General features: G+C 35.0%; 58 protein-coding genes and 1 other RNA gene (1 of these 59 running past the window's edge). 14 read left to right on the top strand and 45 right to left on the bottom strand.

The genetic code is table 11. The features are described 5' to 3' along the window. Positions 1-230 (bottom strand): protein O-mannosyl-transferase family (locus tag G9C87_RS03870; RefSeq protein WP_172278352.1); only part of this gene is annotated, 230 nt, incomplete at its 3' end. A 224-nt stretch (positions 231-454) separates the two neighbouring features. Here G9C87_RS03870 and G9C87_RS03875 point away from each other — a divergent pair. From G9C87_RS03875 to G9C87_RS03890, 4 genes are all read left to right on the top strand, one after another. Further along, positions 455-1,492, top strand: coding sequence for a PLP-dependent cysteine synthase family protein (locus G9C87_RS03875; protein WP_172278354.1), 1,038 nt, complete (start codon positions 455-457; stop codon positions 1,490-1,492). Between the two features lie 80 nt (positions 1,493-1,572). Further along, the gene (locus G9C87_RS03880) at positions 1,573-2,844 is read left to right on the top strand and encodes an aminotransferase class I/II-fold pyridoxal phosphate-dependent enzyme (RefSeq protein WP_172279656.1); all 1,272 of its coding nucleotides are present in this window, start codon (positions 1,573-1,575) and stop codon (positions 2,842-2,844) included. A 136-nt stretch (positions 2,845-2,980) separates the two neighbouring features. Next, positions 2,981-3,442: a glucosaminidase domain-containing protein gene (locus tag G9C87_RS03885; RefSeq protein ID WP_172278356.1), complete on the top strand. Its 462-nt coding sequence runs from the start codon at positions 2,981-2,983 to the stop codon at positions 3,440-3,442. A 74-nt stretch (positions 3,443-3,516) separates the two neighbouring features. Beyond that, a complete protein-coding gene (locus G9C87_RS03890) occupies positions 3,517-5,706 on the top strand; it encodes a B12-binding domain-containing radical SAM protein (protein ID WP_172278358.1) in 2,190 nt (729 codons plus the stop codon). A 125-nt stretch (positions 5,707-5,831) separates the two neighbouring features. Here G9C87_RS03890 and G9C87_RS03895 read toward each other — a convergent pair whose 3' ends face one another. The 3 genes from G9C87_RS03895 to atpD form a co-directional block, all read right to left on the bottom strand. Next, entirely contained in the window at positions 5,832-6,650 is an 819-nt protein-coding gene (locus G9C87_RS03895; protein ID WP_172278360.1) for a hypothetical protein, read from the bottom strand. Positions 6,651-6,729: 79 nt separating this feature from the next. Continuing rightward, positions 6,730-7,011 (bottom strand): FoF1 ATP synthase subunit delta/epsilon, encoded by a 282-nt coding sequence (locus G9C87_RS03900; protein ID WP_172278362.1) that lies wholly within the window; start codon positions 7,009-7,011, stop codon positions 6,730-6,732. Between the two features lie 89 nt (positions 7,012-7,100). Continuing rightward, entirely contained in the window at positions 7,101-8,609 is a 1,509-nt protein-coding gene (gene atpD, locus G9C87_RS03905; RefSeq protein ID WP_172278364.1) for a F0F1 ATP synthase subunit beta, read from the bottom strand. A 321-nt stretch (positions 8,610-8,930) separates the two neighbouring features. Between atpD and G9C87_RS03910 the strand changes: the two genes are divergently transcribed. Continuing rightward, positions 8,931-9,851: a bifunctional riboflavin kinase/FAD synthetase gene (locus tag G9C87_RS03910; RefSeq protein WP_172278366.1), complete on the top strand. Its 921-nt coding sequence runs from the start codon at positions 8,931-8,933 to the stop codon at positions 9,849-9,851. On the opposite strand, the gene G9C87_RS03915 is transcribed toward G9C87_RS03910, so the two are convergent. Next, entirely contained in the window at positions 9,848-10,201 is a 354-nt protein-coding gene (locus G9C87_RS03915; protein ID WP_172278368.1) for an MmcQ/YjbR family DNA-binding protein, read from the bottom strand. The two genes, G9C87_RS03910 and G9C87_RS03915, sit on opposite strands and share 4 nt — an antisense overlap. A 342-nt stretch (positions 10,202-10,543) precedes the next feature. Here G9C87_RS03915 and G9C87_RS03920 point away from each other — a divergent pair, with 342 nt between their 5' ends. After that, on the top strand, positions 10,544-11,200 hold the full coding sequence (locus tag G9C87_RS03920) for an NAD(P)H-binding protein (RefSeq protein WP_172278370.1): 657 nt from the start codon (positions 10,544-10,546) through the stop codon (positions 11,198-11,200). Between the two features lie 112 nt (positions 11,201-11,312). Here G9C87_RS03920 and G9C87_RS03925 read toward each other — a convergent pair whose 3' ends face one another. The 12 genes from G9C87_RS03925 to G9C87_RS03980 form a co-directional block, all read right to left on the bottom strand. Next, complete coding sequence (locus tag G9C87_RS03925; protein ID WP_172278372.1) at positions 11,313-11,828, bottom strand: VOC family protein; 516 nt, start codon at positions 11,826-11,828, stop codon at positions 11,313-11,315. Positions 11,829-11,907: 79 nt separating this feature from the next. After that, the gene (locus tag G9C87_RS03930) at positions 11,908-12,483 is read right to left on the bottom strand and encodes a glutathione peroxidase (RefSeq protein WP_172278374.1); all 576 of its coding nucleotides are present in this window, start codon (positions 12,481-12,483) and stop codon (positions 11,908-11,910) included. Positions 12,484-12,531: 48 nt separating this feature from the next. Next, positions 12,532-13,194: a histidine kinase gene (locus tag G9C87_RS03935; protein ID WP_172278376.1), complete on the bottom strand. Its 663-nt coding sequence runs from the start codon at positions 13,192-13,194 to the stop codon at positions 12,532-12,534. 138 nt (positions 13,195-13,332) lie between these two features. After that, on the bottom strand, positions 13,333-14,058 hold the full coding sequence (kdsB, locus tag G9C87_RS03940; RefSeq protein ID WP_172278378.1) for a 3-deoxy-manno-octulosonate cytidylyltransferase: 726 nt from the start codon (positions 14,056-14,058) through the stop codon (positions 13,333-13,335). Between the two features lie 57 nt (positions 14,059-14,115). Next, positions 14,116-15,081, bottom strand: a complete 966-nt coding sequence (locus G9C87_RS03945) for a phosphatase PAP2 family protein (RefSeq protein WP_317168527.1) — start codon at positions 15,079-15,081, stop codon at positions 14,116-14,118. Positions 15,082-15,177: 96 nt separating this feature from the next. Next, positions 15,178-16,431, bottom strand: a complete 1,254-nt coding sequence (locus G9C87_RS03950; RefSeq protein WP_172278380.1) for a pyridoxal phosphate-dependent aminotransferase — start codon at positions 16,429-16,431, stop codon at positions 15,178-15,180. Positions 16,432-16,566: 135 nt separating this feature from the next. After that, the gene (locus G9C87_RS03955) at positions 16,567-18,282 is read right to left on the bottom strand and encodes a phospho-sugar mutase (protein ID WP_172278382.1); all 1,716 of its coding nucleotides are present in this window, start codon (positions 18,280-18,282) and stop codon (positions 16,567-16,569) included. 188 nt (positions 18,283-18,470) lie between these two features. After that, positions 18,471-19,169, bottom strand: a complete 699-nt coding sequence (locus G9C87_RS03960; protein ID WP_172278384.1) for a GIN domain-containing protein — start codon at positions 19,167-19,169, stop codon at positions 18,471-18,473. 6 nt (positions 19,170-19,175) lie between these two features. Further along, positions 19,176-19,904 (bottom strand): DUF3667 domain-containing protein, encoded by a 729-nt coding sequence (locus tag G9C87_RS03965; RefSeq protein ID WP_172278386.1) that lies wholly within the window; start codon positions 19,902-19,904, stop codon positions 19,176-19,178. A 19-nt stretch (positions 19,905-19,923) separates the two neighbouring features. Next, positions 19,924-20,316 (bottom strand): hypothetical protein, encoded by a 393-nt coding sequence (locus G9C87_RS03970; RefSeq protein ID WP_172278388.1) that lies wholly within the window; start codon positions 20,314-20,316, stop codon positions 19,924-19,926. A gap of 1 nt (position 20,317) precedes the next feature. Then, positions 20,318-21,268, bottom strand: coding sequence for a glycosyltransferase family 2 protein (locus G9C87_RS03975; protein ID WP_172278390.1), 951 nt, complete (start codon positions 21,266-21,268; stop codon positions 20,318-20,320). A 17-nt stretch (positions 21,269-21,285) separates the two neighbouring features. After that, positions 21,286-21,864: a DUF4199 domain-containing protein gene (locus G9C87_RS03980; protein ID WP_172278392.1), complete on the bottom strand. Its 579-nt coding sequence runs from the start codon at positions 21,862-21,864 to the stop codon at positions 21,286-21,288. A gap of 132 nt (positions 21,865-21,996) precedes the next feature. On the opposite strand from G9C87_RS03980, the gene ffs reads away from it, so the two are divergent. Beyond that, an RNA gene (gene ffs, locus G9C87_RS03985) (signal recognition particle sRNA small type) lies at positions 21,997-22,094 on the top strand. A 15-nt stretch (positions 22,095-22,109) separates the two neighbouring features. Here ffs and G9C87_RS03990 read toward each other — a convergent pair. From G9C87_RS03990 to gyrA, 6 genes are all read right to left on the bottom strand, one after another. Continuing rightward, positions 22,110-22,796 (bottom strand): metal-dependent hydrolase, encoded by a 687-nt coding sequence (locus G9C87_RS03990; protein ID WP_172278394.1) that lies wholly within the window; start codon positions 22,794-22,796, stop codon positions 22,110-22,112. Positions 22,797-22,893: 97 nt separating this feature from the next. Next, positions 22,894-23,343: an SRPBCC family protein gene (locus tag G9C87_RS03995; RefSeq protein WP_172278396.1), complete on the bottom strand. Its 450-nt coding sequence runs from the start codon at positions 23,341-23,343 to the stop codon at positions 22,894-22,896. Positions 23,344-23,357: 14 nt separating this feature from the next. Continuing rightward, the gene (gene menA / locus G9C87_RS04000) at positions 23,358-24,287 is read right to left on the bottom strand and encodes a 1,4-dihydroxy-2-naphthoate octaprenyltransferase (RefSeq protein ID WP_172278398.1); all 930 of its coding nucleotides are present in this window, start codon (positions 24,285-24,287) and stop codon (positions 23,358-23,360) included. 67 nt (positions 24,288-24,354) lie between these two features. Next, on the bottom strand, positions 24,355-25,191 hold the full coding sequence (locus G9C87_RS04005; protein WP_172278400.1) for a 1,4-dihydroxy-2-naphthoyl-CoA synthase: 837 nt from the start codon (positions 25,189-25,191) through the stop codon (positions 24,355-24,357). Positions 25,192-25,361: 170 nt separating this feature from the next. Beyond that, complete coding sequence (locus G9C87_RS04010) at positions 25,362-26,387, bottom strand: tetratricopeptide repeat protein (protein WP_172278402.1); 1,026 nt, start codon at positions 26,385-26,387, stop codon at positions 25,362-25,364. A 24-nt stretch (positions 26,388-26,411) separates the two neighbouring features. Then, complete coding sequence (gene gyrA, locus G9C87_RS04015; protein ID WP_172278404.1) at positions 26,412-29,012, bottom strand: DNA gyrase subunit A; 2,601 nt, start codon at positions 29,010-29,012, stop codon at positions 26,412-26,414. Positions 29,013-29,160: 148 nt separating this feature from the next. Here gyrA and G9C87_RS04020 point away from each other — a divergent pair, with 148 nt between their 5' ends. Continuing rightward, positions 29,161-29,475 carry a DUF4286 family protein gene (locus G9C87_RS04020; RefSeq protein WP_172278406.1) on the top strand — a complete coding sequence of 105 codons (315 nt, stop codon included), beginning with the start codon at positions 29,161-29,163 and terminating at the stop codon, positions 29,473-29,475. A gap of 317 nt (positions 29,476-29,792) precedes the next feature. Here G9C87_RS04020 and G9C87_RS04025 read toward each other — a convergent pair whose 3' ends face one another. The 3 genes from G9C87_RS04025 to G9C87_RS04035 form a co-directional block, all read right to left on the bottom strand. Then, complete coding sequence (locus G9C87_RS04025; protein WP_172278408.1) at positions 29,793-30,032, bottom strand: hypothetical protein; 240 nt, start codon at positions 30,030-30,032, stop codon at positions 29,793-29,795. A 194-nt stretch (positions 30,033-30,226) separates the two neighbouring features. Continuing rightward, positions 30,227-30,727, bottom strand: coding sequence for a GNAT family N-acetyltransferase (locus G9C87_RS04030; RefSeq protein WP_172278410.1), 501 nt, complete (start codon positions 30,725-30,727; stop codon positions 30,227-30,229). A gap of 4 nt (positions 30,728-30,731) precedes the next feature. Continuing rightward, positions 30,732-31,244 carry a DUF421 domain-containing protein gene (locus G9C87_RS04035; protein WP_172278412.1) on the bottom strand — a complete coding sequence of 171 codons (513 nt, stop codon included), beginning with the start codon at positions 31,242-31,244 and terminating at the stop codon, positions 30,732-30,734. A gap of 143 nt (positions 31,245-31,387) precedes the next feature. Here G9C87_RS04035 and G9C87_RS04040 point away from each other — a divergent pair, with 143 nt between their 5' ends. Continuing rightward, a complete protein-coding gene (locus G9C87_RS04040) occupies positions 31,388-31,927 on the top strand; it encodes a hypothetical protein (RefSeq protein ID WP_172278414.1) in 540 nt (179 codons plus the stop codon). A 34-nt stretch (positions 31,928-31,961) separates the two neighbouring features. Here G9C87_RS04040 and G9C87_RS04045 read toward each other — a convergent pair whose 3' ends face one another. The 3 genes from G9C87_RS04045 to uvrA all read right to left on the bottom strand — a co-directional run bounded on the left by G9C87_RS04045 (position 31,962) and on the right by uvrA (position 35,796). Next, on the bottom strand, positions 31,962-32,096 hold the full coding sequence (locus G9C87_RS04045; RefSeq protein WP_172278416.1) for a bacteriocin-like protein: 135 nt from the start codon (positions 32,094-32,096) through the stop codon (positions 31,962-31,964). Between the two features lie 125 nt (positions 32,097-32,221). After that, complete coding sequence (locus G9C87_RS04050; RefSeq protein WP_172278418.1) at positions 32,222-32,617, bottom strand: hypothetical protein; 396 nt, start codon at positions 32,615-32,617, stop codon at positions 32,222-32,224. Positions 32,618-32,967: 350 nt separating this feature from the next. Further along, the gene (gene uvrA, locus G9C87_RS04055; RefSeq protein ID WP_172278420.1) at positions 32,968-35,796 is read right to left on the bottom strand and encodes an excinuclease ABC subunit UvrA; all 2,829 of its coding nucleotides are present in this window, start codon (positions 35,794-35,796) and stop codon (positions 32,968-32,970) included. 154 nt (positions 35,797-35,950) lie between these two features. Between uvrA and G9C87_RS04060 the strand changes: the two genes are divergently transcribed. From G9C87_RS04060 to G9C87_RS04070, 3 genes are all read left to right on the top strand, one after another. After that, positions 35,951-36,526, top strand: a complete 576-nt coding sequence (locus G9C87_RS04060; protein ID WP_172278422.1) for a Crp/Fnr family transcriptional regulator — start codon at positions 35,951-35,953, stop codon at positions 36,524-36,526. A gap of 122 nt (positions 36,527-36,648) precedes the next feature. After that, complete coding sequence (locus G9C87_RS04065; RefSeq protein WP_172278424.1) at positions 36,649-37,323, top strand: type 1 glutamine amidotransferase domain-containing protein; 675 nt, start codon at positions 36,649-36,651, stop codon at positions 37,321-37,323. Between the two features lie 19 nt (positions 37,324-37,342). Beyond that, positions 37,343-37,642 carry a putative quinol monooxygenase gene (locus tag G9C87_RS04070; RefSeq protein ID WP_172278426.1) on the top strand — a complete coding sequence of 100 codons (300 nt, stop codon included), beginning with the start codon at positions 37,343-37,345 and terminating at the stop codon, positions 37,640-37,642. Between the two features lie 53 nt (positions 37,643-37,695). On the opposite strand, the gene G9C87_RS04075 is transcribed toward G9C87_RS04070, so the two are convergent. The 3 genes from G9C87_RS04075 to G9C87_RS04085 form a co-directional block, all read right to left on the bottom strand. Further along, on the bottom strand, positions 37,696-39,579 hold the full coding sequence (locus G9C87_RS04075) for a type VI secretion system baseplate subunit TssF (RefSeq protein WP_172278428.1): 1,884 nt from the start codon (positions 39,577-39,579) through the stop codon (positions 37,696-37,698). 21 nt (positions 39,580-39,600) lie between these two features. Continuing rightward, the gene (locus G9C87_RS04080; protein WP_172278430.1) at positions 39,601-40,041 is read right to left on the bottom strand and encodes a GPW/gp25 family protein; all 441 of its coding nucleotides are present in this window, start codon (positions 40,039-40,041) and stop codon (positions 39,601-39,603) included. Between the two features lie 189 nt (positions 40,042-40,230). After that, positions 40,231-41,646, bottom strand: a complete 1,416-nt coding sequence (locus G9C87_RS04085) for an APC family permease (RefSeq protein ID WP_172278432.1) — start codon at positions 41,644-41,646, stop codon at positions 40,231-40,233. A gap of 144 nt (positions 41,647-41,790) precedes the next feature. Between G9C87_RS04085 and G9C87_RS04090 the strand changes: the two genes are divergently transcribed. Next, positions 41,791-42,306: a DUF4920 domain-containing protein gene (locus G9C87_RS04090; RefSeq protein ID WP_172278434.1), complete on the top strand. Its 516-nt coding sequence runs from the start codon at positions 41,791-41,793 to the stop codon at positions 42,304-42,306. Between the two features lie 64 nt (positions 42,307-42,370). Here G9C87_RS04090 and G9C87_RS04095 read toward each other — a convergent pair whose 3' ends face one another. Further along, complete coding sequence (locus G9C87_RS04095; protein WP_172278436.1) at positions 42,371-43,480, bottom strand: M14 family zinc carboxypeptidase; 1,110 nt, start codon at positions 43,478-43,480, stop codon at positions 42,371-42,373. Positions 43,481-44,311: 831 nt separating this feature from the next. Between G9C87_RS04095 and G9C87_RS04100 the strand changes: the two genes are divergently transcribed. After that, on the top strand, positions 44,312-44,851 hold the full coding sequence (locus G9C87_RS04100) for a helix-turn-helix transcriptional regulator (protein ID WP_172278438.1): 540 nt from the start codon (positions 44,312-44,314) through the stop codon (positions 44,849-44,851). Positions 44,852-44,953: 102 nt separating this feature from the next. Here the strand turns inward: G9C87_RS04100 and G9C87_RS04105 are convergent, their stop codons facing one another. The 12 genes from G9C87_RS04105 to G9C87_RS04160 all read right to left on the bottom strand — a co-directional run. Next, positions 44,954-46,126, bottom strand: coding sequence for a proline dehydrogenase family protein (locus G9C87_RS04105; RefSeq protein ID WP_172278440.1), 1,173 nt, complete (start codon positions 46,124-46,126; stop codon positions 44,954-44,956). Between the two features lie 64 nt (positions 46,127-46,190). Beyond that, positions 46,191-47,120: a UbiA family prenyltransferase gene (locus tag G9C87_RS04110; RefSeq protein WP_172278442.1), complete on the bottom strand. Its 930-nt coding sequence runs from the start codon at positions 47,118-47,120 to the stop codon at positions 46,191-46,193. 11 nt (positions 47,121-47,131) lie between these two features. Further along, a complete protein-coding gene (locus G9C87_RS04115) occupies positions 47,132-48,058 on the bottom strand; it encodes a mevalonate kinase (protein WP_172278444.1) in 927 nt (308 codons plus the stop codon). A gap of 177 nt (positions 48,059-48,235) precedes the next feature. Continuing rightward, on the bottom strand, positions 48,236-50,401 hold the full coding sequence (locus tag G9C87_RS04120; RefSeq protein ID WP_172278446.1) for a M12 family metallo-peptidase: 2,166 nt from the start codon (positions 50,399-50,401) through the stop codon (positions 48,236-48,238). Between the two features lie 181 nt (positions 50,402-50,582). Beyond that, positions 50,583-52,073 carry an MFS transporter gene (locus G9C87_RS04125; protein ID WP_172278448.1) on the bottom strand — a complete coding sequence of 497 codons (1,491 nt, stop codon included), beginning with the start codon at positions 52,071-52,073 and terminating at the stop codon, positions 50,583-50,585. Positions 52,074-52,272: 199 nt separating this feature from the next. Continuing rightward, on the bottom strand, positions 52,273-53,451 hold the full coding sequence (locus G9C87_RS04130; protein WP_172278450.1) for an acetyl-CoA C-acyltransferase: 1,179 nt from the start codon (positions 53,449-53,451) through the stop codon (positions 52,273-52,275). 63 nt (positions 53,452-53,514) lie between these two features. Beyond that, positions 53,515-53,934, bottom strand: a complete 420-nt coding sequence (locus G9C87_RS04135; RefSeq protein WP_172278452.1) for a hypothetical protein — start codon at positions 53,932-53,934, stop codon at positions 53,515-53,517. Beyond that, positions 53,931-54,317, bottom strand: coding sequence for a hypothetical protein (locus G9C87_RS04140; protein ID WP_172278454.1), 387 nt, complete (start codon positions 54,315-54,317; stop codon positions 53,931-53,933). The genes G9C87_RS04135 and G9C87_RS04140 overlap by 4 nt, the downstream gene beginning before the upstream one ends. Positions 54,318-54,393: 76 nt before the next feature. Beyond that, positions 54,394-55,461, bottom strand: coding sequence for a hypothetical protein (locus tag G9C87_RS04145; RefSeq protein ID WP_172278456.1), 1,068 nt, complete (start codon positions 55,459-55,461; stop codon positions 54,394-54,396). Positions 55,462-55,543: 82 nt separating this feature from the next. Continuing rightward, positions 55,544-56,296, bottom strand: a complete 753-nt coding sequence (locus G9C87_RS04150) for a hypothetical protein (protein WP_172278458.1) — start codon at positions 56,294-56,296, stop codon at positions 55,544-55,546. Beyond that, positions 56,274-56,816: an RNA polymerase sigma factor gene (locus tag G9C87_RS04155; RefSeq protein ID WP_172278460.1), complete on the bottom strand. Its 543-nt coding sequence runs from the start codon at positions 56,814-56,816 to the stop codon at positions 56,274-56,276. Before G9C87_RS04155 ends, G9C87_RS04150 begins: the two co-directional genes overlap by 23 nt. A gap of 117 nt (positions 56,817-56,933) precedes the next feature. Continuing rightward, positions 56,934-57,671, bottom strand: the 3' portion of a protein-coding gene (locus tag G9C87_RS04160; RefSeq protein WP_172278462.1) for a nucleoside permease. Its footprint extends 645 nt past the window's final position; only the last 738 of its 1,383 coding nucleotides appear in the window; its start codon lies beyond the right edge, outside the window; it ends in the stop codon at positions 56,934-56,936.

Here is a 57,671-nt window from a genome sequence, read left to right on the forward strand (position 1 = left end):
TAATTTTCGCCTTTTCCTAATGCAAAAATGGCCGCTACAGCGCCCACAATCTGGAATAAAGCAGCCCCGGGAGCGTGCGTTACTTCTAATTTTACTGCAGAAGATATGTACTCACCACAATCCCAGAAACTCAGCTTGGGTTCTATCGTTGATAAGTACGTGAAAAATGCAATGACGAAAATCACCCATCCTAAAACGGTGTTCCATTGCCTAAAAGTCCAGTTTTTCATAGTATAAAATCAATTACGCGAAAATAGGGCTTTTATATGATTTTATATCGATTTTAACAAATTTTTAAAATACTGGTGTGGTATTTGCGTTAATAAGTCTGTAACCATTGAGGAAGGAAAAATATCGATTTAAGTAATGACAGCTTAGAAATCAAACAAAAGTTTAGAAATTATTTATTTTTTTGTATTTTTGCCCTCAGATTTTTATTGAAAAATAGCAAATAATGAGTAATGTTTACGATAATATCCTTGGCCTAATAGGAAACACTCCTATGGTGAAGCTAAATACTGTAACGAAAGATATTCCTGCAACTGTTTATGCCAAGTTAGAATCATATAATCCTGGACATTCCACTAAAGATAGAATCGCACTTCACATTATAGAAAACGCTGAGAAAAAAGGTTTATTAAAAGAAGATTCTGTAATTGTAGAGACCACCTCAGGGAATACAGGATTCTCTCTTGCAATGGTTTGCATTATCAAAGGGTATAAATGCATTCTTGCTGTAAGTGACAAAACAAAACCTGAAAAGATTGCCTATCTTAAAGCTCTTGGAGCGGTAGTGTATGTTTGCCCTGCTAACGTACCTGCGAATGATCCCCGATCCTATTATGAGGTTGCCAAAAGAGTGGCTTCTGAAACACCTAATTCTGTTTATATCAATCAATACTTTAATGAGTTGAATATTGATGCCCATTACCAGACTACCGGACCGGAAATCTGGGAGCAGACAGAAGGAAAAATCACACATCTTTTTGCATGTACAGGAACCGGGGGAACTTTATCCGGGTCAGCAAAATTTTTAAAGGAAAAGAATCCGAATATCAAAATAATAGGAGTAGATGCAGACGGATCTATTCTGAAAAGTTATCATGAAACCGGAGAAATCCATAAAGAAGATGTTCACCCCTATCAGATTGAAGGAATGGGAAAAAATCTTATTCCTGCCGCCTTACTTTTTGATAAAGTAGACCAGTTTGTAAGAGTGAATGATGAAATGTCTGCCTACAGAACCCGTGAAATAGCTCTAAAAGAGGCTATCATGGGAGGTTATACGACCGGAGCAGTTACCCAGGCGCTTATACAATATGCCCAATCTAGCGAATTTTCAAAAGATGACCTGGTTGTATTAATTTATCCTGATCACGGATCAAGATACATTACCAAGGTATACAGCGACAAATGGATGGCGGAACAAGGTTTTGTAAACAATTGTGTTCACAACTACGATGAAGTTTTCAAGACAGAATTCATCAAATAGAAATAATTACCATACAAATCAAGCCTTTTTTGTAGATCACAAAAGGCTTTTTTTAATTAAATAAAATCACTTATAAAATGTTGGATATTTTTGAAAGAATAAAAGAAAATCCAGGACCTCTTGGACAATTTGCAGATTATGGAGAAGGCTATTTTATTTTCCCGAGACTTGAAGGGCCAATCGGACCTAGAATGCAGTTTCAGGGAAGAGAAGTCATTTTCTGGAGTGCTAACGATTATTTAGGATTATGTAATCATCCTGAAGTTTTGGAAGCCGATGCAAAAGCCGCTGCTGAATACGGGATGTTTTATCCAATGGGAGCAAGAGCAATGTCAGGGGAAACAGAACAGCATTTACAACTGGAAAGGGAGCTTGCTGATTTTGTTCAGAAAGAATCTGCTTATTTATTAAATTTCGGTTACCAGGGAATGGTTTCTACCATTGACGCTTTGGTTAGCAGAAATGATGTAATCGTATATGATGTAGATTCACATGCATGTATCGTAGACGGGGTAAGACTTCACTCCGGAAAAAGATTTACCTATAGACACAATGATATCGAAAGTCTTGAAAAAAATCTTCAGAGAGCAACAAAAGTAGCTGAAGAAACCGGTGGTGGTATTCTGGTAATTACAGAAGGGGTTTTCGGAATGAGAGGTCAGCAGGGGAAGCTTAAGGAAATCTGTGACCTGAAATCAAAATATAACTTCAGACTTCTTGTAGATGACGCTCATGGATTCGGAACTCTTGGAAAAACAGGAGCCGGAGCTGGTGAAGAACAAGGATGTCAGGATAAAATCGATGTATATTTCTCTACTTTCGCTAAGTCAATGGCAGGTTTCGGAGCTTTCATTGCCGGAGATAAAGAAATCATCAGATACTTAAAATTCAACTTAAGATCACAAATCTTTGCAAAATCCCTAACGATGCCAATGGTTATCGGAGGGCTTAAAAGATTAGAGCTTTTAAGAACAAGACCTGAAATTAAAGCTAAACTTTGGGAAAACACCTATAAACTGCAAAACGGTCTTAAAGAAAGAGGTTTCAACATTGGAGACAGTAATACTTGCGTAACGCCAGTAATGATGCAGGGAACACCGGTAGAAGCAACTCTTTTGGTTAAAGATTTAAGAGAAATTTACGGAATTTTCACATCTGTAGTTGTTTACCCGGTAATTCCTAAAGGAATGATATTACTAAGATTGATTCCAACAGCGTCTCATACAGATGCTGAGATCAATGAAACATTAGCTGCCTTTGAAGCTATTCACGATAAACTGGTGGGTGGTCATTATAAGGAGCAAGCTGATAATTATCTGAAGGAGAACAACGTTCAGTTTAAAGAAATTTAAAACAATACAAAAGGCCATTTGAAATACAATGGCCTTTTTATCTATAATCCACTTCTGAATGGGTGGTAAGTATCTGTCTTTTAATTTTTTAAAAGTCATTATTTTATCTAATAGATTGATATCAAAATAGATGTATATGAGAAATTCCAGAAATATTAAAACAGCAATTATCGGCCTGTTTTTTACGCTTTTCTTTACAACAGCTAATGCCCAGCATTCTTATATAGATAACCATAAAGATATTGCAGCAGATCTCTCAAAACAATACGGGATTCCAAGCTCGATCATACTCGCCATAGCTATTGTGGAGTCCGGAGCCGGAACCAGCAAGGCTAGCAAAACCCTTAATAATCACTTTGGTATTTTGGGAAGGAACGATGTTAATAATTCTAAATTTAAAAGCTTTAGTACCGTTCGCGAAAGCTATGAAGCTTTTTGCCGTATACTTTCCAAAAAGAAAATTTATACCCGGTTAAAAGATAATAACAACAGTAACGATTGGGTTAAAGCTATTGCTTCCACAGGTTATTCTACCAAACCTAATGAATGGATAAAGAAAATAAATTCTACCATTGCTAAATTCGGCTTACAAAAATAAGTTCAATTCATCTTTTACAGGCCATTAATTTTTTTGTATGATATAGATGTGATAATTTTGCAAAAAAATTCCTATTGAAAGATCTTCTTCTGATTACTCCGCCTTTTACCCAGCTTAATACTCCTTATCCTGCCACGGCTTATATTAAAGGTTTTTTAAATACCAAAAATATTACCAGCTATCAGATCGATTTGGGGATTGAAGTTATTTTGGAACTTTTTTCAAAAGAGGGTCTTCAGAACATTTTTTCCAGGAAAATTGATCTTGAAAAGTTGTCAGAAAATACCCAAAGGATTTTCGCTCTAAGGGATGAATATATAAAAACCATTGATCAGGTCATTCATTTCCTGCAAGGTAAAAATGCCACTTTGGCCCGCCAGATCTGTAGCATGAATTTTTTACCGGAAGCTTCCCGGTTCAATCAGCTGGATGATATGGAATTTGCTTTCGGAAACATGGGGCTTCAGGATAAAGCAAAACACTTGGCCACATTGTATTTGGAGGATCTATCTGATTATATTGTTGAAAATATAGATTCCGATTTTGGTTTCAGCCGGTATGCAGAACGCCTGGGGAAAAGTGCCAATTCTTTTGACGAGCTATATTCCAAATTATCAGACCGGCAAACATTTATCGATGATATTACATTAGAAATTTTAGCGGAAAAGCTACAGACCGTACAACCCAAGCTTGTCTGTTTCTCTATCCCCTTTCCGGGGAATTTGTACTCCGCTTTTCGATGTGCCCAATACATCAAGAAAAATTTCCCAAACATTAAAACAGCGATGGGTGGTGGCTTTCCAAACACGGAATTAAGGGAAATAAAAGACCCCAGGGTTTTCGAATTCTTCGATTTTATTACTTTAGATGATGGCGAACTCCCAATTGAGCTTCTTTATAACCATCTAAATAACCCAACTGAAGAAGCCGAATTTAAAAGAACTTTCCTCATTGAGAACCATACGGTAACTTATAAGAATAACTCTAAACGACACGACTATAAACAGGCACAGGTCGGAACACCTGAATATACAGATCTTTTACTCGATCAATATATTTCAGTCATTGAAATTGCCAACCCAATGCACAGTCTGTGGAGCGACGGAAGATGGAACAAGCTTACAATGGCTCATGGATGCTATTGGGGAAAATGTACTTTTTGTGATATTTCGCTGGATTACATAAGAATCTACGAGCCTGTTTCTGCAAAAATCCTCGTCGACAGGATGGAAGAGCTGATTAAAGAAACTGGAGAAACCGGTTTTCATTTTGTGGATGAAGCTGCCCCACCCGCTTTAATGAGAGAAGTTGCGCTGGAAATTTTGCGCAGGAATCTCGTCGTGACCTGGTGGACCAATATCCGTTTTGAAAAGAGTTTTACCCGAGATCTTTGTTTTTTACTGAAGCTTTCAGGTTGTGTTGCTGTTTCAGGAGGATTGGAAGTAGCCAGTGACCGTCTTTTAAAATTGATTGATAAAGGGATTTCCGTTGATCAGGTGGCTCAGGTTACAAGAAATTTCACTGAAGCCGGTATAATGATCCATGCCTACCTTATGTACGGCTACCCTACCCAAACTGTACAGGAAACAATTGATTCACTGGAAATGGTACGGCAGCTCTTTGAAATGGGAATTCTGCAAAGTGGATTCTGGCATCAGTTTGCCATGACGGCTCATTCTCCGGTGGGTTTACATCCTGAAGAATTTGGCGTTACTCCTATTAAACAGGAAATTTTATTTGCCAATAACGATATTGATTTTACAGATAAAACAGGAATTGACCATAGTAAATTCAGTTTCGGATTAAAAAAATCGCTTTTCAATTATATGCACGGAATCAATTTTGATATCCCATTACAGGATTGGTTTGATTTTAAAATTCCCAAAACAACCATTCACCCCGATTATATCCACGATTGCCTTTTAGAAGAAGATCATTTTGTTTTTAAAGGAAACTCAAAGGTTATTTTTATGGACAGAAATGTTGTTGCCGAGAATTACATAAAAACAAAGAAACAAAATTCGTGGGCATATACGCAACTGACATTCCATTTAAAAACAAATATCGTAAAAATAGATCTGGAGCAGCCAAAAGCAGAATGGCTCATGAAAGTGCTTGCGGAAAACGCCATTGAAAATGCAAAAAAGACAACCCTGCAACAGCTTAAAATTCAGTTTGAAGAGAACTTCGAGGATTTTGAACTGTTCTGGTTTTCAAAACCTATACAGCAACTTAAAGATAATGGTGTCATTTTAAGTTTGTAGTTTCTAATTGAAAAGTTTACCGGGACCTTTAGCTCATCCGAATTTATATCCAAATTCTGATTGATTTTTATAAATGAATCAAACCTGGCATTCCATAGACAATTAAATTATTAAACACTAAACTTTTATTTCTCTACCCCATCTTTTACGACCTGCCCTACAACAACCTTTTCCTGAATTTTAATAAAATTCGGATCTAAAATTGCCATCCGTTCTGCAATAGCTTTATAGGTCGGAAATTTTAAAATTGAAGCCCTTCCGGACATTTCCCTGTACAATGTAAAACTTTTTCCACCGGCTGTTTTGATCTGCTTGGTAGTGGTAATGTATTTGCCAATATATTTGCTCTTGGCATCATAGATTTCAATATCTACAAATGTTTTCTCAGCAATCTTATCATCAGATCCGAAGCTTACCGGCAAATTCGTAAAATATCCGACCGGGACACCATTGCTGAGAATTTCCCCTACATTGTTGACTTCAATTTTCATCTTGTCAATTTTACTCCGTATGGAATAAGCATCCTTGGTTTTAGTATCAAGCTTTCTTTTGGGTGTATTTTGAAAAAGATCATCTAAATTCTTAACATTAATGCCTTTGTTATCAATGATCTTGAGGTCTTTTATACAAGTATATACTGCAGATCTTTCTTCACCGGAAAAGGCTGAAGGAGAGCTGTAATCCAACTCAATGGTCTTATCCCTGTTGTATACCCTGTTCAATTTTATGTAACTGTCTCTTACAGAATCCACGACGCTTTTATCAACAAATTCTATTGTATAAATAGGCGTCTCCTTCAAATCCATAAAAGTGTACTCACTTGATTTATTTGAAATTTTAGCAACATGTACTCCATCAAGACTTATAATACCCCTTTTGGTTTTAAAATTCTGGGCGTTTAATACAATTCCCATCATCATAAACAACATGATCATACTCCTCATAAAATCAGATTTACATTACATAAAAAAAAGTGTAACCAAAGTTACACTTTCTTGAAAATATATTTAGCTTTTCATTTAATTACTCACAAAGGATAATTCCTTTATTATGATTAAATTCTACAACACCGCTTTTGATAGAATAAGAAAAAACAGAATCTTTTTCATTCTCTCTGGTAAGGTTCTTGGCATAAGCTTCATCGACAGAATTCACAAACAGCTTTACTTTACCATTAATTAATGAAGAAACGATTCCTGCGTGGTTTTTCATGATGTGAAATTCACCATTTTTTCCCGGAAGTAAAACAGAGTTTACCTCGCCTTCAAAAACTACGTATTCTGGTGTTAAAATTTTTATATTCATTTTAATTTAGATTAAAAGATTTCAGATCTCAGATTTCAGACAACCTTTAAAGTCTCATGTCTAGTATCTGATATCTCATGTCTAACTTATTAAGCGTTATCAGCTAACATTTTTTGTCCTGCTGCAATAGCTTCTTCGATAGTCCCCTTCAAGTTGAAAGCGGCTTCTGGTAAATGATCAAGTTCTCCATCCATAATCATGTTGAATCCTTTGATGGTGTCTTTAATATCTACCAATGAACCAGGGATACCTGTAAACTGTTCAGCAACGTGGAAAGGCTGAGACAAGAATCTCTGAACTTTTCTTGCACGGTAAACAACAGATTTATCTTCTTCAGAAAGTTCTTCCATACCAAGGATCGCAATGATATCCTGAAGAGCTTTGTATCTCTGAAGAATTTCTTTTACTCTCTGAGCACAGTTATAATGTTCTTCTCCGATAACTTCCGGTGCAAGGATTCTTGAAGTAGAAGCCAATGGATCTACCGCAGGATAGATACCTAAAGAAGCAATTTTTCTATCTAGTACTGTAGTTGCATCCAAGTGAGCAAATGTAGTTGCAGGAGCCGGGTCAGTTAAGTCATCCGCAGGTACATATACTGCCTGTACTGAAGTAATGGATCCGTTTTTAGTAGATGTAATTCTTTCCTGCATAGCTCCCATCTCAGAAGCAAGCGTCGGCTGGTAACCTACCGCAGATGGCATACGTCCAAGAAGTGCAGATACCTCTGAACCAGCTTGCGTAAAACGGAAGATATTATCTACGAAGAATAGAACGTCTCTACCTTGTCCGCTTTCTCCTCCATCTCTATAGTACTCAGCTAATGTAAGACCAGAAAGGGCTACTCTCGCTCTTGCACCTGGTGGCTCGTTCATCTGTCCGAAAACGAATGCAGCTTTTGAATCTTTCATCGCTTCTAAATCTACTTTAGAAAGATCCCAACCACCATTTTCCATAGAGTGCATGAAATCGTCACCATATTTGATAATTCCTGATTCCAACATCTCTCTCAAAAGGTCATTTCCTTCTCTCGTTCTTTCACCTACTCCGGCAAAAACTGAAAGACCTCCGTGTCCTTTTGCAATATTATTAATCAACTCCTGGATCAATACTGTTTTACCAACACCGGCACCACCGAACAATCCAATTTTACCTCCTTTTGCATAAGGCTCAACTAAGTCGATTACTTTAATACCTGTAAATAAAACTTCTGCAGAAGTTGACAACTGATCAAATTTCGGAGCTTCTCTGTGGATAGGTAATCCATTTTCTTTAGAGATATTCTGAAGCCCGTCGATAGCATCACCAACAACGTTGAATAGTCTTCCGTTTACAGCCTCACCAATCGGCATTGTAATAGGATTTCCATATCCGATTACTTCCTGACCTCTTGTAAGACCATCTGTAGCATCCATTGCGATACATCTTACCGTATCTTCACCAATATGTTGTTCTACTTCTAAGACTACTTTTTCACCGTTTCCTTTAGTAATTTCTAACGCGTCATAAATACTTGGAACTGCTTCCACATTATTAAAAACTACGTCGATTACCGGACCAATAATTTGAGAAATTTTTCCTTTAATTTGGTTTGCCATTGCTAAATTTTTTCTTGGTGCAAATATAATGATTCTTCATAAACCCACAATTGGTAAAAAAAAGATTTTTATCATGCTTTTCTGATCAGATGAACAGAATCGGAAATCAAAATTCAGGTACAAAATTCACTGTTAAAAATCTCAAACAGGCTGATTAAAATTTAACAATTGATAATTTATACTGTTATTCATTCACAAAAATTAAAATTGACAACAATTCACAGACAGCAAATTATCGAAATTGTTCATTGAAAATAACTCTTACTATATAATAATAGATAATTTTAAAGGTTTTATATTTGCAGTCAAATTTTTTCCGTTTTGAAAGTTTTCAAGAATTTTAATGACTATTCCGCGCAAAAGCCTTTAGCACTGTCTTTAGGAATGTTCGACGGGGTACATTTGGGACATAAATGCATTATCGATGAACTAAAAAAAATAGGGGCAGAAAACCACTTGGAAACTGCGATCCTTACTTTTTGGCCACATCCGAGATTTGTTTTTAATCCCAATGAAGATTTAAAACTTTTAAATACCCTGGATGAAAAAAAATTGTTGATCGATAAATATGGGATCAATAATTTGTTTTTAAAAGAATTTGATGAAGAATTCAGAAATCTTACAGGAGAAGAGTTTGTTCGCCAGATCCTTATAGATAAGCTGAATGTAAAATACCTTATTATAGGATATGACCATTCTTTTGGAAAAAATAAAAGCGGAAATTTTGAACTTCTCCAAAAACTGTCTAAAGAATTGGATTTTGAAGTGGAACAAATGGAAGCCATCAATATCCACGAAAATAATATCAGTTCTACAAAAATCAGAAATGCTCTCTTAGCGGGAAATATTGTAGAAGCTAATGAAATGCTTGGCTACTCCTACTCTGTTTCAGGAAAAGTAGTTCATGGCAAGAAAATAGGAAGAACTATTGGCTATCCTACCGCTAATATCAGTACCGAATCCATTAAGTTATTGCCTAAAAAAGGAGCATATATTGTTGAAGTTTATATTAAAGGGCAGCCATTTAAAGGAATGCTCAGTATAGGAACCAATCCAACTGTAAACGGCGATGCACTAACGGTTGAAGTGTATATCCTAAATTTCAACGAGGACATCTACGATCAGGAGATCACTGTAAAATTCAGGGATTTTCTTCATGAAGAAATCAAATTCGAAGGTCTTGAAAAATTGATCGAAAGATTGGATGAAGATAAAAGACTTACTGAAAATTTTGCTTTCTAATCAGCGAGAATTTCTTCTCTGGCTTTTTTCGTTAATGAAGAGAAAACAAGATCATAGGAGTGATCAATCATTTTAAAAATAAGATCTCTTTTTAACCCATCCAAAGAAACTGAATTCCAATGGGTCTTATTCATGTGATAAGCACCGGTGATCTGCGGATATTGCTCCCGAAGTTCGGCACTCCATTCAGGATCGGTCTTTACGTTGATTGCTAAAGGCTGTCTTTCCAGTCCCATTAATAAAAACATTTTCGTTCCTACTTTCATCACAAGCGTTTCATTGTCAAAAGGAAAAGTTTCGGTGACTCCTTTTTTTGCAAGACAGTAATCCAATATTTCGTTGGCATCCATTTTTAATAGCTGATTGTTTTAATGGGTTATTAGTTAAAAGATGAAAATGAGAGTTTAATAGTTGATAGTTGATAGTTGATAGTTGATAGTGCAAAATTAGTGTTTATCAAGTTCTTTTAATCTTTTAATCTTTTAATCTTTTAATCTTTTAATCTTTTAATCTTTTAATCTTTTAATCTTTTAATCTTTTAATCTTTTAATCTTTTAATCTTTTAATCTTTTAATCTTTTAATCTTTTAATCTTTTAATCTTTTAATCTTTTAATCTTTATTATTAATTTCAAATTTAGTAAATTTAGGTAGGAAAGAAAAGTTCACAACATCATCACTAATCACATTTATTATGAAAGCTTTGGTAATTGGCGCTACAGGTGCTACCGGTAAAGATTTAGTCAATCAATTACTTAACGATAAGGAATTCGATGAAGTTGATGTATTTGTCAGAAAACCTCTTGATATCAGGAGTGATAAATTAAACGTTCACATCGTAAACTTTGATGCACCGGAAGAATGGAAAGAAGCAGTAAAAGGTGATGTTGCTTTTTCCTGCCTGGGAACCACTTTGAAAACAGCTGGGAGTAAAGAAGCCCAGAGAAAAGTAGATTTCGACTATCAGTATGAATTTGCAAAAGCTGCGAAGGAAAACAATGTGGATGACTACATTCTTGTTTCTGCTTACGGGGCAAATCCTAAATCTAAAATTTTCTACTCCAAAATGAAAGGCGAGCTTGAAGAAGCTGTTAAGCAACTGCATTTTAATAAAATAACCATCTTTAAACCTGGCATGCTGGAAAGAAAAGACTCCGACAGAACGGGAGAAGTTCTCGGAAGCCGAATTATAAAATTTGCCAACAAAATCGGACTTCTGGAAAGCCAGAAGCCATTGCCAACTCATATTTTAGCCAAAGCCATGATCAATTCTTCTAAAATCAAAAGCTATGGGTATTCCAGTATAAAACTGGGAAATATATTTTGTTTTGCTGAGAAAACGAATGAATGAAAGGTTAGAGATTAGAAGTTAGAGGTTAGAGGTTAGAGGTTAGAGGTTAGAGAAAGATAATAATTTGAGGTGATAAACTTATATTTTCTGGTCTGAGCCGAAGCTCAGGCTTTTACTTCGTCGTTTTACTATTCATACTTTTCCCTAATTTTTCATATTCAACATCATTAGGCTCCCAGAGCTCGATTTTGTTTCCTTCTATATCCATGATGTGTACAAACTTTCCATATTCATAACTTTCGATCTTATCCACAATGGTTACATTTTCTTTTTTTAACTCTTCAACCAGCTTTTCAAGATGTTCTACCCTATAATTGATCATGAAGTCTTTTTCTGAAGGTTGAAAATATTTTGTTTTTTCACTGAAAGGACTCCACTGGCTAAATCCTTTTTTAGAGTTATCAGTCCCCTGGTACCATTCAAATACCGCCCCATATTCATTGGTTTGAAGCCCCAGGTGATCGCTATACCATTCTCTCATTTTCTTAGGATCTTTACATTTAAAAAAAATTCCACCAATCCCTGTTACTCTTTTAAGACGGTCCTCACTGCCATCAGTAGCAGATTTAAAGGCAAATCCTGATATAAAAGAAATTAGAATGCAAAGCGCAAAAATGATCTTTTTCATGAGTTAGGTTTTTATTTATTTAACCATATAAAAAAAGTGGGTGAAAACACCCACTTTGTAAAAATATACTTTTTTTTGTTTACTTAAAATATTTTGTAATCGCCTGATCAGTTGGCTTCGTAGTGCTTACAAAGCTATCTACTAATTTACCGTTTTCGTCGATCAGGAATTTAGTGAAGTTCCAAAGGATCGTAGTATTCTTAACTCCGTTTAGTTCTTTTTCTGTCAGATATTTAAAAATAGGTGCTGTATCATCCCCTTTTACAGAAACTTTAGCAGCCAATGGAAAAGTTACCCCATAATTTTTCTGGCAAAACGCACCGATCTCGGTATTGGTTCCCGGTTCCTGACCTCCAAAGTTGTTGGCAGGAAAACCCACTACTACCAATTTATCTTTATATTCTTCATAAACTTTTTCCAGATCCGCATATTGTGGGGTAAATCCACATTCCGAAGCCGTATTTACAATCAGGATCTTTTTTCCTTTAAAGTCTGCAAAATTGATCTCTTTGCCATCAAGGCTTTCTACTTTGAAATCATATATTGTTTTTCCCATAAGTTCATTGGTTTTAGCTTTAGAAATTTCACTTTTTTGGTTGGTACAACTCTGTAAGAACGCTACAAAAGAAAGTAGCAATAAGAAGATCTTTTTCATGAGTAATATGATTAGTGGCAGTTTTCACTGCGTTATTTATATAGACTATTAAAATTTAAAGATATTGGCAGGAAAAACTTTGTTGATGTCTATTTTATTGATCTGCATTACAAAATCCCCATCTTTTTTAGGGCTTGAAGATTCAATTCTGAAAGGCATTAATAGATTTCCCACTTTTCTATACTCCGAATACGTTAATGTTTCATCTTTTTTTATTTCCTTAAGAAGCATATAGGTATTGGTATCAAAATAATAGAAATTTTTATTGACATTTTTTGTTAATTCTACTTTATGGCAATAAATATCTCCCACTTTCTCTTTTCCCAGATACTTAGCTTCAAAACCTTTATTCTCCCAGTCAATGAAATCATTATCAAAACTTTCGGGAATATAATTCGGATATTCCTGAACTTTATTTGTGGCATAGTTCATTGCATATCCTTTATTTCCGTCATAGCCTTCAATCGCAGTTTCTTTATTATTAATGGTAAGAACTGTTTTAGTGAGATTCGGGCGTTGCTGATAAATTTTTATCGGATATTCATCTTTGATCCCCAAAATTACTTTCCCTTGAAGTAATACTGAATTTAACAGCTTCCAATTCGTCAGTCCGCCTGATAATTCAATATTTTTATCGATAATTTCCTTAGCGGTCTGTGCAAAAGTAATTTGTGAATAAATCAGTACGAATACTAAAAGTAATTTCTTCATTAATTCAATTTATAATTCAAATATAAGGCGAATTTGTAAGAAAGCAAATTTGTGAAAATGTAAAATCGTACTCATTTAACAATTTTACAAATTTGCTATTTAGCAATTCAGCCTTCTTCCTTTTTGCCTGTTGGCAATTTAGTTGATCAATTTTCTTGCTTTTTCCAAATCCTCAGGTGTATCAATTCCAACTCCAATAAAGTTGGTCTCTATTAATTTAATTTTCATCCCATATTCCAGGTAACGGATACATTCTATTTTTTCCGAAATTTCTAAAGGTTTCATTTCCAGTTTAGAAAACTGCAGCAGTGCATGCTTTCTGAATGCATATACTCCAATGTGCTTGAAATAATCTACAGCATACGAGATCTCCCTGTGGTAAGGAATAACTGAGCGGCTAAAGTATAATGCAAAACCATTATTATCGGTAATAACTTTCACATTATTTGGATTTTCAATTTCCTCCTTTTCAGTCAGCTTTATCTTCAGGGAAGCTAATGAAATTTCCTGATTATGATCTTCTTTAAAAACTTCAATCAGCTGTTTTAGAGGTTCTTTCTTTAAAAAAGGCTCATCACCCTGCACATTGATTACAATATCACAATCTATATGCTGAACTGCCTCCGCAATACGGTCACTTCCTGTTTCATGCTGCCCGGTCATTACGGCCTTTCCTCCATTATTAATAATCTCATTATAAATAATCTCAGAATCACACGCTACAAAAACTTCATCAAATAAACCCGTTTCCAGAACATTCTGATAGGTGGTCGTAATTACTGTTTTACCACCTAAAATCTGCATTAATTTTCCGGGAAACCGGCTTGCTTCGTAACGGGCGGGAATAACTGCTATGATCTTCATTGAACGATTCTTATTATTTTAATTTTTTTTAAATATAAGCAAAATATGGACTTCTTCTTAAAAAGAAACGTTTACTCCCACCATATTATAGCCTAGATTCGTAGAAGCAATAAAATTCAATTTATATTTTACTTTTCCTGTACTTGCTCCTGAAACTGTATATCTGTTTTTCGAAATGGTTTTCCCTATAAAATATCCCATGAGCAAGGCTAAAGGATAATCCGATGCCCAGTGAACCTGGCTTTGCATCATCTGAAAAGCCATCGCTCCTGCCAATGTATATCCTACTGGTTTAATCCATACTGCGTCAGGGTAATTATCTGCAATCACCGTGATAGCCGACATAAATGTTGTTAAATGTCCCGATGGCATTGCGTCATAACTTGATGTGTTTTTAGCAAAAGCTGCAAAGCTTGGAAAAGGAGTCCAGTGTCCTCCGGGATTACCTTTTTCTATTGCTATAAAAGGACTTTCCCTACCTGTAATCCTCTTTATTGTTTGTGAAAAAACACCGGAAAGCAATAAACTTTCCATTAAACCACTGGCGGTTGCCTGAGCCCTGTAGTCATCTTTAATCCAACCATACGTCGCAAAACCTATCCCTAACAATACAACTGTAGAGCCATTACCAATGAGATATAAACCTGAGCCGATATCCTTCGGTATTTTTATAACTCCTCCGATTTTACTGTAATTATTATCGGCACTCATCCCCCATTTTTCCCCCAGCTCTCTTGAATTATCAATCAATTTCTGATCGAATGAAATAAGCACCAAAGTACTTGCTATTGCACCTCCTAAGTAATAAGCATGATCCTTTGCAACAAAGTCCTTATTAGTATCTATAAAATCTTTCGGAGCCCTAGTAATAAATTCGAAAAGCTTAGGCTTATGATAGGTTCGCACAGAACCGTCTTTGAGAATATAGCTCTGTGATTTTAATGATTTTTCGATGGTGCTGTCTTTTTTCTGCGACCATACCATTACTGATATGGGTAATAGCAGCCATTTAATTTTTTTCACTTTGTGTTTTTTTTGATACCCGCAATCAGCTAACCGTTCATGAGACTTTCAACAGAAACAAAAGTTCATTACAACACCTGATTGCGGGTATTTATTTTATTTTAAATTGCTTAATGCCTGCTCTAATTTTGGCATCATTACTTCAATTTCGTTTACTGCTAGTCCTCCTACAGAAGCACGGAACCAAGGTTCAGATTTTTCTTCTCCGAAGGCAGAGAAAGGAACTAAAGCTACACCCGCTTCATTGATTAGATAAAAGACAAGATCAGATGAATTTTCTATAGTGCTTCCATCCGGTTTCGTTTTTCCGATATAATCCAACTTGATCGTAAGGTAAAGGGCTCCCATAGGCTCAATGCTTTCTACGGCTAATCCTTTGCCTTTTAAATCCTGGATTCCTTTATGAAGAACCTTAAGGCTTTCTTCCAGTTTTCCTTTAAATTCATCAACAAAAGTATTTACATCTTCAGAGTTCTGATAATATTTAGCTGTTGCCTCCTGCTCCGGCTTAGGTGCCCAAGCTCCTACGTGTGTAAGCAAAGCTTTCATTTTATCGATAATATGAGATGGCCCGAACCCCCATCCTACACGCACTCCTGTTGCAGCAAGACATTTTGAGATCCCATCAATATAAATCGTATAGTCTTTCATTTCAGGGAATAGAGAAACGGGATCATAATGTTTAGCATCAAAAGTAAGATTCGAGTAGATTTGGTCATACATCAGATATAAAGGCTTTTCATCAGCGCCTCTTTTTTTATTTTCTTCGATGATGAGTTCGCAGATTTCAGAAAGCTGGTCTTTTGTAAACATCGTTCCTGTTGGGTTCAATGGCGAACAAAGCGCTAATAAAACAGCACCACTTAAGTGAGGTTTAAGATCAGCAGCAGTAGGTAAAAAGTTATTTTCAGGAGTTGTCTTCACCTCAATAGCATCTGCAGAAGTAAGATAAGCATAGTGGTTATTATTCCAAGAAGGAATAGGATAAATAACTTTATCACCTTCATCCACAATCGTCTTATACACTGCATAAATCAAAGGTCTAGATCCTGCAGTAATTAAAATATCATTGGCCGAATACTCCAGATTCCATCTTGATTTAAGATCTTTTGAAACTTCATTTCTTAAAGATAAAAGTCCGTTTGCAGGCGGATAATTCGTCAGATTATTCTGATAAGCTTTCTGAATCTCCTCCTTTAACTTTGCAGGTATCGGATAGATATTAGAATTCAGGTCACCAATAGTAAGATTGGCTATCTCCGCTCCTTTTGCCTTTAAATCATTTACTTCATTACCAATTTTTACAATTTCAGAACCAATCAGGTTCGCCGCTAATTTTGAAACTTTCACTTTATTTAAATATTTATTGTTTTTGACTAATGTTATATGTTATTAAGTATAAGTTATAAATTTTGTTTTTAATTAGAGAGCTCTTTCCTAATACTCTCATTTATAAATGTATAAACCAATTTATAACTTTCATTTTCAGTCTAGTTTAAGATCTGCTTTTACCTGATCAATTTTCTCATCCAAAGATTTTAATTTATCTCTGAAATCAGCTTCGGAAGTAATCATATCTTTTACCGAAATATAAAACTTGATCTTTGGTTCTGTTCCGGAAGGTCTTACACAAACTTTAGTTCCATCCTGAGTATAGTAAATCAATACATTGGATTTTGGAATTTCATTCATAACCTGTTTTTCATTTTTAGAAACAATAAAATGCGTTTGTTCCTTAAAATCTTTAATATCTTCAACCAAAGACCCCGCGATTTCTTTTGGAGGGTTTTCTCGGAAATTTTTCATCATGTTCTGAATTTCTTCAGCTCCGTCCTTACCTTTTCTGACAAGATTCACCAATCCCTCATAGTACATTCCTGTCTCCTGATATATCTCAATCATATATTGATACATCGTTCTGCCATTGGCTTTGCACCATGCTGCAATTTCGCACGCCAAAAGAATACTTCCACAAGAATCTTTATCACGAACAAAATCCCCGGTCATAAAACCAAAGCTTTCTTCTCCTCCGCAAACAAACTTTTCTTTTCCCTCAGCTTCACGGATCATTTTTCCGATCCATTTAAACCCGGTAAGACCTGCCTTACAGGCAACCCCAAATTTTTGGGCAATATCAAAGAAAATATCTGACGTAACGATCGTAGAACCAATAAACTCTTTTCCAGTAATCTTATCCAGTTTTCTCCATTCATTTAGAATATAATACGTAAGAATAGTATTGGTTTGATTACCATTCAGCAGTTGCATTTCTCCATCAAGGTTTCTCACTGCAATTCCCAATCTGTCACCATCCGGATCTGTTCCGATCACAATATCAGCATTGGTGATTTTTGCAAGATCCATTGCCATTTCCAATGCAGCAGGCTCTTCAGGATTCGGGGAAGCTACAGTAGTAAAGTTTCCGCTAGGAATCATCTGCTCTTTTACAAGATCCACTTTTTTAAATCCTGCTTTTTCCAAAGCCTTCGGAACCGTTGTATAAGTTGTTCCGTGAATGGATGTAAAGACAATATTCAGGTTCTCTTTTCCAACATTCTGATACGTGGAATTCTCAATACAGGCATCAATATAAACATCATCCTGCTCTGCCCCGATCCATTCAATAAGATCATCGTTCCCGTCAAATTTAATTTCATCAAATTTCACAGAATACACCTCATTGATAATTGCTTCATCATGAGGCGGAACAATTTGAGCTCCATCATTCCAGTATACTTTATATCCATTATATTCCGGTGGATTATGAGAAGCCGTAAGTACAATACCTCCGTTACATTTTTTATCACGAACGGTAAAAGACAATTCCGGCGTAGGTCTGTGATCTTTAAAAAGCAATACCTTAATTCCATTAGCCGTTAAAACATCAGCCACCAGTTTTCCAAATTCTTTGGAATTATGACGAACGTCATAAGCGATAGCTACTTTAATTTCCTCATTGGGAAATTGCTTTAACATATAGTTCGCAAGTCCTTGTGTAGCTTGACCTAAAGTATACTTATTTAAACGATTCGTTCCAACCCCCATAATTCCTCTCATACCTCCGGTCCCAAATTCCAGTTCCCTGTAAAAAGAATCTTCCAGATCAGGAGAATTACTATCAATTAATAATTGCACAGCATCTCTCGTTTCCTGATCAAACGTTTCACTTAACCAAAGTTTCGCTTTTTCTAATGTTGTCATATTTGTATCTTATTTAAGCTGGAAGTCTGATGTCGGAGGCCTTTCAGCTGTCTCCATATCAACTTTTGCAGCGTATATTTATTATTCTTTTTATTGCATTTCCGTATATATTTCTTTACAACTTTATTCGGAAATATATTTTCTATTCTTTTTTATAAACAATTACATCCTCTACTAACTTTCAGCTTCTATAGCTTCTTATTTTCAACCTTTGTTGTTTTATCAATTTTGAAAGCGCGGATAGGATCATTATAATATAAAAACTTTGCTGTATTCTGAATATGTCCTTTAAGAGAATCTTTTACATTAACTTCAGCATAATTCCCGTTTTTAGAATCAATATTCAGGTTGGTGATTTTCCAATACGGAGCAATCAGGCTAGCCGTATCAGAAATCTTTATTACTGCATTTTTAGTTTCTCCTAAAAAATTGGCCCTACTCCTGTTCACCATCTCTATTTCCGCTCTTCTTGTGTTCACTGAACCCATAAATGTAGCGTTATTCTTTAAATTAAGCTTAAAATTATCTGTTTTTATTTCACTCGAAATATTCATTTCTACAGAATCTGAAATGGAAACTTTTTCAAGATTATATTTTGAATAAATGGTCACATTATAAAAATCAACTCCCTTTGTTCCTCTTTTTTCTTTAATTGAAAGAGTTTTGTCTTTCACATCTACATCTAAGTTATTGGCAACATTTGGATAAGTCTCTATTTCAACAAAATTTTTAGGACCTCTCGCATAAAATACCCTAAATTTCCCGTTAAGGTCCAGGTTGACAAATTCCGAAACATCCACATCTTTTCTCTCAATATTTCCTTTGGGGGAAACTTTTCCACAAGAAATTACGGCTACAAGCACAAATATGTACAATATATTTTTCATATTTACTTAAAATATTTTATATAAAACAGCAATTATTGCAAGACTTTCTATTCCCATTACCACATAAAGAATTGATACTCTCACCATTAAACCTGGTTTTGAGTATGATTTTTTAAAAGCATTCCAATAAGTGATTGCAGGAAAGAGAATAAAAAGAACGAATAAAATTTTATCAGCAATATCAGTAATTTTTGATAAAGGCTTCCATAAACCCATAAAACTTACGATATCATCTAGCAAAAATATAACTAAAATTCCTAAAAGACTTACTGTTCCAAGGATAAAATGCTCACCAAGATTCAATTTTACCTTTTTAAAAATAAAAAAAGCGTTAACTGCAAGCATTGGGATAATAACAAAGAGTATTGTTTTAGAGTATCTCGCAAAAAAAATCCTTACTTCAGAAGATTCTGGAATTGCTTCTTTCGTTGCAAATTTTTCGTAAAAATGTAAGGTCAGGACATTAAAGCTAAAAAGAATCAGCAACAACGAAATAAAGTTGTAATATCTGATTCTTTTTCCTGATATATAATCCATTGCTGTTTTCCCGGGCCAAAACAAAATACTCTTTATTGTTTTGAAAAAACGGGTTTCTACATGCCAGATGGATCCTAAGATGTCATTTTTAATAAGTGAGATATGAGTTATTCTTGTTGTGTCGGTCTTCTGTCCGCAATGAGCACAAAACTCACCGGAGATTGTATAACCGCAGTTCAAACAACTCTTCTTATTCATGGAAAAATATCACATTATATTAAGTATTTTCAAGTGATCCAGCATAAACAATTAAGCCAACAAAAGATACTGTTATGATAGCTGCAATGATCAAAGGCTTCCAAATCTCTTTTTTAGGATAATGTTCTTCATCCGGAAAATAGTTGGGAACGAAATAATATGAGAGCAAACCTCCTCCAGCGGCACCAAAGACATAAGCAAGTGAGCTTTTCGGTTCTTCCGGAATATTTACTATAACTATAGTTACTATTGTTATTAAAATGGAAAGACCCAATACAATATAAGCCTCTCTTTTCTTCTTAATATCAATTAAATTCTGATATAATAAAATACCCCCAAAAAGAGTTGACATCAAAACAGAAAAACCGAAAATGGCCTTTTTAGAATATATTTTTGGCAGATTATTTTCCATACTATATCACTTCATCAATATTGTAGTTCTTATGTTCTCTATTAGTCCTGATGATCATTTCTCCTAAGAAGCCGGCAATAAAAAGCAATGTTCCCATAATCATCATGGTTAAAGCAATAAAGAACCATGGATTATTGGTAATCAGGTGGCCGTAAATTCCCCTGGAGACATCAATTAATTTCGAAACACCCAGCCAAAATGCCGAAAGGAATCCAAAAATAAACATAGTGGTTCCCACCGCTCCAAAAAAATGCATAGGTCTTCCTCCGAAACGGCTTACAAACCAAAGTGTTACTAAATCCAGAAATCCCCGGATAAACCTTTCGGTACCAAATTTGGAAGTCCCGTAAGGCCGGGCCTGATGACGGACTTCTTTTTCCGTAATCCTTTTGAATCCTGCATTCGCAGCCAGAACCGGAATGTATCGATGCATATCTCCATATACATCAATAGATTTAACGACCTGTTTTTTATATGCCTTCAAACCACAATTGAAATCGTGCAGCTCCACTCCTGAAACTTTTCTAGCAGCAGCATTGAAAAGTTTAGACGGAACATTTTTGGTCATTACATTGTCAAACCGTTTCTTTTTCCACCCTGAAACAATGTCGTAATTATCTTCAACGACCATTTTATAAAGATCAGGAATCTCTTCAGGAAAATCCTGTAAATCAGCATCCATTGTAATGATCACATCTCCGTGTGCTCGTTCAAACGCTGCATGCAATGCCTGAGATTTCCCATAATTTCTGGAAAATTTAATTCCATGAATCTGTGGATGCTGTACCTTGAGATTTTCGATAATGCTCCAGGACAAATCCGTACTTCCATCATCTACAAACCAGATTTCATAGGATAAATTGTTCGTTGCACAAACCAGATCAATCCTTGAAAACAGCTCTTCAAGAGAGTCTTCTTCATTAAGTAGCGGAATAATTATAGATAAGTTCATTTAATTTTTATAAAGATTTATTGATGAATCGTTTTTGTTCTGAAAAACGCTCCGAAAAACAGGGACAAAACTACGTAAAATATAAGAATTGCTGCAAAATATCCTGAAAAATGACTTGCAGTAAGCATATCTTTTCCTTTTACAGCTTGTGGAGAAAAGCTTTGACTTCTCTCTTTGTATTTTTGATCTAATTCATCAATGTCTTTCTGATGTTTCAAAATCTTTCTTGCAGACTGATATTCAGAATCTAATTCAGATTTTTGTCTTTCAACATACTGGTAATTTAACAGTTTTTTAGCATCTGTATCAACAAAATTCAGGAACAGGTAAATGCTAAATATGGAAAGAATTCCACCAATAAACATAGGTACAAAAGATCTCTTGAATGCTTCTCTGAAACCCATTTTATGGGTATTCCAACGTGATTTAACAGACCAGAATGCTCCTCCTGCATAAATAACAGGCAATACGAAAGCATTGATTTTGAGGGATGTATCAAAATAATGAATTCCTGAGAAGAAGTAGTATGCTACAAAAAAAACAATCATTGTAGCGATAAATAGTATAATTCCTATAGTGGATGGACTTTTCGTCATATTCTTATTTTTAGAAAAATTTTAGAAAAATTATTACCCTAAATTTCAGCAATTTAGCACCAGTAAAGCTTTTTTTCGTTCATTTTTCTGTAATATTATTTTCAAATTTATAATTAATTCCTATCTTTGCACCGGCAAGTCCTACACAACCAGCTCCTGAGAATCCTCCAGGGTGGGAACACAGCAAAGGTAATCGGTCGTAGCGGTGTGATGTAGGTAGCTTGCCATTTTTTATTTCCCTTAGTTTAAAATTCAAACTCCTCTCCCAATTTCGGTAAAACAAGCTCTACATTTTTATCACTAAAATGTTTTAAGGCACTTTCATGATTTATTTCAATAGCCGGGAAAGTATCAAAATGACATCCTATTACTTTTGGTGTTTTTAGCAATTCAGATGCTGCAAAGGCCGCTTTTCTTGGGCACATTGTATAATGGCTTCCAATTGGTAAAATGGACAAATCAATGTTTCCGTAAAGCCTTGGAAATAATTCCATATCTGCCATTACCCCTGTATCCCCTGCCAGATAAATATTCTTACCTTCAGGTAATCTGAAAATATATCCCACAGGAACACCTCCATAGCTTCCATCAGGGAAAGAACTAGTATGGTGAGCCGGAACCATGGAAATTTTAAGATCGTCGATTTTTGCCGATCCTCCTAAGTTCACATCATCTTTGTTTTTTGCAGTCTTGAAGTATCCACACACTTCAGGCACCCCGATAACGGTAGCTTCTGGATGATATTCCAAAACTTCCGCCACATCTGCTATATGATCACCATGAGCGTGGGTCAGCAGGATATAATCGATTTTCTGAGCAGAAATATCAAATCCGGACTCTGCTTTTTTATAATTATAAAAAGGATCACTTAAAATAGTCTTATCCTTGTATGTGAACAAAAAACAATTTTGTCCTAAGAATTGTATTTTCATTTTGATTTTATTTTAATTATGTTAAATATAATTGTCAAGTATTTCTAAATAATGTTTCAAAGATTTGTTGATATTGAATAAACAAAGAATACATTATTTATTTTTGGGGAAATTTATCTTCAATCAGCCTGAGGTTAATGCCATGTTCCAGATATGCTTTACAACCGTCTAAAACTGTCGTAAAACCACCCGTATTATCATTAATTGTCTTTAAAAGATCTTCACCTGTCTGGGTAAATCCATAGCTTTTAATCACAACCAAAGTCCCTTTCTCCATTTCTTTGAATTCATAATCCACATTAGATGAGGGATCACCCCATTCTGTTTTGATAAGATGATTGGGAATGATTTTATGAACAGTGACATTATTTTTCACTCCATACATTTCCCATTCCCAGGTAATTGTTTTGCCTTCTTCAAGTCTTCCGCTCGATTTCGTAAACCAAAATTGAGTGGTTAGTTCAGGATTGATAAATGCTTCAAACACCTCATGAACAGGTTTTCTGATGAGCATTTGAGCTTCAACGAATGCAGGAGAATTACTCATACTGATTAATTTGTTTAGTTAAAAAAATTAAGTCCGATTGCTGTCAGTACAGCCATAGTAAACGTCAGGATACCCACTTGTTTCAAATACTGATCAAGTTCTTTAGGCTCCTTTACAGACATTATTTTCCTTCTCAGTTTAGCAAACGGGATTAACAGGATCATTACAATGAATACATAGTAATTTTGCGACTGTATGAAACCGTTTATCCCTAAAAAGATAAGGATTAAAATCAGAGGAAGCTGCAAAAGGATCATCTCATAAATCATTGCATTCCTGAAACCTAATCTTAAAGCAAAGCTGTTCTTCCCAGATAATCGATCCGTTTCAATATCCCTCATATTATTAAGATTTAAAACAGCCATACTCATCATTCCGACTGCCGTTCCCGGCAATAAGATATCCCAGCTGAATGTTTTTGTGAACAGAAAATAACTTCCGCAAACAGAAACCAAACCAAAAAAGATAAATACAAAAACGTCTCCCAATCCCATATACCCGTAAGGTTTCTTACCTACAGTATAGCCGATTGCCGCTAAAATACTTGCAACTCCCAGACCTATAAAAATGTAAAACTCATTCATATAATCGGGAATGAATGCAACGTACAGCAAAACAACAGTTGCTATAAAGGACAAGGCTGAAAATAAGATCACTGCATTCTTCATTTGCTTTGCTGTAATCTTTCCTGAAGCTACTGCTCGACTTTCGGCCTCACTGATTCTTTTTGCATCTGTCCCTTTTACGCCGTCACCATAATCATTGGCATAGTTTGATAAAATCTGATAAAAAAGGGTTACCAGCAGGGCTAAAGCAAAAATCCTCCAATCCCAGGTCCCTCCTTCACCGTATAATTTCCATTTTGCAATGAAACTACCCATAATAATCCCGCTCAAAGAAAGCGGTAAAGTTCTTAGCCTTGCGGCTTTTATCCAGTCTTTCATAGTTATAATTGATAAGCGATAATTGATAAATGATACCGTGATCATTTATCAACTATCATTTATATTTTTATGATATCCATTGATTTTCCCCGAAGTCAGGTTTTCTTTTTTCCAGGAATGCATTTCTGCCTTCCTGAGCTTCTTCAGTCATATAAGCCAAACGGGTAGCTTCTCCTGCAAAAACCTGTTGTCCTACCATTCCATCGTCAGTTAAGTTCATTGCGAATTTCAGCATTCTGATGGAAGTCGGAGATTTGGCTAAAATTTCCTGTGCCCATTCATACGCTGTATCTTCTAATTCTTCATGTGGAATAACGGCATTCACCATTCCCATCTCCAAAGCTTCCTGGGCAGAATAGTTTCTTCCTAAAAAGAAAATTTCACGGGCCTTTTTCTGGCCTACCATTTTTGCAAGATATGCAGAACCATAACCACCATCGAAGCTTGTAACGTCAGCATCCGTTTGTTTGAAAATAGCATGTTCCTTACTTGCTAGCGTAAGATCACAAACCACATGAAGCGAATGTCCTCCACCTACTGCCCAACCCGGAACAACGGCAATTACTACTTTAGGCATAAAACGGATTAAACGCTGAACTTCTAAGATATTCAAGCGATGTCTTCCATCTTCACCTACATACCCTTGATGCCCTCTTGCTTTTTGGTCTCCTCCACTACAGAAAGCCCATCCTCCGTCTTTAGGACTTGGTCCTTCTCCTGAAAGTAAAACAACACCTATTGAAGAGTCTTCATAAGCGTCATAAAAAGCATCATATAATTCTGAAGTTGTCTTAGGTCTGAAAGCATTACGAACCTCCGGTCTGTTGAAAGCAATTCGAGCTACACCATTGCATTTTTTATAAGTAATATCTTCGTATTCTTTAGCGGTTTTCCACTCAATCATCTTGTAAAAATTTTTCTCAAAGATACGGAATTGCAAAGAATTTTAACGTTCCAAAAACAAGGATTATCATGTAAAAAAACATAGAAACTGAGGAAGCTCATTTTCGGATTAAAAAACAAAAACCGAAACAATTTTGTTTCGGTTTTCTATATCAATCCTTTTAAAGAATATTATTTAGCTTTTCCCTGAAGTTCAGCTTCTTTAGCTTTCATTTCAGCCATCTTAGCCTGATTCTTAGTAATGCTGTAAATCTCCTTCAGCATAGTAACCGCATTTACATCATTAGGAAGAGCCTTATACCAGCTTTCAGCATAAGGTAAAGCTTTGTTAAATCTTTCTTTTCTGGCTTCGATAAGCTTCGTTGCATCATCCGGCTTAGTTTTTCTAAGCGTGTTGATTTCATTTACTGCTTTATCATCTTCTCCGATTATTGTATACACTAAGTTTTGATAAGCATTGGCAAAATCAGGCTTCAACTCAATTGCTTTTTTAAAAGAAGCTTCAGCATCTGCACCAGTAGCAGGATTTTTAGATTGCATAACTCCTAAATTATACCAGTTGGTAGCATCATTAGGATTTTTCGCTAACTGCTCTTTTAAAGTAGCCACAAATTTATCTGTATTTCCTGACTGATAATAAGCTGTACTTTGGAAGTCTTTCAGCTTAGCATTATTAGGAAATTTAGCTAATCCTTTTTCAATGATAGCTACAGCCTCATCATTCTTCTTGGCATTTAAAAGCAATGTAGATAAAGTCTCATATAAATCAGGCTCTACACTTGGAGTTTGCTCTGTTTTGAAGTCTGAATAATCTGAAGATTTTTTCAGCATCTCCCAAGTTCCTTTATCATAAGTAGCAACCTGACCTGTTTTTTTATCTTTTGCCGTATAGTTGGTCTGAACTCCTGTATATCCTGAATTGATCAATTCAGTATAGATCTTAATGGCTTCATCAACGTTGTTAGCCAAAGCATAGTTAAGTCCTGCATAATACATATACACTTTATCATCTTGGCCATTCGTTTTTAACAGGTTATAAACCTCTAAAAACTTAGGAGCCGCAACAGCATAGTTTTTCGCATTATATGCATCCATAGCTGCTTTGTTAGCATCTTGTAGCTGAGCATTTACATCCTTCTTCTGTCCGAAAACAAAAGCTGAAGAAATAATCGCTATACTTAAAATTAGCTTTTTCATAATCAGAATTTATTTTATTTACATTTATTCTTCAGAATCTGAATCTCCGGTTTCATCGGCAGACTCTTCATTTTCCGAATTATTTTCTAATTGTGGTATTACATTTGCATCTGCATCGCTGCTTTGTGTAGATTCTGCTCCTTCTTCTCCTTCCTCCAACTCTTCTTCTACATCCTTATCCATCTCCACTTTTGCAATCGCCGCAATTTCATCATTTTTCTTAAGGTTAATCATTCTAACCCCTTGTGTATTCCTACCCATAACCCGCATTTCATCCATATTCATACGGATAGCAACACCGGATTTATTGATGATCATCAATCCATCTTCATCCGTTACATTCTGGATGGCAATAAGATTTCCTGTTTTTTCGGTAATGTTTAGGGTAATAACTCCTTTTCCTCCTCTGTTGGTAATTCTGTAATCTTCTACAGCAGTTCTTTTACCGTAACCCTTTTCAGAAACCACTAAAACGGTTTCATTCTCTACATCGTTCACAACAATCATACCAATTACCTCGTCATTATCTTCCATGGTAATACCACGAACCCCGATAGATCCTCTACCTACCTCTCTTACTTTTTCTTCCGGGAAGCGGATACATTTACCATTTTTAGTAGCAATCATGATCTGAGAAGTTCCGTTCGTAAGCCATGCTCCTAACAATTGGTCATTGTCCCTGATTTCAATAGCATTAATACCATTAACTCTTGGTCTTGAATAAGCTTCAAGAGATGTCTTCTTGATCGTACCGTTCTTAGTGATCATAACCACACTCATCTGATTGATGTATTCAGCATCTTTCAGATCATTGGTTCTGATATATGCTTTGATCTTATCATCCGGTTCGATATTGATAAGGTTTTGTACAGCTCTTCCTTTTGCCGTTTTAGAACCTTCAGGGATTTCAAATACCCTTAACCAATAACATCTTCCTTTTTCTGTAAAGAACAACATATACTGGTGATTGGTCGCAGAAACAATATATTCAAGGAAATCTTCATCTCTTGTTGTTGCCGCTCTGTTTCCTACACCACCCCTGCTCTGGATCTTATATTCTGACAGGGAAGTCCTCTTGATATATCCTGCGTGAGAAATAGTAAGAACTACCGCTTCATTAGGAATAATGTCTTCAATTGACATTTCACCTCCTGAATAATCGATTTCAGTTCTTCTTTCATCACCATATTTTTCTTTTACTTCAAGTAATTCCTCTTTAATGATTTCAAACCTTCTGCTTTCGTTAGCAAGGATATCTTCTAAATTCAGAATTTCTTTCATGATCGCGTCATACTCATCACGGATCTTATCCAGTTCCATTCCCGTTAAACGAGCCAAACGCAGATCAAGAATTGCCTGGGCCTGGATTTCAGAAAGATCAAACTCCTGAATCAATCCTTCCTTAGCAGCCTGTGGGTTTACACTGTGACGGATTATAGAAATTGCCTTATCCAGAGAGTCCTGCGTACCGATCACCTTCATGAATCCTTCAAGGATATGTGCTCTTTCTTTGGCTTTCTTAAGCTCAAACTGAGTTCTTCTTATAACAACATCATGTCTGTGCTCTACAAAGTGATGGATAATATCCTTTAAGTTTAATTGTTCCGGTCTTCCGTGTACCAAAGCAATATTGTTAACACTGAAAGATGTCTGAAGTGAAGTATATTTATATAATAAATTCAATACAACATTCGGAATCGCATCATTTTTCAGCTCATATACAATACGAAGTCCGTTTCTGTCGGACTCATCTCTTATCTCATAGATTCCTGGAATTTTCTCGTCTTTAACCAGCTCAGCAGTCCTGGCAATCATTTCAGCTTTGTTTACCTGATATGGAATTTCAGTTACGATAATAGCATTTCTGTTTCCTATCTCTTCGAAATTAACTTTTGCTCTAAGAACTACCCTTCCTCTTCCAGTATGGAATGCATCTCTTACTCCATCGTATCCATAAATAATTCCTCCTGTTGGAAAATCCGGAGCAACGATGTGCTGCATCAGCTCATCTATGGTAATCTCTTTATTATCGATGTAAGCAACAATAGCATTAACAGACTCAGACAGGTTATGCGGGGCCATGTTGGTTGCCATACCTACGGCAATACCGGAAGTTCCGTTAACTAAAAGATTAGGGATTTTAGTAGGCATTACAGTAGGTTCCTGTAAGCTGTCATCAAAGTTATTCTGAAAATCAACTGTTTCTTTGTCAAGATCAGCAAGAACGTCGTCAGAGATTTTTTTCAATCTTGCCTCAGTATAACGCATTGCTGCAGGTGGATCTCCATCCATAGAACCGAAGTTCCCTTGACCATCAACCTGTGGATAACGTAAACTCCAGGATTGCGCCATTCTTACCATTGCATCGTATACAGAAGAGTCTCCGTGAGGGTGATATTTACCTAAAACATCCCCAACAATTCTCGCAGATTTTAAGTATTTTCTATTAGAAAAAACCCCTAATCCATACATACCATAAAGCACTCTTCTATGAACGGGTTTTAAGCCATCTCTTACGTCAGGTAACGCCCTTGAAACGATAACCGACATCGAATAATCGATATAAGATGACTTCATTTCATCAACAATGTTGATAGGAATTAGTCTTTCTCCTTCTTTTTGCATAAACAAATTTTATTATAATGACAGTCAGACTTTTAGCTGTGAGTCTGAAAATTATTTATTTTGGTTTTTTAATAACGGGCTAATTTACGAAATTTTTACCGATTTTTGTGGTAGAATTTATCCACAAAATCTTAAAAATTCTTAAAATATGAGCCTATTAAGTATAACTTTCCATTGCACAAAAAATAATCTTGAAGAGTGGGAAAATTATATGGATGAGACATTGGTTTTAATGACTGAAAATCTTATGGATGTAAACAAATATATTCTTTCTGAGATCGAAAGTGATTATATCGACGAAGGGAAGAATTATAATCTCTTGCTGATCTTTGATAATGATGAGCTTCGGACAGATTTTATCGAGAGTGAGCTCTTAAACATTAGAGAAAGAGTTGAAAAACAGTTCGGGCAAGAGGTCATGATATTCAATACTTTCTTGAATCCTAAAAAAACAAGAATGTAATCATAAAAAAGCTCTGAGATTTCAGAGCTTTTTTGTTGTATTAAAAATTAATTATAAATCGCTTTCATTACCTCGAATGATGCGGAGGTCCATGTGGTCTTGGAGGTGGAGGTGGATGATGCAGACAAGAAGTCAGCAGGAAAACCAACGCCAGTATGCCGATAGTTTTAGTCAGGGTTTTCATATTTTTTCTTTTTATGATTACCATAACAACAACAATCTGAATGCCATATATTTACTTTATACATAATAAATTCTAAAACACCTTATAAAATTAAAAACCCTGCTTTTACAGGGTTTTAATTTTTCAAGAGATCTTAATCTCTGTGATGTTTTTTATGTTTCTTGTGTCCTCGTCCTCTATCATCATCATATTCGTAATAGTACACTCTTTTTTTAACCTGACCCGGTGCATAGTATCTTGCACTTCCGCCATACACTTTCTTAGCTTGGCCCGGAGGTAATCCTCTCCTTCCATGGTGGTATTCCTGAACTGTACAGCTACTTAGCATTAAAGTCAAAGAAACCACACCTAGCATTTTTATCAAACCGTTCATATTTTCATTGTTTCGAATTTCGAAATGTATATAAACAAGGTTGATGCCAAAACAAAAAAGAAGTTAGGGGTTAGAGGTTAGAGGTTAGAGGTTAGAGGTTAGAGGACAAAGTTAAAGTTTTGGAATGCGTTGCCGTTTTTTAAAGCGGACATCTTCCTGCTCACAATTCTCAAATTATAATTTTAACTCACTGCCTAATCAAACCCAACTGTCTCACTTCTTTTTTCAAGCATGACAAGATCTTTCCACTCTCCATTGAGCTTTCCCACTTTTTTACGGACTCCCACTGTTCTGAATCCATTCTTCTGATGAAATTTTATAGAAGCTTCATTTTCCGGAAATATATTAGACTGTAAAGTCCAGAATCCATGATATTCACTATCCAGAATCATCTTTTTAAGCAGCACAGATCCCAGCCCTTTTCCCTGGTACTGAGTATCAAAATAAATACTCACCTCAGCAACACCTTTAAAACATTCTCTTTTACTCACAGGCTTCAAAGCCGCCCATCCTACTACTTCATTATTTTCATTTTCCAATATCCACCTGCAATCATTGAAAAATTCCGTATTCCAAACTTCTCTGTTAGGAGCCTCTGTCTCAAAAGTGGCAATCCCACCATCAATTCCCTGTTGAAATATTTCTAATACACGTACTTCGTCACTTGGAAGCATTTCTCTGATCTCGTAGTTCATTTTATTACTGATATTTTCTTTTATTTTTTCTTTTTATCCTCGAATAATGAGTCTGCTTTGTCTGGTTATCTTCCGAAACAACACTGATATTCCCATCCACTTCCAGAATCGATAACCTTACATCTTCTATTCTTTCTACTCCATGTTCCCTGATCGCTTCCTCCAGCTCATCTTTGGTAATTTTTACTGTATTTAAAGCTTTTTCATCGATCTTACCATCCTTCACCAGGATTACAGGATTTTCTTCCATAAACGTTTCAAAAGAACGGTTAGAAAACATTAACCTTTTTAGTATAAAATTGGCGGCAAAAAGAACAAGTGCAGCAATGAGACCACCCTGCAAGGAAGTATCCTGACCCACCATTGCATTTTGCACTGCATTGGAGATTAATAATAACAAAACTACATCTCCCGCGTTAAGCTGAGATAGCTGATTTTTGCCGAACAGACGGATCGCTACGACCATAAACAGGTATACGCAAAGCGAACGGACTACAACATCTAGGATAGGATTCACCAATTATATTTATATCTATCAAATGTATAAATTTTTATGATTCTGATGGGTATTTTTTAATAGAGTCCTATCGAATTCAATTATGAAAAATTATAAAAGATTGGCATAAAGTTTGAGCATCTGTTAGCATCAAACACAATATTATGAAACGACTGCTTTTTTTCCTCTCTCTACTGCTACTTTTTAACAGCTGTGTAACAAGCAAAAGCAGCAATGAAAAGGAAATAACAGCTAAAATAGACCAACTCTATAAATACACTTCACCGTCCAATTCTACTTCTTCAAAGGAACTTTTTTCTCCTGATCTAAAAAATATACTTGATCAAGCAAACAGGATAGCTGATGCGGATGCCCAAAGAATAAAAAACAGCAACTATCCCACTGATAAACCTGCAGCAGTAGAAAGCTTTATTTTCACAGGAGTACCTGATGCTACAAATCAAAAAATAAAAAGCATAAATGTAACCGGAAATACAGCAGAAGCCATCGTGGAAATGGAAATCAGTGAATATAAAGCAGACGATAAAATATATCCTACTCTGGTTTGGGAAAATACAATTCAACTGATCAATGATAAGGGCTGGAAAATTGACAATATCATTTTTACTCAAAGGTCTACCCTCAAAGAGCAACTCAAGGCTTTTATTATCGAAACAAAAAAGGCCCTGTGCTATAACAAATAAAAAAGCTGCTTCGTCAAGCAGCTTTTTTTTTATTTTAAGGACACTGAGCGATTGGAACTTCGCTACATACTGTCTTATTCAATCTTTCACAGTATACGCAGTATTTTTTAGGTTCTCCGCCATACACTGATTTTAATTCTTCCTTGTTAAGTTTCTTTAAATTTCTCATACTTTTTAATTTTAATGTTTGGTAAATTTAAAACGAAGAACAAATTAATTTATTACAGTTTTTTGCAGAAAATTTTCACTATTTACACTTAAAAACTATCAAAACTTCTTTTATGAAAAGATTTATTACCTGTTATCAATCTCAACTGTTACAGGCATTACATAGGTATAAGCAATAATGTTGTTATTAAAATCTTTACGATTTATTTTCAGATTCGTTAAAACATTTTCAATCTCTTTACTTACATTCTTGCAATCACCTGTTGAGTGTACATTCACAATTTTTCCATTTTCTGTAATATCAAATTTCACTTCTGAATTCACAACACCTTGTTTATATTCATAATTAGTAAAGTCGAAATTATTGATAAGCTCTTTTCGTATTTTATTGAACGTATCATTTTTGCTCAGCTGAATTTCAGGAATGACATTACCATCTGTAGTCTGTGCTTTTAAAGTACTCAATGAAACAAATCCTATAATGGACAGGAATAGGGCACCTATTTGAATTTTATTTTTCATAACTAATTGATTTTAAATATTGTAATATTCCATTTATAATTGCTACTCTAAGTTATTAAAAATAATTCATATTCAGTTCATATTTAATTAACATTCAGTTAATATTAAAACATAAAACACTAAATAATAGATATTTAAATAGATTAATCATGTGAAAATTTAATATTGGAGTTGAGAAAACCACCTTTTTATACCCTATTTTATCGAAATCTTTCCTATCCAATTGGCTTTGATAATCAAGAATCTTTTAGATTTAGGAATAAAAAAGAGGATAGTACACTATCCTCTCTTTATAAAATGAATTCTGTAAATAAAAATATCTATTCCAATGGAGTATAAATATTGGATATCTATAGTTCTTTTTTCAGAAATTTACCGGTCAAACTTTTCTTAGACTTCACGATTTCTTCCGGAGTTCCCTGGGCAACAATCTGTCCGCCGTGCTTTCCTCCTTCAGGTCCCACATCAATAATATGGTCGGCCAATTTGATTACATCCATATTGTGTTCAATAATAATGAATGAATTTCCTAGTTCTACCAATTGATTGATCGCGTCCATCAAAATTTTAACATCTTCAAAGTGAAGACCCGTGGTAGGCTCATCAAGAATATAGAGTGTGTTTCCGGTTTGCCTTTTGGCAAGCTCAGTAGCCAGTTTAATACGCTGGGCTTCTCCTCCTGATAGTGTAGTTGATTGCTGTCCCATTGTAATATACCCTAAACCTACATCCTGTAAGGTTTTAACTTTACTGTAGATCTTAGGAATAGGTTGGAAAAACTCTACTGCTTCATCAATTGTCATATCTAGTACATCAGAAATTGATTTACCTTTATAACGGACTTCAAGGGTTTCCCTGTTGAATCTTTTCCCATTACATGTTTCACAGTGTACATACACATCCGGAAGGAAGTTCATTTCAATTACTTTCAATCCACCTCCCTGACATGTTTCACATCTTCCACCTTTTACATTGAAAGAAAATCTTCCCGGCTTGTAACCGCGAATCTTACTTTCCGGAAGCTCTGCAAAAAGATTTCTGATATCAGTAAACATTCCTGTGTAGGTTGCTGGATTAGATCTAGGAGTCCTTCCAATCGGAGCTTGATCTACATCTACTATTTTATCAATATTCTCAAGCCCTTCTATTTTTTTGTATGGCAAAGGTTCCTGAACCGCTCTGTAAAAATGCTTGTTCAATATAGGATATAATGTTCCGTTAATGAGAGAAGACTTACCACTTCCCGAAATTCCTGTTACCACCACAAGCTTTCCTAAAGGAATATTGAGATTTACATTTTTAAGGTTGTTTCCTGTAGCTCCTTTTAAAACGATGCTCTTACCATTTCCAGATCTTCTTTCGGCTGGTATTTCGATTTTTCTTTTCCCATTAATGTAATCCGCTGTGATAGTGTCGGCTTTCAAAAGATCTTTAGGTTTTCCCTGCCATAGAATTTCACCTCCAAACTTCCCGGCCCTAGGACCAATATCCAGAACCTCATCCGCTTCAAGGATCATATCTTTATCGTGCTCTACCACTAAAACAGAGTTTCCGATATCTCTCAGGTTCTTCAATGAATTGATCAGCCTCTCATTATCTCTTTGGTGAAGTCCGATACTGGGTTCATCCAGGATATAAAGAACATTAACCAATTGAGAACCGATCTGTGTAGCCAGACGTATCCTTTGGGATTCTCCCCCTGAAAGCGTTTTTGAGCTTCTGCTTAAGCTTAAATAGTCTAATCCCACATCCAGCAAAAACTGAAGCCTGGTTTCGATTTCTTTTAAGATTTCGTAAGCAATAATTTTATTTTTTTCTGAGAATTTATCTTTAACATCATGGAGCCAATCTTTCAGATCAGCCAAACTCAATCCATTAACCTCAGCAATATTTTTACCATCAATTTTAAAGCTCAGACTTGATGGCTGCAGGCGGGTTCCGTTACATTCAGGACATGTTTCCTCAGTAGTAAAATGTCTTTCCAATAAAACCCCTTCATAAGATTCTTTTTCATCAATAATTTCTTCCATAAAAGGAATCAATCCATCAAAATTAATCTTTATCTTTTTAGTGATCCCTGCATATTTAAGATCTTTGTTAAATTCTTTATGACATCCATAATATATATATTCCAAAGCTTCTTCAGGAATATCCTTCATGGGAGTTGTAAGACCTAAACCAAATATCTCCAGGATATTTTTAATCTGTGCTAAAATCCATTTATTCGATTTAATATCTTCTAAAGGCAACAGACCTCCCTGATTAATGGATAATTTAGGGTTTTCCACAAAATAATCCGTATTAATCTTTTTAATAGTACCAAGACCTTTACAGTCCGGGCAGCTTCCTTTCGGCGAGTTGAAGGAGAATGTATTGGGTTCCGGCAATGCTAATGAATGTCCTGTTTCTGCATCCATTAAGTTTTTTGAAAAGTACTCAATTTCCGTACTTCCTAATTTTTGAATTCCGATAATTCCCTCTCCCATCTCCATAGCAGTTCTGAGTGACTTCTCCATTCTGCTTTCAGATGCATTTTCTCCAATGATCCAACGGTCAATAACGATATCAATATCGTGTGTCTTATAACGATCAAGCTTTAGATCATATTCAATATCCTGTAGTTCACCATCAATTCTTGCCTGCCCATACCCTTTTTTCGCCATCTGTACGAAAAGCTCATGATAATGCCCTTTTCTTGAACGGACTACAGGGGCCATAAGCATGATCTTTTCCCCTTTATAGTTTTCTTTAATAGTTTCAAGAATCTGGTCTTCCGTATAGCTAACCAATTTTTTTCCTGTAGAAAGGGAATAGGCGTCAGAAACCCTTGCATATAACAGACGAAGGAAATCATACAATTCCGTAACCGTTCCTACTGTAGATCTTGGGTTTTTATTTGTTGTTTTCTGCTCGATAGCAATTACGGGAGATAATCCTTCTATCTTATCGACATCAGGACGTTCCAATCCTCCCAAAAATTGTCGTGCATAAGCAGAAAATGTTTCTATATAACGACGCTGGCCTTCTGCAAAAATGGTATCAAAAGCCAATGAAGATTTTCCACTACCGGAAAGCCCCGTAATAACCACTAATTCATTGCGTGGAATTTTGACATTGATATTTTTAAGGTTGTGCTCGCGTGCGCCGTAAATTTCTATATATTCTGTTGATTTACTCATAATTTGGCGTGACTTTACCTGAAAATCACAATGTGCAAAATTACGGAATTTTATGGAATTTTTTATGTTAAAAAGTGTTAGATTAATTAACTCTAAAAGTCCTGTTTTTGTTTTTTAAAGTTTAAATTTACATTGCTTTAACCCTAACTAATCAATGCAAAGACTACGCGACCATATTGAAGAGATAACGTCCCTTACTGATGAAGAATTCGAATATATCAAAACATTTTTTACACTCAGGAAAGTCCGTAAGAATCAATTTCTGCTTCACGAAAGTGATGAAGTAAAATTTGAATTCCTGGCTTTAGATGGAATTTATAAAGTTTTTTACATCGATGAAAATGGAAAAGAACATATTGTACAGTTTGCCAAAAAGAACTGGTGGATGACCGATTACATCGGTTTTTTTAAGCAAAACAATGCAACTATGTTTGTGGAATGCCTGAAAGAGGGTGAAGTGGTATGCCTGACCCTTGAAGGAAGAGAGAAACTGGCGGCTGAATTTCATAAAATGGAACATTTCTTCAGAGTAAAACTTACCAATGGATATATTGCTTTACAGCAAAGGATTACATTACTATTATCCAGTACACCTCAACAGCGATATGAAGAATTCTCAAGATTATACCCAGATCTTATCCTCCAGATCCCGAAAAAATATGTTGCGGAATATCTGGGCGTAAGCAGAGAGACTCTAAGCAGATTGTATACCAATGATAACAAGTACTGAGTGTGATCGAAATCACACTTTTTTTGTGACTCCGATCCTTCTTTTAGCATGCCTTATCACCATAAATTTGCTATATCAATCGGAAGAATTCCGATGAAGCAAAATAATAAATAATTCAAGTCATGAAACCAAAAGTATTAATCATTGTATCCAACGCCAGCTCAATCGGGCCGGAAAACAGAAGAACAGGAACTTTCCTTCCGGAAGTAGCACATCCGTATGCAGAATTTTTAAAAGCCGGTTATCAGATTGATTTTGCCAGTCTGACAGGAGAGACACCATTTCTAGATGCCTTAAATTTAGCTGATGATCCTGATAATTTAAAATTCCTTACAGGTACCGGATGGTCAGATATGCAAAAAGCAGCTTCGTTATCCGGTTTTAATAGTAATGAATATGATGCTGTGTTCATACCCGGTGGTTTAGCACCAATGGTAGATATGCCGGGAGCACCTCTTCTCAAGAAATTTATAGCTGAGATATATGAAAAAAATGGTATTGTAGGAGCCGTATGTCATGGTCCTGTATCTCTTCTCAATGTACAATTAAGCGATGGAAGCTATTTGGTAGCCGGAAAAAATATTACATCTTTTACCACGGAAGAAGAAGACAACTATGCGAGAAAAGATGTTCCCTTTGACCTTCAATCTGCTTTAACGGAACAAGGCGCTATTTTCCACGCTGCACAACCATGGTCAGCGAACAGCATTGCTGATGGGAATCTGATTACAGGACAAAACCCCGCCTCCGCAAAAGGAGTGGGTGAAAAAATAGTTGCTGCCTTAGAAGCTAAATAATCTAATTAAATCTAAAAAAATGAGCCAGAAAGAAGTTTATGTATATGCGAGGTGGCAGGTAAAAGAGGGAGAATTACCTACCGTATTGAATATGATGAAAGAAGTTGCTAAACAAAGCTCCCGGGAAGATGGAAATTTATTTTATAAACTCCATCAGAGTCAATCGGATAGGAATACATTGATTTTATTTGAAGGATACAAAAATTCAGAGGCTATAGAGATACATCGTAATTCTGAATATTTTAAGAAATTGGTGTTGGAACAAATTGTTCCTTTACTCGAAAGCAGAGAAGTGATCCTTATGGATAAAATTGTATGATGCCTTTATAAAATTAAAATTCCGGAAATTATGTTTTTCCGGAATTTTTTATTTTAGTTTTCAAAAAAGTCAACATCTTCGTTACTGATACTGACAATATATTCTATACCATCTATTGCTTTAGAAATGATCTGGTTCCGAAGCATGTTGGACATATTCTCCCAATACGCTCTTCCGTAAAAAGAATAATTCTGAGGGATAATTTCAATCTCTACTGTTCGTACAAAACCTTCCTTAGGCTTATTGCTGATCATAGTTCCCCTTCTCACCCTTACCTCTTTCAGTTCATCTTTAAGAACCATTCTGCAATAATTTTTCACATCTTCCAATGAGATTATCTTATCACGGGTTGTAAGTGCATATTTATAGGCCTGAATGCTGTCTGTTCCTTTTTGTTCTTCAGCTCCTCCGATTGTTTCTGTAAGAAGCACTAAAGACTGCGATTTCAGCTGATTGGATAATTCGGTTCCCGGACGCATATGATTGGCCAGAGTACAATGAGTAATCCAAAAGGATGCATATGTATGATCAGTCTTTTCAACAGGTTCCATAATAACGTAATTCAGTTCCTGCTTGATACTTCTTTTAGCATTATTAACCTTTTGTACCATTGATTTCATTTTATCAGACATCTCGCTCAACATTCCTTTTACATTATCCCGGTTTAAAAGTGAAAATGCTGCAATCTCGTCTCTTGTGAGTTCCAGAACATTGGCAATCATATCGACTGCATTTCTGTTGGTAAAGCGTTCCATTCCTCCTTTTCTTACCGTATAAAGTCCTTTTTTAAGGTCATCGGTCGGAGTAAAAGGAATTTCCGTATATCTCCTTCCCTCTCCATCCTGTACCTCATCAACATATAAGAAATGTTCTCCTTCATCTGTTACCAAAGGAATGTTATTTCCCATGATATCAAGGCTGTATTCTGTTTTTTTCCATCCTCTGTTATAAATAGGAAAAGCATTGAAAACAAATGAGAAATTATCCAGAATTTCTGAAGAAAACTGTGGCGGAAATTCAAAAGTCAGCCATAGATATTGTTTTCCATCAATATATTTTTCTATTTCTTCTCTTCCTTCAAGAAAATTCAGATTCTGTGGGAGTTTACCGGCTTCCGAAAACAAGCTGTTTGATAATCCTGTTATTTCAATGAATTTGTGATGGTAGATGCTTTTAATATCTTCAATTGTTTTTGTCCTGATCGATTGTTCACGGAACATTTGTTCATATCCTTCTGCCTGAGCATTTTTAAGATATGATAAGCCTTCCCTCACAAATAATGGATTGCCATCGCTTGTAACCGTAAGATAAGGCAATAGCTTATAAACAAAATCCAGATGTTCAAAGGCAGGATTGGAGCAAAATATACTTAAATATTTAGGAAAATTCTCACTTACGTACTTAGAGACATCCACTCCAATGGTTACCTTACGGTAATCTTCCGGTTTTCCCTGAAATCTTGAAATAGGTATTTTATTCAGTCGGTCATCGATACTATAGCATGTATTCCCTACAAACATAATAGAAGTTTGAATTCTATTGATTCTTACATTACCGATTGGCGTAAAAGGAATGTTAACCTGTTTATCCGATTCTGATTTAACCGTAGAGGTCATCTGCTTTCTAAAGAAAAACTCCGTATGCTCAAGCAATACTTCTGAAGATTCTGAAGGTTGAGTAAAGGCAATAGCATGCGACGGAATTGGATGTGTATAAATAGAAGGAGTCAGTAATTTTGCCAGTTTCTCTAAAATACGGGCATTTACCGTCTGTATTTCATTATTTGCTTTAAAAATTTCAGTACTGAAGGCATCTATCAGTAATTTCACAAACGGGTCCAAAGATTGCGGACTTTTTAATCCCCATACTTTCGTTGCGTTTTGAAGCATTCTTGCCTTTACAGATTCTTTGGAATATATATTTTGATCTAGATTCATAAATTTCAATTACAATAAGCATTAATCAATAGACATAGGGCTCAGGAAAAGCTCTGTAGAAAAGCTAAAACGCTCACCGGTTGCCTCCATTTTGGCATTAATGGCAATCTTTACTTTTTTCTTTATTTCCGTATGCTCTTTGGTATCGTAGCTATGTTCTACAATTTGTATGTGGGCGTCAATCTGTGGCTGAACAATTCTTGGTTCATATTCCTGTATCTGTCTTTTTAGACTTTTAATGAATATATTCTCCCAAACAGCGCTTGTAACTCCATTATCGAATTCAAGGTTCCAAACATCATTTCCGTAATTTTCATCATATCTGTTTTCTCCTTTTTTAGTGGTTATCAGCAACATAATGTTATGGGCTATACTCTCTCCCATGTCGCAGGTATCAATACTTCCTCCTTCGGACATTAGTGTTGACGGAACAAAAGGCATTCTGTAATTTGGTGTGTCCATATATCAACTTTTTTGTTTTGACAGTATTATTTCATTCGCATAAAACAAAATACCAATTTAAACATTTTCAGGAAATAATAAGAAATAAAAATATCATTTAAAAATTACGGCTTTCAAAGTATCTTGAAAGCCGTAAACTATTTTTTACCTCCGTTGCCAGGATGTTTTTTATTTAGCAAATAGATCGTACTACTGATCTGTTTTTTTGTTCCTGTTGATAAAATAATAGACAGGAAGCCCTAATATCACCATTATAAACCCCGGCCAGGTATATTGTTGCTTATAGATCAATAGTAAAATACAAAATCCGGTTCCTATTAATAAATAAATAAGAGGAGTAACAGGATATAACCATGTCTTATAAGGTCTCTCAAGATTAGGCTGTTTAAATCTTAAATAGATTACACCAAAAACAGTAATCATATAGAATAAAACAATCACAAAAGAAATCATATCCAGTAAATTTCCATACTGCCCGCTCAGGCATAATAAAGAAGCCCAGATTCCCTGCATCCAAAGTGCATTTCCGGGAACTGCATTTTTATTGTTTTTTTCTGCCGACTGGAAAAACATACCATCTTTCGCCATTGTCTGGAAAACTCTGGCTCCTGCGAGGATCAGTCCGTTATTACACCCAAAAGTAGAAATCATGACCAGTAAAGCAATAATAATTGTTCCGGCACTTCCAAATATATGATGCGAAGCAGCTACCGCTACTCTGTCATTAGCCGCGAAAGCAATGGAATCCCGGTCCAAAGCATTCAGGTATACATAATTTACTGCTATATACAGAAGCATTACGGCAGAAGTACCATAGATCATTGCCTTAACCACATTTTTTTTAGGATTATCAATTTCGCCGGATACAAAAGTAACACTCTCCCAGGCTACAGAACTGAAAACGGAACCTACCATAGCTGCGGCAATACCTCCAAGTAAGGTCATTCCTCCAATAGGTTCCCATCCATGTTTGAGAAAATTTCCGCTAATATCTTTTTTCAGATTGTTAAATGAGTCATAACCAAATCCAAAATTTTCAGAAAGATGGGAAACATCAACTAAAATAAATCCGGCTGCAATAAGACCTATTAATGCTATAATTTTAGAGCCTGTAAAGATATTCTGTAAAATCTTCCCGCTTTCTACTCCTCTTGTGTTGATGTATGTAAGAAGAAGAATAACGGCAATTGCTAATATCTGGATCCATGTTATCTTAAACTCACCACTCTGAAAAATTGCTTCAGCATCATTAAGTGCTGGAATCAGGTAAGCAGTAAATTTACCAAAAGCCATTGCAACGGCAGCAATAGTACCCGTCTGAATAACCGTAAAAAGCCCCCAGCCATATAGAAACCCCATCCTTTTACCGAAAATCTCCTTAAGGTAAGTATATTGTCCTCCTGCTTTAGGAAACAATGCAGACAGTTCCCCATAGCTTATTGCTGCTGCCACTGTCATTATTCCTGTAATAACCCATACTACGATCAACCAGTATCCGGATCCCAGATTCCGCATCATATCAGCACTTACAATAAAGATTCCACTCCCAATCATAGAACCCATTACCAACATAATGGCATCCCAAAGTTTTAATTTTTTCTGCATAGATTATTTAGAATTTCCAAATATAAACAAATAAGTTTCTGATTTTGAATTTTATGCAAAAATTACAAATACACCTATTTTTTATCAAGTATATCTAACTTATTAATTCAATTTTTATTGTTATTTTTGAAAAAAATATTAAAAATGAAATTCAAATCCATATTACTTGCGGTTGCAATCAGTACTTCTACTGTAGCATTCGCTCAGGAGACATCACAGAAAAAGTTCGCTCCGCCGGCAGGAAATGCTATCGTGGGAGATACTTATGGTGCAGGTGTTGACTCATCAGTAGAATCTAAGGCGATTACGGTTGAAAAACTTGGTAAAAAACTGAAAAAAGAAAATAAAAAACTTGAGAATGTAGCCATCAAAGGAAAAGTAACCGATGTATGTGAGAAAAAAGGATGCTGGCTAACTATTCAGACTGAAGATAATTCTCAGTTCTTTGTAAAAATGAAAGATTATGCATTCTTCGTTCCTACTGCTCTGAAGGGGAAAAACGTTGTTTTGGAAGGAAATGCCGAAAGAAAAGTAATCTCTGTAGATGAACAAAAGCATTATGCTGAAGATGCTAAAAAACCACAATCAGAGATTGACGCTATCACAAAACCAAAAGAGGAAGTGAGATTTGTAGCTAATGGAATCAAAGTTGTTAATTAATCCTGCAGACCTCATCTAATAAAACAAAAGCGGAACAAATGTTCTGCTTTTTATTTTTCATTTTTTAATCTTCAATACTAAAATCTACTTTTTCATCCAGCTTAGGGTATTTGGTAGCGCACACGAATTTCTTTCCCGTACAATCTATTTCAAGCCAACCCTTTCTTTTCTTTACATCTCCTACCTCCATAACAAATGGAATAAAAGACAAATCATCTTTTCCTTCTTCTTTAATTTCTCTGTACTGAACAGCGATATCTAAAATACAATGATGATCTGTATTCAGTTTTACATTTCTGTAGATAATATCGTAATGGCTTTCTTTATTCTCCGGAATATCGAGGTAAGATTCCCAGCCTGTAATATCAGAATTAAGTTCACTGATTGCTTTTAAAGCATAGAATAATGCTATAGTATAATATTTTCTTGTTCCTGTCCTTGTATAATCATCTACAAAGTGTCCTCCCTCAAATAGAATCGTAGGCATTCCGGCTTTAATAAAATTATCACCGGTTGATGTTGGATAAAACTCATCAGAATATCTTCCAATCTGATTAGGAATTAAATCTTTTAAATGATTGTATATACTCCCAATCACTGCCATACATTTTTTTCTGTTGTCCGTAACGGTGCGCTCTTCATTTTCAGAGGGAGCCAAAAACGAAAGTGTGGCTGGATGGATTCCATCTGTTGTAAAAATAGTCCTTTGCTCATGTAAATTCAGAGCATAATCATATTGGTTTGCAGATACTATATTCTTAAGGAACTTAATCTCTTTACTGGCCTCATTATGAAAATCCCTGTTAAGGTCTATATCCGTTGCATTTAGCCTTGTCCATCTTTCAGAGCCATCAGGATTTAGCATAAAGATAAAGTCAAGTTTGATCTTGCTGAATAAATCTTCCTTCATTTCAGGATATTTATCAAGACTTACCAGCAAATCAAGCATAGCATGGGTAGCGTTTGATTCATTTCCATGCATTTGCGACCATGCCAGTATTTTAATAGGTCCACTGCCAATACTTAATTTATAAATGGGCTTCTCCAAATACGATCTTCCGATCTCTGTAATATATTCGCTGAGATTCGTCTGTAGGTAAAAAAATAATTTTTCAGGGGAAATATAGCGATTAGGAAAATTTGGATTTTGAAGATAGATCTGTTCAAAGTTCATTTCATAATAATTTACATGAGTCAAAATTAGCCATTTTTAAAGAGAAAATAAAATTAACATTTGTAACTTTATTAAACAATGTAAATTGCCATAATGTCTGTGGATAAAATTGTGGATTGCTAATAATTTAATATAATATTATTAAGTAATTTAAAATCAAATATTTACTACGATTATCTAAATGCTTATTTTAAATTTACTTGAAGTGATCAATTCCCTATTTACCCTCAATTGAGGGTAATGTGATTAAACACAGTAAGATGTGGAAAACATAAATTTCCTGCCTTGTATACAAATGTAAATTGTGGATTATTTTCTTATTTTTTTTGATTTCCGTCATTAAATAGGACAGATAAAAAGTCATTTTATCATATAGTAATGCATTGAGGAATTTTCAGATTAATCTTAATCAGTTTCTCATAAGAAATAGCCATTAATAGACACTTAGCGTTTAAATTTGAGTATAACTTCATATTATATATGGTTGAAATCAGGCATTTATCATTGGTCCTACTCCAGCGTCATTCAAAAAGACAATAAATAGTGATGAATAGAGCCTTATCAGAAGATTAATACTAATTTTTGAACAGCATCCTATTAACAGGAAATTTATTCACTTCTTATTTTAAGTATATATCACTAAAATCAGATATGAGGATAAATTGTTGAATAAAAATTACAGTAGAATTTTATGAGTAATATAATATGTTGTTTATCAACAATATACCTATTTACTTTTGTATATTATGAATGTGAATAATTATTTACATTTGTATTTTGCATTTGTAAATTTATTATTTACATTTGTAAAACAATTAAAAGCTTATTTTTATGAGTTTAAATGAAAGAATTTCTAAAGTTATCGAGTATTCAAGACTTACTCCTTCTGAATTCGCAGATGAGATCGATGTACAGCGATCTTCCATTTCTCATATCACTTCCGGAAGGAACAAACCTTCTTTGGAATTTATTATAAAAATAAAATCTCATTTCCCTGAGATCCTTTGGGATTGGTTAGTCAATGGCGAAGGTGAAATGCTCAAATCAGCCTTACCCGAAACTTCAGTTCCGGAACCAGATGAACCGGATGAAGAAAAGTTAAAGCCTACTTCCCTCCCTGATCTGTTTACCATGATGAACGATGATGAAGATTTCGGCATTGATGAAGATGAAATTGTTACCCAAAAACAACCCCTTCGAGAATCTCCTATACCGTACAACGTTAAAGCTCAGGAAAAAATAAACGATTCTCAGCGATTAGAGAATTCAAATGAGAAAATTATTAATCAAGTAATTGAAAATCAACAAAGTAAGATAAAAAGAATCGTTTTGTTTTATGAAAACGGAAAATTCGAAAGTTTTGAGCCATAAAAAAGCATTGCCAATCATTTATTATCTTGAGATTCTCTAGTATTGCGAATAAAAAAACCTCACAATTGGTGAGGTTTATTATTTTTAAATAATTGGTATTAATTATTTACTGTTTTTTCTTCTTTCTAATTCTTTCTTTAACAGTCCCAGTTCTCTACCGGTCTGCCCGGCCACAGAAGTGTTTTCCTGAGCTCTTCTGGTCAAATAAGGAACTACGTCTTTTACTGGGCCATAAGGAAGGTATTTAGCCACATTATAGCCTTTATCTGATAAAGCGAATGTAATATTATCACTCATCCCGTAAAGTTGTCCAAAATATACATGAGGATTACCCGTTTCCAGAGATTTTGTTTTCATTTTATCCATAACCAACTCGGAAGAGATCTCATTATGGGTTCCAAAAAATGCTGAAACTTTATCTAAATGATTCATTACAAAATCAATTCCTGCATTATAGTTCCTATCAGTTGCTTCTTTATTAGGCTGGATAGGATCTGCATATCCCTTTTGTTCTGCTCTGGCTCTTTCCTTTTCCATATAAGCTCCACGTACTATTTTATATCCGATAAAATAATTCTTTTCTCGGGCTCTTTGCAAATGGCTTTCCATGTATTCCAGCCTTCCGGTTCTGTACATCTGAATCGTATTCCAAACAATTGGTTTTTCTTTGTTGTACTTTTCCATCATCTCTTCACAAAGATGATCTGCAGCATCCTGCATCCATGTTTCTTCTGCATCAACCATTACTTTCTTATCATTCTCATGGCAAAGCTTACAAACCTCATCAAACCTTCTTACCACTCTTTCCCATTCTTCTTTCTGGCTGGTCGTTAGCTCTGCGTTTTTACCAACTGCTTCATACAGATCAATTCTTCCAAAAGCTGTAGGCTTAAAAACAATAAATGGAATTGCCGGATTTCCTACGGAGAATCTTACAATATCCTTGATTTCCTTACATACTGCATCAAAAGTTTCTTCATCTTCTTTTCCCTCAATTGAATAATCGAAAATACTTCCAACCCCTCTTTTAAATAATTGCTTTACCACTTTCATGCTTTCTTCCCGTGTTTCACCCCCACAGAATTGTTCAAATAAAGTATTTTTTACAATCCCGGTTACAAACGGAAAATTATGATGAACGGTAAAATTAAGAATAGAAGTTCCAACACTGGTTAAAGCCGGTTGTTCAATCATTTTAAACATCCAATATGCTTTTCTTAATTGGGCATCTGTTTTGTCTGCAAATGCAACTTTAGTATCGTTAAAAATGGGCATTCCTTTTTATTAAATTTAATTTTGCAAAGGTAATAATAACCTTAGTCTTTTTAAAAAATATTTTTTAAAATTTACTTTCGATCCCGTTCAAAAGCATCGCAATAATTCCTACAAAGACCCAAAGTCTTAATATGTTCAATGTTATGAACTTGCTTTTCCGGGAGTAGTTGAGGAGTAAATAAATACATAAAATCATAATAAACATCCCGCCGACAAAGTAATAAGCCATAAAACCTGAAACTCCGGTTCTCATAATTAGCTTCATAGACACCACCATTGTTACAATAAGCAGAGATACGATGATGATTTTAGTTGTTTTATTTTCGAAATAATTAGGAATTGTAGTATATCCAAACGCTTTATCAACGCTTTTGGTTAGTGTGTCTTTTACAATATCAATGCATAAAAGGATCAAAAAAAGGAAAATGGCCATTAAAAGAACCTTTTTGGAAAAAGTTTCATAGTATACCATCATCCCAAAGAAAGGATATAATGTAAGACTTACAAAAGTAAGGTTATTCAGCAACAATACACGGCTTAACTTATGGCTGTAAAACCACATAAAAAACTGATAGATCAGAAAAAAAATAAATACGTTATGTGAAATAAACCAAGCAACTCCCAGGGAAATAACACTTAGTGCGAGATACGCGTACAAGAAATATTTCTGGGCAATAAAACTTTGAATTCTTGTACGAAAAGGTTTCACCACATGGTCCTTTTCAAAATCGTAGAATTGGTTGATAATTCCTCCCGCTAGAATGCTCAGTACCGTACAGAAAATAATACCGTGAACCTTAAAATCGAAGACAAAATTTCGAAGACTTTCCTCCTGATTAAATAAGAAAAAAGTAGATACGTAAAGCGCAAATGTAAGCAAGATCGCTACAAAAAACCTTGCGCCTAAAAGAAAGCCCACGAACTGTGAGAATCTATAAAATAAAGATTTAGATATATAGTTTTTTGATTGGAAAGTTTCTTTTTCAGAATTCATTCCCAATCTGTTTAAAATCTGTAAATAACCTCTTTGTTAAAACCATCAAGCATTTTTTCCGCCTTTTCATAGTCCTTGGTAAATCCAAGTATATATCCTCCGCCACCGCTTCCGCATAGCTTAAGATAATAGGCATTGGAATCCAGACCTTTCTTCCATATGTTGAAAATACTTTCCGGAATCATTGGTCGAAAATGTTCATATGCCCAGTGTGAAAGTTTTTTCAAGTTTCTAAAGAAAGGATTCATATCCTTTTTTAGAAAAGCCTCGATACAGGCATTATTATAACGGATAAATTCTTCTTTTAATGTTTTACGGAAACCTTCTGTCTTCATTTTTTCAAAGAAAATCTGAATCATCGGGCCGGTTTCTCCGGTCATTCCGGAATCTATAAGGAAGATTGCTCCTTTTCCTTCTTCCCCTTCAGGAATAGCAACCCTACCGAGATTTTCTTTGTTTTCGATAAGGATGGGAAGATTCATATAACAGATTAAAGGATCCATCCCTGAACTTTTGCCGTGAAAATAGCTTTCCATTTCTCCAAAAACAGCTTTCAGTTTTTTGAGATTTTCTTTGGAAATATTCTCCGGGTTAAGCTTATTCATAGAATAACGTTCAAAAATAGCAGCTACTAAAGCCCCTGAACTTCCTACCCCATATCCCTGAGGAATATTGGAATCAAAGAAAAGTCCATTTGAAATATCTTTTTTAAAACTTTCTATATTAAGTTGGAAGTCATCAGAAAGATTAAGATCCGCAAGAAAATCAGAATATTTCTGCAGATGCTGATTTGATTTCAATTCAAATTCAGAATTCAGATCAGAGAACTTTAAAGCTCCTTTATAGAAACTATAAGGTACCACAAGCCCCTGGGAATCTTCTATCATCCCATATTCTCCAAACAGAATTATTTTTGCGTAAAATAGAGGGTTCGTCATCTTGACAATAAATCTTTTTGCAAATTTAAGATTATTCTGCTGAATATAATCAAAATCCGGGCCGAATTACAATATTTTTTGAACAATAATGGATTTGTAACCATAAGCCTTATTCATACTTCCAACCTGATCAACCCAATAAAAAAGCCTGATTTGATCAGGCTTTTTTATTGGGTATTATTGTTTTATTAATTTCTTTATTACCGTCTGTTTTTCCGTTTCTACAGAAACTACATAATTTCCTGTTTGTATTGATGAAATATTAACTTCTGATTTATTTCCCTTTAATGAATCGGATGACAACACTAACCTTCCTGCTTCATCGTACATTTTATAGGATCTGAGGTTTTCCTTGGCTGAAATGACAATCATATTCTTTGCTGGGTTAGGATAAATATTCACGGTATTGTCTTTTGTACTTACATCTTCAATACCTAGAACAGCACATGAAAAACCTGCTTTCCAACCACTTCCTGTTTCAGCAGGATCCGATACAAACCTTACAGTAATAGCACCTGTAGCATGAGTAGAAGTAAATACTCCCGGCAATGTATTCCCAGTTAAAGTCCCATTAGCAAACAAAGGTGAAGTCGTTGAAGGACCATTATAAATATACATATAATCATAGTCTTCTTCCAGTTCAAGTTCTGTAAAAGTCATGCTGAGTGCCGAACCGGAACTCGGATAAAAAGTTTTTACAATAGTTTCATTATTACCATAAGCACCATTCAACCCTCCTGTATCCGTAAATAATAAACCTCCACACCAATTGGCATCTGTTAGAAATAACTGGGATCTTTGAAAAGCATTTGATCCCGAACAACCCGATCCTACAAAAAGTCTGTAGTAAGTGGCCGGTTGAAGGTTCGCTAAGCTAATATTTTGAGTGGTTATATTTCCTGATGTTACAACTGTCCCGTCCATTGTTGTCAATTTATACTTCCATGAAGTAGAAGTTCCATCCGTAATAGTAGCATTTGCTGTATTTGTGGTAACATTAGAAATATTCATAGCCGTAATGCTAAGCGCACAAGGTGTTGTACAGTTGGTTCCCAGACAAGGTTTGGAGTCTACGGTACTCCTGATTAGTGCTGCAGGTTGCGGACCAAATCCATTACTAAAACTTATTCCCACTCCTGAAACCAAGTGACAATAGCTCATGATCGTACCCTTTACCGTGGTGGCCGGAATCGGGCCTGTGCAGCCTTCACTATACCCAGCTTGTGCACCACATCCGTCAATTGCTGTTCCATTACCATTCCATGCACAAGCATGGGTATGGGGAGAACCTAAACTATGTCCCATCTCATGAGTCATTGCTTGGATAGTCCATGAATAAACAGGAACATTGGAATAGGTCTGAGAGATGCCCGAATATGCATATTTGTTTCCCGTGCAAAGTGAATTGAGATAGGCAATACTCGTTGTAGCCGGAGCATTTACTAAATGAGCAAGATCTCCATTAAAAGTAGGCCTGTTTGTTCTGAAGCTGCTAAGATTAGCACCAGGAGTTCCTGTATAAGGATCCGCAGTAGTCCAGATAAAAATTTCATTAAGGGCTACTTTTATATCATCATTATTATAAAGTGTTGCGATATTGTTATGAACAGCCGTAAGCCAATTCGTTACCGTTGTTGTATTGGAGCCGTTATTTTGATAAGGAGCAAAACAAACTTCATAATAAATCCGGACACAGTTTTCAGTAACAGCTTTATTAACAGTAGCAGGATCAAATGCTGTCTTTTGAACCTGATTTTCTTTTAACTCGTCTACTCCACAAACAAAAGGATTCGTGCCTGTAAGTTTTGACTCAGAATAGCTTACAAAATCTTCCGAATTCTTTATTTTTCCGACAATAACATTTCCTAATTCAGAGGATGAAGCTACTCCAACTACATCATCTTCAAAGAAGCTAAAAGCAACGATCGAAGAATTATCTCCCTTAATGATACCTCTATAATACGCCCCAGGGTTATATGGCACAATTTCCCCTTTATTGGTGGTTACTTTAAAATTATCTGTAAAAATCTGATGCTTGTAAAGCTCTACGGTAAGCTTTTTATCTCCTTCGAAAGGGAATGAAATTTCAATAGATTCAGGCTTGTCTCTGACCAACTTTTTTAGATTTACAGAATGAATAGTCATTGCAGTAATATCTGTGGCTGCCTTTTTATATTCCTCCATTTTAGGTGAAGTTCTATTAATATTGAAAAGATCATACTTCTCAAAGTGTTTACCTTGTTTATGATATTCTGATATTTTCTGCGAGACAGGCCTTAAATTCTGAGCAAAATTTAAGACAAAGCATAACGAAATGCTAAAAAGTAGAATTTTCTTTATCATTATTAATTTTTATACAAATAAACAAAAAAAATCTACACCTAGTGATTAATCATCATGAAAATTATTAAAATGATAAGTACAATATAACAAAAAGACTATTTAATTAACAATATGCTTCTATCATTTTTTAGACCTGTTAAAATAAAAAGACGCTTATAAGCGTCTTTTTTATTTATGTCGTCTACAATGTATCACGATCTTTCAGCATTTTGACCTTCAGGAACCTAATCAGTATAAGACCAACCCCAAAGAATAAAGTCATTGAAAGGGCAGCAATACGCATATTATTAAAATGCTCAATCAATGTTGCGAAAATAAATGTTCCGATAATAATGGCTATTTTTTCCAATACATCATAAAAACTAAAATAGGTTGTATTTTCCATTGAATCTTCAGGTAACAGTTTTGAATATGTTGATCTGGACATGGCCTGAAGCCCGCCCATCACTAAACCTACAACTGCTGCAACTCCATAAAACTGGTATTCCACTGTTGGACTTTCTTTCTTTAAAAAATATGCCCATACACATGCAGCCATCCATAATATGATTGCAATTGAAATCACATTTCTATTTCCTATTTTTTTAGATAATCTGGAGAAAATAATAGCACCAATAATAGCCTCAATCTGGATTACCAAAAGGGTTCCAATCAACTTGTCCTGAGCAAGATTGATTTCACTTTTCCCAAATAAAGTTGCCATAAGGAAGATCGTTTGCATTCCCACACTGTAAAAGAAAAAACTTGACAAAAAGAATTTCAGGTTTCTATCTTTGAAAAGGTCTCTTCCCACTTTAAAAAGTTCATGAAAACTTTCTTTTGCGATATCCTTATAAAAGCTCATATTATCTTTTAATACTTCAAAAAGACCTCCTTGTTCTTCATGTTTTCTAAAGATATTTTTATAATTCAGCAAAACCAAATCTTTAGGAAGTTTATCTTTTACATCTCCAAACTGTGGAAGGTGTTTGAATGTATATTGGGAAAAACCAAACCACCAAGCTCCTGTTAGTAAGAAACTGATTCTTGTAAATAACAGTTGCTGTGCAGCTCCTTTAGCAAAAACCTGAATCAATAGTAAACAAATTACGACTAAAACTACAGAACCAATATATCCATATACATATCCTTTGGAAGAAAGCGCATCCTGCTTGTCTGGTGTCGCAATATCAGGTAAAAAAGAGTTATAAAATACTAAACTTCCCCAGAATCCTACACTTGCTGTTATACTAAAAAGCAAGCCCAAAAAGACATTATGCATTCCTGTGAACATTGCTAACCCCATACACGAAGTAGCACCCAAATAACAGAAAAACTGTAAAAATGATTTTTTATTTCCGATAGTATCTGCCAAAGAAGATAAAAATGGAGAAAGCAATACAACAATAAGGAAAGATATCGTTAATGAATATCCATACACTGTATCTGGTTTGTATTCTTCACCAAATATTTTTATTAAATGCCTTACAGGGACATCAATCCATTGTTTTGTCTCAGTTACATACTCCTTCTTTTCATAGGCGGTAGTAAGAATAGAATAATAAATAGGAAAGATGGTAGAGGTAATAACCAAAGAGTAAACAGAATTGGCCCAGTCGTACACTGCCCAGGCCTTCATTATCTTTGGATTATTCTTAATATTTTTTGGTCGTTGATTCTCTGTTTCGGACATTTCAAATATATTAGATGCACAAAAATAGAAAAACCGCTGAATATTCAGCAGTTTTTTTTATTAATTAGAATATCCTGATATATTATCAATTCTTTAAATACTATTGATATGTAGAGGTCTTGAATAATAATTACAGGTTTTAAAACAAAAATTGGAGCCTTTAAAGCTCCAATTCAAATATTCAAAAAGAATTTGAATACTAGATATTTTCAATAACAATAGCTGAAGCACCTCCACCACCATTACAGATAGCAGCAGCCCCATATTTAGCATTGTTTTGTTTTAAAACGTTAATCAGAGTAACAATAATCCTTGAACCAGAGCTTCCCAGTGGATGTCCTAAAGCGACAGCCCCTCCATTTACATTTACTTTGGCGGCATCTAATCCTAAGATCTTATTATTAGCCAAACCAACTACTGAAAATGCTTCATTAAATTCAAAGAAATCAATATCTGTAAGTTCTAACCCTGCTTTTTTAAGCGCAATAGGTAAAGCTTTAGCAGGTGCTGTTGTAAAGTTTTCAGGCTCCTGAGCTGCATCAGCGTAAGAAACGATCTTCGCTAAAGGCTTAAGGCCTAATTCTTCCATTTTTTCTTTAGACACAAGAATCAAAGCTGAAGCACCGTCATTTAAAGTTGAGGCATTAGCTGCAGTTACAGTTCCTGCTTCTTTTTTAAATACTGTTGGAAGTGTTGGCAATCTGTCAAAATTAACAGCTTTATACTCTTCATCTTCTGCAAAAATTACAGGTTCTCCTTTTCTTTGAGGAATCTCAACAGATACAACCTCATCGTTGAATTTACCTTCACTCCATGCTTTAGCTGATCTTTTATAAGATTCGATAGCAAACTGGTCTTGCTCCTCTCTTGAGATAGAATAATCTGTTGCACATTTTTCTGCGCAAACACCCATGTGAACTTTATTGTAAACATCTGTCAGACCGTCTAAAACCATTCCATCCTGCATTTTAACATCGCCTAACTTGGTTGCTATTCTTGCGTTATAATAATGAGGTACTGAAGACATATTTTCCATTCCTCCGGCAACGATTATATCTACATCACCTGCTTTAATAGCTTGTGCCGCCATTGTTACGGCTTTCATTCCTGAAGCACAAACTTTATTTACTGTTGTGGACGGAGTTTCGATAGAAAGTCCTGCTCCTAATGCCACCTGACGGGCAGGTGCCTGCCCTTCTCCTGCCTGTAATACGTTCCCCATGTAAATTTCCTGAACCAATTTCGGATCAAGACCAATTTTGTCTAATGCTCCTTTTACGGCAACAGTTCCCAGCTTTGTAGCAGGAACAGTTGATAAACTTCCCATAAAACTCCCCATTGGTGTTCTTACTGCGGAAACGATGAATACTTCTTTCATGTGTATGATTTATTTTTTTTATTGATATATGTAACCTTACGGCTTCATTTTATTTGATAGTAATTAGTTCATATCTTCGACTTTACTAATTATAAATTCTGTCGTTTTATTATTATATTCTGAAGTAATTTTAATAAAATTACGATCAGTTTCTACAACCCTGTTTACCATCACTTCTCCCAGCTTCATAGGGTAGCTTTCTTCAGATTTGGCTATCAGCGTAACTTTATAATTACAATCATCTACGAAATCTAATCGTGATTTTATATAGTCTTTACCTTTGTTATAATATTCTGTTTGAATATTGTCTTGTACAGTCATTACCCATTCGTCAATAGGCATATCCACACGTAAGAATTTTCCTGTTTTTATATTCTGACATTTTGCAGGTTGATCTGAAGTCAGAAAAATATTTTGCTGGGCTCTTACCTGTGAAAAACTTAAGACAAAAAGCAAAATGAATAAAATGTTGAGATGTTTCATATTTTTGTTGTGTTTTTTTTAATTAATAATAAGAAAGCTCCTAAAAACTCTATAATCCATCCCCATTTGAGCTTAACCACACCCGCAAATGTCTCTCTCCATGATGCAAAAGGAAGAAAACTGAAATAATTCAAAGATTGCATTTTAATGGCAACCAGGGTAAATATAAACAAAAGGATAAGTAAAAAGCCTAGAATTTGCCCCATTTTAAAACGATTGTTAACCACTCCAAAAAGAGCACAAACACCCAAAATCCAGCAAATTATTGCCAGTGAGTGATCCAGCTTCCAGTAATTCCAGTTTCCAATTACAGGAACATGAACCAGCGGTAAAAAGCTTCCTGCGATTACTAATAATGATCCTATTAACTGAATATTTTTCATAATTCTTAAAATGCCAAAATACAAAAAAAAACACACTTATAAAAGCGTGTTCAATATCATGATATCCTATTAAAAATCAAAACATTAAATTGAAAATTTCTAAACCAATTTGTATTCCGTTTTTGTTTTTCATCAGGGCATCATCATTAAAAATAGGAGTAAGATCCTTTTTCACATATAAACTAATCCCACGATAGCCTATACTCAATTTTGTTCCAAAAAGGAAAGGATTCATCCCATCTTCTATCCTCTGTTTAAAAATATTCCTGTTTGACTCTTCATTGGAATATCTGTATTTTATTTTACTTCCGATTTTTACGCCTCCATATACGCCAAGACCTATCCTCAACTGTGGCTGACTGTTATCCAGAAATTTCTCACCACCATAATTTACGTACTTAGGATTTAGTACAAACTGCAATTCAAGAGGAATTTCAATGTATTCTGCTTTTAATTGTGAAGATTTCAGATTACCCATCGTAAAAGGTCTTTGAAAGAGTTTCCCATCAGCTTGTGTAAAAACCATTGGTTTCTTCACATTATAGATATCCGATCTCAACCCAACTCCAAAATTCAGCAATACGGGGCTGGCATTACTTCCTGCCTGTACTTCAAATCTAAACTGATAAGAAAGAGACCCTGACTTTCCTGAACGAAGTTCTTCAGAATCGTTAGAAAAATTAAACGGAGCAGACTTATCTGTAAGATTTAAAAAGCCTCCACCAATAAGAACCCCTGCATGATTTAAAAGACGTTTCATATCTGTTTTTTTCTCATCAATACTTTTACCCAGAACAGATTTTCTTACTTTCTCTTTTGTTATATCCTCAAAGCTTTCTTTTTCAGCATCAACCTTTTCATTAATACTATTTTCATACTTCACTGCAATTTCATCATTCATTTTTTTCTTATCATCAGCAGAAATCTTTCCATCCTTAAAGTCTTTATCAACAGCATCAAGCTCTTCATTCATTTTTGTCTTTTCTGAAGTAATAATACTGTCGATTTTTGCAGTATAATTATTAATTTTTTCTTTCAAAGTTTCCCGGGAACGGGAATCGTAATAATTCGCTGATTTTTCCTGTGAAAAAGCCAGTACAGAAGCAGTCATCATGATGGCAGAAATTAGAGCTTTATTTTTCATTTTTCTTATTTTTATTAATTATTCCAGCTGTCCAGCTGCATTTGAGTTGGATGATATATTGTGATTATAAGTCGAAATTGTTTTAATCTGTTTTGGTATGGACAGTGACTCCTAATGTTACAGCAGCTTTTGAAAGGTGCGGTTTTAATTTATCCAATTCAATTCTTATGTATGGTCCTTTTTCCAGGTTCCCTTGTATTTTATCATATTCTCTTCCTACAAGCAAGTCTGAAGCCTCTATATATTTTTCAGTTTTTTTCTCAGTTTTTTGATTAACCGTACCTAATTTATTTTCAGATATCTTTTCTTCCTCGGGAATTACAAGATCAACAGGCTTTATTTGAACGCCAGATGCTATAGGATGAACATCGTGATCTGCTTCATAATTTGACACTTTAATATCCTTTGTAATAGCCCTATTATGATCACGATTGGATGTGATACTATCTACTCTTTCCTTCTCTTTACCATTTGTTGCAATACTACGATCAACAATATCCGAAGATATAGCAGAATGATCCAGATGCTCATTCCGGAATACTAACTCTGGGTTATTATCTAAAGTCCCAGTTTTCTCGTTTGACTTGTCATAGGCAATTGTATATGCAGTTTTTGTCCTGTCTATATTAAAATAAACAAGAATTCCTGAAGATAATAAGAACAAAATAATTGCTGCATATTTCCACCACTTATAAGGCGATGAAACAGGTAGATTTTCAACTGAAATATCTGCTTCATCCAAACCTGCTTCTATTTTGTTCCAAAGATCATGAGATGGCTTTATCTCCATTTCTTCATATCCGGATTTTAATTTATTCAGCATTTTGTTTTTCATTTTCTTTAGTTTTAAAAAATTCAACCAACCACCTTTTAGCTTTGTTTAACTGACTCTTACTTGTCCCTTCGGAGATATTAAGGATCTCAGCTATTTCCTGGTGCTTTTTCTCTTCAAAAACATATAAATTAAAAATAATCCTATACCCTGGCGGCATTTTAGAAAATATTTCTTCAAGATTAATTTCTTCCAATCCCTCTTCAAAATCGTCATCAGAAAAATCATCGGCGATTTCTACATCTGCATATAAAATGTTTTTTGTTTTCCTTATAAAATTTATTGAGTCATTGATTATGATCTTTCTCAGCCAAAATGGAAAACTCTTGTAATCTCTGCATTCATTCAATTTAGTAAAGCACTTTAGGAATGCATTTAATAGAATATCTTCAGCATCATGGATATTATTGGTATAAGAATTCGCAACAGCCAACATTTTACTTGAAAAAGCATCATAAAGAGCTTTTTGAGCCCTCCGATCCTGTTTTTTAGCAAGTGTAAAGTTTTCTTCTAAATTCTTCATGTTTTAGTTTCTATCTTAAAGACGTGGAAAAATACAAAAGGTTGCCTGAAAAAATAAAAAAATGCACTTTATTTCTAAAGTGCATTGTAATGTATTGATAATAAGCTTAATATTTTTTTAATGATTGATATGGGCTACTTCTTTAGGATCGTGTTTGTGTTTAAATAAAAGAGCAAAAAGAATAGCCAAAACTAATGCATACGCAGCAAAAGATAACCAGATATTCTGCCAGTCTTTTACCATCACAATAGAGGACAAAGTTCCATCGGAATTAACAGCTGCATTAAAAGAATTTTTCAGAATTTCTAAAAATGTCGGATTATCGGGAGTTGTTTCCAGATAAGCTGATAAATCACTTACATTAGTAAATTCACGTGTAAAGAATTTATCAATCGCCCAACCTGCCATATAACTTCCAAAAACAGCTCCAAAACCATTCGTCATCATCATAAATAAACCCTGTGCAGAAGAACGGATCTTTTTATCGGTTGTGGTCTCTACGAAAAGGGAACCTGAAATATTGAAGAAATCGAATGCCATTCCATAAACAATGCAGGAAAGAATAATCAGTGCAAGCCCATATCCTTCAGGAATTCCATATGCGAAAAAGCCAAACCTTAAAACCCAGGCAAGCATTGACATCAACATTACTTTCTTTATACCGAATTTCTTTAAAAAGAAAGGAATTGCAAGGATAAACAGTGTTTCCGAAACCTGTGAAATCGACATAATAATTGTTGATCTCTGCACCACAAAAGAATCTGCATATTTAGGAAAATGAGCAAATTCACTCAAAAATACATCACCATAAGCATTGGTAAGCTGTAAGGCAGCCCCTAAAAGCATGGAAAATAA

Source organism: Chryseobacterium sp. LAM-KRS1, assembly GCF_013184525.1.
GTDB classification, from domain to species: domain Bacteria; phylum Bacteroidota; class Bacteroidia; order Flavobacteriales; family Weeksellaceae; genus Chryseobacterium; species Chryseobacterium proteolyticum.

Coding starts and splice junctions, on each gene's coding strand:
- G9C87_RS03875 (WP_172278354.1), top strand. CDS start 455: ATGAGTAATGTTTACGATAATATCCTTGGCCTAATAGGAAACACTCCT.
- G9C87_RS03885 (WP_172278356.1), top strand. CDS start 2,981: ATGAGAAATTCCAGAAATATTAAAACAGCAATTATCGGCCTGTTTTTT.
- G9C87_RS03895 (WP_172278360.1), bottom strand. CDS start 6,650: ATGAGGAGTATGATCATGTTGTTTATGATGATGGGAATTGTATTAAAC.
- G9C87_RS03900 (WP_172278362.1), bottom strand. CDS start 7,011: ATGAATATAAAAATTTTAACACCAGAATACGTAGTTTTTGAAGGCGAG.
- atpD (WP_172278364.1), bottom strand. CDS start 8,609: ATGGCAAACCAAATTAAAGGAAAAATTTCTCAAATTATTGGTCCGGTA.
- G9C87_RS03915 (WP_172278368.1), bottom strand. CDS start 10,201: ATGGATGCCAACGAAATATTGGATTACTGTCTTGCAAAAAAAGGAGTC.
- G9C87_RS03920 (WP_172278370.1), top strand. CDS start 10,544: ATGAAAGCTTTGGTAATTGGCGCTACAGGTGCTACCGGTAAAGATTTA.
- G9C87_RS03925 (WP_172278372.1), bottom strand. CDS start 11,828: ATGAAAAAGATCATTTTTGCGCTTTGCATTCTAATTTCTTTTATATCA.
- G9C87_RS03930 (WP_172278374.1), bottom strand. CDS start 12,483: ATGAAAAAGATCTTCTTATTGCTACTTTCTTTTGTAGCGTTCTTACAG.
- G9C87_RS03935 (WP_172278376.1), bottom strand. CDS start 13,194: ATGAAGAAATTACTTTTAGTATTCGTACTGATTTATTCACAAATTACT.
- kdsB (WP_172278378.1), bottom strand. CDS start 14,058: ATGAAGATCATAGCAGTTATTCCCGCCCGTTACGAAGCAAGCCGGTTT.
- G9C87_RS03955 (WP_172278382.1), bottom strand. CDS start 18,282: ATGACAACATTAGAAAAAGCGAAACTTTGGTTAAGTGAAACGTTTGAT.
- G9C87_RS03960 (WP_172278384.1), bottom strand. CDS start 19,169: ATGAAAAATATATTGTACATATTTGTGCTTGTAGCCGTAATTTCTTGT.
- G9C87_RS03965 (WP_172278386.1), bottom strand. CDS start 19,904: ATGAATAAGAAGAGTTGTTTGAACTGCGGTTATACAATCTCCGGTGAG.
- G9C87_RS03970 (WP_172278388.1), bottom strand. CDS start 20,316: ATGGAAAATAATCTGCCAAAAATATATTCTAAAAAGGCCATTTTCGGT.
- G9C87_RS03975 (WP_172278390.1), bottom strand. CDS start 21,268: ATGAACTTATCTATAATTATTCCGCTACTTAATGAAGAAGACTCTCTT.
- G9C87_RS03980 (WP_172278392.1), bottom strand. CDS start 21,864: ATGACGAAAAGTCCATCCACTATAGGAATTATACTATTTATCGCTACA.
- G9C87_RS03990 (WP_172278394.1), bottom strand. CDS start 22,796: ATGAAAATACAATTCTTAGGACAAAATTGTTTTTTGTTCACATACAAG.
- G9C87_RS03995 (WP_172278396.1), bottom strand. CDS start 23,343: ATGAGTAATTCTCCTGCATTCGTTGAAGCTCAAATGCTCATCAGAAAA.
- menA (WP_172278398.1), bottom strand. CDS start 24,287: ATGAAAGACTGGATAAAAGCCGCAAGGCTAAGAACTTTACCGCTTTCT.
- G9C87_RS04005 (WP_172278400.1), bottom strand. CDS start 25,191: ATGATTGAGTGGAAAACCGCTAAAGAATACGAAGATATTACTTATAAA.
- G9C87_RS04010 (WP_172278402.1), bottom strand. CDS start 26,387: ATGAAAAAGCTAATTTTAAGTATAGCGATTATTTCTTCAGCTTTTGTT.
- gyrA (WP_172278404.1), bottom strand. CDS start 29,012: ATGCAAAAAGAAGGAGAAAGACTAATTCCTATCAACATTGTTGATGAA.
- G9C87_RS04020 (WP_172278406.1), top strand. CDS start 29,161: ATGAGCCTATTAAGTATAACTTTCCATTGCACAAAAAATAATCTTGAA.
- G9C87_RS04025 (WP_172278408.1), bottom strand. CDS start 30,032: ATGAACGGTTTGATAAAAATGCTAGGTGTGGTTTCTTTGACTTTAATG.
- G9C87_RS04030 (WP_172278410.1), bottom strand. CDS start 30,727: ATGAACTACGAGATCAGAGAAATGCTTCCAAGTGACGAAGTACGTGTA.
- G9C87_RS04040 (WP_172278414.1), top strand. CDS start 31,388: ATGAAACGACTGCTTTTTTTCCTCTCTCTACTGCTACTTTTTAACAGC.
- G9C87_RS04045 (WP_172278416.1), bottom strand. CDS start 32,096: ATGAGAAATTTAAAGAAACTTAACAAGGAAGAATTAAAATCAGTGTAT.
- G9C87_RS04050 (WP_172278418.1), bottom strand. CDS start 32,617: ATGAAAAATAAAATTCAAATAGGTGCCCTATTCCTGTCCATTATAGGA.
- uvrA (WP_172278420.1), bottom strand. CDS start 35,796: ATGAGTAAATCAACAGAATATATAGAAATTTACGGCGCACGCGAGCAC.
- G9C87_RS04060 (WP_172278422.1), top strand. CDS start 35,951: ATGCAAAGACTACGCGACCATATTGAAGAGATAACGTCCCTTACTGAT.
- G9C87_RS04065 (WP_172278424.1), top strand. CDS start 36,649: ATGAAACCAAAAGTATTAATCATTGTATCCAACGCCAGCTCAATCGGG.
- G9C87_RS04070 (WP_172278426.1), top strand. CDS start 37,343: ATGAGCCAGAAAGAAGTTTATGTATATGCGAGGTGGCAGGTAAAAGAG.
- G9C87_RS04075 (WP_172278428.1), bottom strand. CDS start 39,579: ATGAATCTAGATCAAAATATATATTCCAAAGAATCTGTAAAGGCAAGA.
- G9C87_RS04080 (WP_172278430.1), bottom strand. CDS start 40,041: ATGGACACACCAAATTACAGAATGCCTTTTGTTCCGTCAACACTAATG.
- G9C87_RS04085 (WP_172278432.1), bottom strand. CDS start 41,646: ATGCAGAAAAAATTAAAACTTTGGGATGCCATTATGTTGGTAATGGGT.
- G9C87_RS04090 (WP_172278434.1), top strand. CDS start 41,791: ATGAAATTCAAATCCATATTACTTGCGGTTGCAATCAGTACTTCTACT.
- G9C87_RS04095 (WP_172278436.1), bottom strand. CDS start 43,480: ATGAACTTTGAACAGATCTATCTTCAAAATCCAAATTTTCCTAATCGC.
- G9C87_RS04100 (WP_172278438.1), top strand. CDS start 44,312: ATGAGTTTAAATGAAAGAATTTCTAAAGTTATCGAGTATTCAAGACTT.
- G9C87_RS04105 (WP_172278440.1), bottom strand. CDS start 46,126: ATGCCCATTTTTAACGATACTAAAGTTGCATTTGCAGACAAAACAGAT.
- G9C87_RS04110 (WP_172278442.1), bottom strand. CDS start 47,120: ATGAATTCTGAAAAAGAAACTTTCCAATCAAAAAACTATATATCTAAA.
- G9C87_RS04115 (WP_172278444.1), bottom strand. CDS start 48,058: ATGACGAACCCTCTATTTTACGCAAAAATAATTCTGTTTGGAGAATAT.
- G9C87_RS04120 (WP_172278446.1), bottom strand. CDS start 50,401: ATGATAAAGAAAATTCTACTTTTTAGCATTTCGTTATGCTTTGTCTTA.
- G9C87_RS04125 (WP_172278448.1), bottom strand. CDS start 52,073: ATGTCCGAAACAGAGAATCAACGACCAAAAAATATTAAGAATAATCCA.
- G9C87_RS04130 (WP_172278450.1), bottom strand. CDS start 53,451: ATGAAAGAAGTATTCATCGTTTCCGCAGTAAGAACACCAATGGGGAGT.
- G9C87_RS04135 (WP_172278452.1), bottom strand. CDS start 53,934: ATGAAACATCTCAACATTTTATTCATTTTGCTTTTTGTCTTAAGTTTT.
- G9C87_RS04140 (WP_172278454.1), bottom strand. CDS start 54,317: ATGAAAAATATTCAGTTAATAGGATCATTATTAGTAATCGCAGGAAGC.
- G9C87_RS04145 (WP_172278456.1), bottom strand. CDS start 55,461: ATGAAAAATAAAGCTCTAATTTCTGCCATCATGATGACTGCTTCTGTA.
- G9C87_RS04150 (WP_172278458.1), bottom strand. CDS start 56,296: ATGAAAAACAAAATGCTGAATAAATTAAAATCCGGATATGAAGAAATG.
- G9C87_RS04155 (WP_172278460.1), bottom strand. CDS start 56,816: ATGAAGAATTTAGAAGAAAACTTTACACTTGCTAAAAAACAGGATCGG.